The sequence below is a fragment of the Nocardioides allogilvus genome, assembly GCF_003047285.1.
Lineage (GTDB): Bacteria > Actinomycetota > Actinomycetes > Propionibacteriales > Nocardioidaceae > Nocardioides > Nocardioides allogilvus.
Genome location: NZ_PZYX01000010.1, coordinates 112,371 through 156,574 on the forward strand (window position 1 = coordinate 112,371; position 44,204 = coordinate 156,574).

A 44,204-nucleotide genomic window follows, 5' to 3' on the forward strand; every position below is an offset into this window, starting at 1 on the left:
CGTCAATCGCTCCGGTGCCGACGTCGCCGGCGGGTCGAGGTTCTTCCGCGGTGTGGCCCCGATCCTGCCGCTCGCCGCCAGCATCGTGCCGTTCGGCTTCTTCATCGGAGTGCTGGCGGGGGAGGAGCCCATCGACCACATGCAGAAGGCCGTGCTGCGTGCTGGCGACGACATGCACCCTCTGCTGCAGCGGATCATGCAGATCCACGTCGCCGAGGAGGCCCGCCACATCGGCTTCGCCCACCAGTACCTCACCTTCAACGCACCGAGGCTCGGCCCGATCGAGCGCCAGCTGGTCGCCGTGCTCACACCGGTCGTCATGCGCTGGCTGTGCGACGAGATCATCAAGCCGAGCAAGCGCGCGCGCCGCGACATCGGCCTCCCGGACGACGTGTTCAAGGAGGTCTACTGGGCCCAGCCGAGCTCGCGGAAGGTGCTGCGCGACCTGTTCGGCGACGTCCGGATGCTCAGCGAGGACATCGGCCTGATGAATCCCGTCTCGCGCCGGGTCTGGCGGCTGCTCAAGATCGACGGCCGCTCGGCCAGGTTCCGCGGCGAGCCCGCCTCTGCTGCCGCCTGAGCCGCCGGGCCCGGCGACGACCCCGACGAGTAGGCTCCGCGAGACCGTGTAGCCGAACATGCGGAGGGGCGATGAGCGTCGGGCCCACAGATGGCCGCCAGGTCCGCTGGGAGCAGCACAACATCGAGCGCCGCGCCGCCATCCTGGCCGCCGCGCTCGAGGTCATCGAGGCGACGCCGCCCGGTGACGAGGTCAACGTCGCCCACATCGCCGAGCGCGCAGGCGTCGGCCGCACGGTGATCTACCGTCACTTCACCGACCGCGCCGAGCTGGACCGGGCGATCCGGGCCGCGATCCTCAACGACGTGTGGGCCCACCTGTTGCCCGTGCTCACGCTGGAGGGCACGATCCCGCAGATCATCGAGCGCGCCGTGGCGGAGTACGTCAACTGGGCCGCGGCCCATCCCGCGCTGCACGGCGTCGCGGTCACCAGCGAACCCGGTGGCGGCAACCCCCTCGACGAGGGGGTCGCGGTGATCGCCGGCCGCGTCGTCGAGCTGATCGGGACCGCCCTCGAGATCCTCGGGCTCGAGCTCAGCGCCGACGAACGAGCAGCGATCGACCCCCTCGTCCACGGCTTCGTCGGCGGTGCCTTCGGAGTCGTACGGCGGTGGCTGGCCAGGCCGGAGCGCGAGCCCAGCGCCGAGGTGCTGGCGGAGCTCACGACGGCCTCCGTGTGGTTCCAGCTCCACGGCCACGCCGACGCGCTCGGGCTCGAGCTGCGCGCGGACCAGCCGATCGAGGAGCTGCTCGCCGGCCCGGGTCCCGAGGCCGCGCAGTGAGTGACCTCGAACGGCTCTGGACGCCGTACCGCATGGCCTATGTCCGCTCGGACATGACGGCCGACGGCTGCCCGTTCTGCCGGATCCCGCAGGGCGACGACGAGGTCAACCTGATCGTCGCGCGCGGCGACGCCGCCTATGCCGTGCTCAACCTGCACCCCTACAACCCCGGCCACCTCATGGTGCTGCCCTACCGCCACGTCGCCGAGCTCGAGGACCTCACGCCCGACGAGTCGGGCGAGCTGATGGCCATGACCCAGCAGGCGATCCGGGTGATCCGCAAGGTCAGCACGCCGCACGCCTTCAACGTCGGGCTCAACCTCGGCGGTCCCGCGGGCGGGTCGTTGGCGTCGCACCTGCACCAGCACGTCGTTCCGCGCTGGTCGGGCGACGCCAACTTCATCACCGTCATCAGCGACACCAAGATCTTGCCGCAGCTGCTGGAGGACACCCGCCGCCTGCTCGCGGACGCCTGGGGCTGATCGCCGCTAGGCGACCGGGTGCGGGTGGGCCTCCGCGCGTCCCTGGAACGACAGGATCGCAGGATTGCGCACCCGGCCGTCCTGGATCTCGATGGCGCGCGTGATGGTCTCGTCGGCCGCCCACGCGGCGGGGCCGGAGAGCACCGTCTCGACGAACGGCATCAGCGCCTCGCTGTTCTCCCAGGTCGCGGAGTTCCAGAGGTAGGACGGGCTGTGGTCGACCGCGTAGTAGTGCACGCGGCCACCGACGGTGAACATCGGATCGTCGAAGGTCGTCGGCGTGGCCCAGGTGAAGCCCATCGCCTCGTCGCACGACACGTCCACGATCAGGCTGCCCTGGCGGAACGCGGCGAGGTCCTCGGTGGCGAGGTAGGTCAACGGGGCTGCGGTGTCCTGCAGCGTGCAGTTGACGACGATGTCGTTCTCCGCGAGGTACGGCGCCAGCGGGACCCGGCCCCGGTCGGTGATGACCTGGGTGTTGGCCGGGTCGTCCGGGTCGTGGTCGAACTGGCGGATCTGCACGGAGTGGATCGGTGAGCCGACCGCGGCCACGCCCCGCGTGGTGAGCACGGCGACGTCGCTGACCCCGTGGGCCTTGAGGGCGGTGACCGCCCCACGCGCGGTCGCGCCGAAGCCGATGACCACGGCGCTGAGCCGGCGACCGTAGTCGCCGGTGATGCCGACGAGCTCCATCGCCTGCAGCACCGAGCAGTAGCCCGCGAGCTCGTTGTTCTTGTGGAAGACGTGCAGGCCGACCGAGCCGTCGCGAGTCCAGTGGTTCATCGCCTCGAAGGCGATCAGGGTGAGCTCGCGGTCGATCGCGAGCTGCGTCATCGTCGGGTCCTGCACGCAGTGCGGCCAGCCCCACAGGACCTGGCCGGCGTGCATGGCCGCGACGTCCTCGTGCTGGGGCTTCGGGAGCACCACGACGTCGGAGCCGGTGATGATCTCCTCGCGGGTCGCGAACCCGGCGACGAGCGGGGCCAGGTCGGCGTCACTGCGACCGAAGCGTTCGCCGTACCCGTGCTCGAGGGTGGTGCGCGCAGCGATGCGCGGGTCCAGGCGGACGAGGTGGTCGGGGTGGAGAGGCAGTCGGTGCTCGTTCTCCTTGGTGGAGGTGCCGACGATGCCGAGGCTGAGGAGCGTCACTTCTTCTTGCTGCCCAAGCTCTCCACGGCGGCGCTGCCGCCCGCAGCCTTGGCCTGCTTGTCGGCCCGCTTCTCCTTGATGGACTTGGACTTCTTGGTCATGCCTTGCCGTGGCGACTTGTCGGCCATCGGGACTCCCTGGTTGGCGGAGCAAGATTGCTCCGTCTTGCCACAGTACGTTGCGCGTCCACCGACGCTTCACCACGACGACCTCGTTCCCGGGTAGCGTGCCCGCCGTGGATGACGCAGAGCTGGCCGCACTCCTCGTCCGCGACGCCGGCGCCCTCGCGGCCGGCATGCTGGCCCGCGGGCTCGACGCCGAGACCAAGACCCACGTCTCCGACGTCGTGACGGCCGCCGACCACGCGGCCGAGGCGCAGGTGGTCGAGACGCTGCGCCGCGAGCGCCCCGACGACTCGATCGTGGGGGAGGAGGGCGCCGACCAGGTCGGCACCAGTGGTCGGACCTGGGTGATCGACCCCGTCGACGGCACCTACAACTTCCACCGCGGACTCGACTGGTGGTGCAGCGCCCTGGCCCTGGTCGACCGCGAGGAGCTCGTCCTCGGTGCGGTGCACCACGCGTCCAGCGGCTCGACGTACGTCGGCGGGCCGGCCCTGCCGAGCAGCCACAACGCGCGAGCGATCAGCCCGCTCACGGACCGCCCGCTGCGCGACAGCTGCGCCACGACCTATCTGCACCCGCCGTTCTACGAGGGCGAGATCGGTGCGGCGTTCGTCCGCGCTGTCGAGGGCGTCGCGACCCTGCGGATGATGGGTTCGGGGACGATGGACGCGGTCGCCATCGCCCAGGGCCGCTGCGACGTGCTCTTCCAGCACTCGGTGCCCGACTGGGACCGGCTGCCGGGCGCAGCGATCATCCGCGGGGTGGGCGGCGAGTCCCGCGTCGTGCACGCCGCCGGGGTCGACTGGCACGTGGCCGGGGTCCCGAGCGCGGTCGCCGAGATCTGCGACCGGCTCCTCGACAGGTAGCCTGCGGCCGTGCCTGAGGGAAATGTGCTGACCAGCTCCGTGCTCGACCGCTTCAAGGGCTTCTGGCAGGGCGTGGTGCTGCAGCCCTTCATCAAGCTGTTCATCAAGCTCGGGATCAGCCCCGACGCGGTCACGCTCGTCGGCACGATCGGTGTCTGCGCGGGCGCGCTGATCTTCTTCCCGCAGGGGATGCTGTGGCAGGGAGTGCTGTTCATCACCGCCTTCGTGTTCAGCGACCTGATCGACGGGGCGATGGCGCGAGCCGTCGGCCGCAAGGACACGTTCGGCGCGTTCCTCGACTCGACCCTCGACCGGATCGCCGACGGCGCGATCTTCGCCGGCCTGGCGCTCTACTTCGCCTGGGTGGCCGAGGACCGGCTCTACCTCTGCCTGGCGCTCGTGTGCCTGGTGATGGGCTCGGTCACCTCCTATGCCCGCTGCCGCGGTGAAGGCCTGGGCTTCAACGCCAAGACCGGCATCGCCGAGCGGGCCGATCGCCTCGTCGCGATCCTCGTGCTGACCTTCTTCGGCGACGTCCTCGACCTGCCGATCCTCTACGAAGTCACCCTGTGGCTGCTCGCCGTGGCCAGCACGGTGACCGTCCTCCAGCGGATCCTGCTCGTACGGCGACAGGCGCTCGCCGAGGTCCGCCCGGAGGGCTGATCCCGAATCGGCATGTACGCCGCAGCGCCGTAGGATTGGCCCATGGCTGAAACCCCTGCAACCACGACCGAAACCGGCACCTCGCGCGTCAAGCGCGGCATGGCCGAAATGCTCAAGGGCGGCGTCATCATGGACGTCGTCACCGCCGAGCAGGCGAAGATCGCCGAGGACGCCGGCGCCGTCGCCGTGATGGCCCTCGAGCGGGTCCCCGCCGACATCCGCGCCCAGGGTGGCGTCAGCCGCATGAGCGACCCCGACATGATCGACTCGATCATCGAGGCCGTCTCGATCCCGGTCATGGCCAAGGCCCGCATCGGCCACTTCGCCGAGGCGCAGATCCTGCAGTCGCTCGGTGTCGACTACATCGACGAGTCCGAGGTCCTGACCCCGGCCGACTACGCCAACCACATCGACAAGTGGAACTTCACGGTCCCCTTCGTCTGTGGTGCGACCAACCTCGGCGAGGCGCTGCGCCGCATCACCGAGGGCGCGGCGATGATCCGCTCCAAGGGCGAGGCCGGCACCGGTGACGTGTCCAACGCCGTCACCCACATGCGCACGATCCGCGCCGAGCTGCGCCGCCTCCAGGGCCTGGAGCCCGACGAGCTCTACGTCGCGGCGAAGGAGCTGCAGGCGCCGTACGACCTGGTCAAGGAGGTCGCCGAGGCCGGGAAGCTCCCGGTGGTGCTGTTCACCGCGGGCGGCATCGCCACCCCGGCCGACGCCGCGATGATGATGCAGCTCGGTGCCGAGGGCGTGTTCGTCGGCTCGGGCATCTTCAAGTCCGGCAACCCCGAGCAGCGCGCCGAGGCGATCGTCAAGGCGACGACGTTCTTCGACGACCCCGACGTGGTGGCCAAGGTCAGCCGCGGTCTGGGCGAGGCGATGGTCGGCATCAACGTCGACGAGATCCCGCAGCCGCACCGCCTCTCCGAGCGCGGCTGGTAGTCCGCTCCCGAGTTTGCCTGGTGGTCGCGGCGGCGTTGCCGTCGCGACCACTGGGACGGGCATCCTGCCCGGATGCTGCGCCTCCTGTGGATGGACCGACTCCGTGGTGCGGCGATGATTGCCGTGGTCGTCCTCCACGCCGAGCTGAGCGTTCGCGCCGCCAGCGGCCACGACCTGCCGCTCGTGCACGCGGTCAACGGGCTGTTGGCGCCGTACCGCATGCCGCTGCTGGTCGCCCTCTCCGGCGTCCTGCTCACGCCGGCGCTGGCCAAGCCGTGGCGGAGCTACCTGCGCGGCAAGGTCCGCGCGCTGCTGTGGCCCTACCTCGTGTGGGTCACGCTCGACACGGCCTACGTCGCAGCGCGTGCGGGCGGCCTCGGCTGGGACTACGTCGCGCACCTCGCCTACGACCCGAAGACCTACCTGTGGTTCCTGGCCTACCTCTTCGTCTTCTACGTCGTCAGCCTCGCGCTGCCGTCGTGGCTGCGGATCGCCGGCGGTCCGCTCGTCCTCGCGCTCGCCTGGCAGGCCGACCCGACCGCTGACTGGCACAAGCTCGCCTGGCTGCTCGGCTGGTTCCTGGTCGGCGACACCCTCGGTCGGGTCGTACGCCGCTGGCTGCGCCCGGCACCGGTGCCACCGCGCGACGTGCTGGGCTTCGTAGGGCGCAACTCCCTCGTGTTCTACGTCAGCCACCTGATCGTCATCATCTTCGTGACCGACCTGGGGGCGTGGCTCGGGGTGGGCTCGGCCGCGCTGCTCTTCGTGCTGGCCGTGGCAGTGCCGCTCGTGGTCGGCACGATGCTGGTGCACGCCCGAGGACACTCCGTCGTCGACGCCTTGTTCGCGTGGCCATCGCGGACGATGCTCCAACCCGCCGACGGGCCGAAGGGGATGGCCCCATCGGTGACGGGATACGGCGCGTAAATGGTCCATGCGGGGGGTTTTGACGAACTCGCCCACGGCTGGGGTGGGGAGTTGCTTCACTGGCGTCGGTTCTCGGGGAGCCCTCACACCTGGAGAACCCTCATGAACAAGTCCACCAAGGGCGTCATCGCCGCCGTCGCCGGCGTCACGCTCCTCACCGGCGTCGGCGGCACGTTCGCCAACTGGTCGGAGAGCCGCACCGCGGCGCCCGGCTCCGTGACCGCTGGTCACCTCACGCTGACGGTCGCCTCCGGCGAGTGGACCGACATCACCGCCGCCACACCGAAGCTCATCTCCGACATCTCGCTGTTCCGCATGGTTCCGGGCGACGTCGTGGAGTACACCACCACTGTCACCCCCGATCTGCTGGGCGACAACCTGACCGCCACCCTGACGGCGACCCTCCCGGCCGGCTCTGGCGCCCTCGCCAACGACGTCACCGTCGTCGCGGAGTTTGACGGTTCCGGGACGGCGACCCGCCAGATCACTGAGGCCAACGACGACACGGCCATCCCGGTCACCGTCACGGTCACGATGCCGTTCACGACCACCGTGGGTGAGGACGAGGTGCTCAGCCTGGCGGCCCTGACCGTGAACCTGGTCCAGAACGCCAACCCGGTCGTGGTCTAGGACTGATCGTCGTGCCTGCTGTTCCGGCGAGCGCGGTCCGGCCCCGGCACCGTGCCGACGGCCGGCAGGGTCCCGGCAGGGTGGCCGGCGCGACGCTGGCCACCGTGCTCGGGCTGCTGCTGCTCACCAGCGGTCTCGGCACCTGGAGTGAGTGGCACGACCAGGGTCAGCGCGCGCTGGGGAACATCCAGGCCGGCTCGGTCTCCCTGAGCGGCACGCTGCAGGTGCAGCTGCACTCGCGCCAGCCGGTGGGGAGCCGCTCGTTCTCGTCCTCCACCACCTGCGCGCCCACGGCACCGTTCGTCGAGTGCAGGGTGGTGACGTCGTCCCTGGCCGCGGAACGGCTCATCCCGGGTGACGCAGTGCGCGTGGTCCGCGACGTCACCCTCGCCGGGAACGGCGACAACCTGCGCGGAGCCCTCGTCGTCGACGCATCGGCGCTGCTCGACCGGGCACCGACGGCGTCGCTGCTGGCCCGGTCGTCGGCGGTCACCCTGGGTGTCACCCGCCCGGGCGGGGCCGCGGCTCCGGTGAGCGGGCTGGTCTCGACCACCCAGGTCTCACGTGCCGCCGGCGACTTCGGCACCTACCAGGCGGTCGCGACCATCCAGACCCCGCTCGACGACGCGGGAGCCCCGTGGAACGAGGCGCTGTGGACCCAGGTCCTCGACCTCGGCTCGATCCGGGCCACCTTCGACCAGACCAGCTGACCTTCCCGAGGAGCACCATGAGCACGAAACGATTCGTGGCAGCCGTGGCGGCTGTCCTCGTCGTCGTGCTCGCGCCTGCGCTCCTCACCTCGTCGCACTCGACGCAGGCCGGCTGGCGCGAGGAGCTCGTCGTCACGCTCGCCGATGCCCGGAGCGACACCTTCGGCCTGGCAACAGCCGGCACGACCAACACCGTCGACCACGGCCAGTCAGCACCGGACGACATCGCCAACGAGCCGGCCATGACGGTCCAGAACCTCTCCCAGACCCATGCGTCGTGGATCGACGTGGTCAGCGCACGCGCGACGGTGCCGGCCAGCAACACGACCTCGACCCTGCTCGGCAACGTGCGCCTCAACTACGACCCCACGACCACCGGCTGCCTGGCCGGCGCGTCCGGAGCGCCCTACTGGGCGGTGAACGGCGCGAACGCGCTCGCCAGCGGCACCGAGTATCCCCGTGCCTCGGCCAAGGTCACCGGAGACGTGCTCACGCCCGGGCAGACGAAGTCCGTGTGTCCGCTGGTGGAGCGGACCGGCACCAACGCCGAGTTCCTGCTCGCCCACGCTGGTCGGCAGCTCGACATCCAGACCAAGGTCCGGCAGCGGTCGGAGGCGCCGGGAACGTGGTCGTCCACGACGGCGACGCTGACCAGCCGCTACCAGGTGAAGCTCCCTCCTGCCACCAGGCCCTCGGTCGACAACGTGGTGTGCGCACGGACCTCGGTGCTCGGCGCACGATCCCCGATCGGTGTCTACGGGCGCCTCTACTGGGCGTGGCCGTTCGCCGGGAGCTCGGCGAGCGTCCCGACCCCTGCCGTCGACCGGTTCACCGTCATCCGCTCCACGGACGGCACCACCTGGGCGCCCCTGCGCAGCGGCACCGACCAGACCGCGGGTCCCATCGACCAGTACGCCGGCGCAGTCAGGATGTCGGCCAACATCAACAGCAGCTGGCTCGCTGCCGACGCTCCCACCCCCGTCTACCTCTCGGTGCGCGCCTACCCCTACGCCGGTTCCAGCGTGTACGTCGACGCCGACTGGATGGTGCTCGTGAGCGAGGGGAACGCGCAGCTCGACGACTACTTCACGTGCCGGACCGGTGGGGTGGCCACCGTGACGAGCGCCGGCGTGGCCAACGCCGGCTCCACGCCGGTCGGGCTCGGCTGAGATGCGTCGGGTGAGGGTGCTCCTGCGCACCGCGATGTCCCTCGTCCTGATCGTCGCCGTGGCCCTGCTCGCCGCGCTCGTGGTCGTCCCGCGGGCCTGCGGCTGGGTGCCGCTCACGGTGCTGTCGGGCTCGATGACCCCCACCTACCCGGTCGGCAGCCAGGTGGTGGTGGAGCGTGTCAATGGCGCGGAGGACGCCAACGACCTCGAGGTCGGCGACATCATCACGTTCCTGCCGCGGCCGGACGACCCGAGCCTCACGACCCACCGGATCGTGCGGAAGCAGTGGCGACAGGACGGGGTGGCCGTGTTCACCACCCGGGGCGACGCCAACGACACCGACGACGCGTGGGAGCTGACCGAGCAGCAGATCAGGGGCAGGGCGCGGTACCACGTGCCCTACGCCGGCTACGTCGCGACGGCCCTCACCCAGGAGAAGAAGGACACCGGGATCGTCGTGCTCGCGGGCGGCCTCCTCGGCTACGCCGCCTGGCAGCTCGCGCAGGCGGCCCTCCACCGCCGCCCTCGCACGCGGGTGCGGGACACTCGCGCCGACCGCTCGGCCGGCCGCCTCTAGGATCTGCCGACGTGGACCACACCATCGGCGTGCTCGCCCTCCAGGGCGACGTGCGCGAACACCTCGCCGTGCTCACCCGACTCGGCGAGCGGGCCATCGCCGTACGCCGCCCGGCGGAGCTGGCCTCGGTGGACGGGCTCATCATCCCCGGCGGGGAGTCGACCACGATGATCAAGCTGGCGAAGATCTTCGAGCTCTACGAGCCGCTGCGGGCGCGCATCCGCGACGGGCTGCCGACGTTCGGCACGTGCGCCGGCATGATCCTGCTCGCCGACCGGATCGAGGGCGGTGCGGTCGGTCAGGAGACCCTCGGCGGGCTCGACATCACCGTGCGCCGCAACGCGTTCGGCCGCCAGGTCGACAGCTTCGAGGGCGACCTCCCGTTGACCGGTCTCGACGAGCCGGTGCACGCGGTCTTCATCCGTGCGCCGTGGGTCGAGGCGGTCGGTGACGGCGTGGAGGTGCTGGCCCGCGTGCCGGCCGATCCCGCGCGGGGGGCGGCCGCCGGTAGGATCGTGGCCGTTCGCCAGGGTTCGCTGATGGCGACCTCCTTCCATCCGGAGGTCGGCGGTGACGCCCGGGTCCACGAGCTGTTCGTTGACCTGGTGCGCCGAGCCCGCGCCGAACGCCCCACCGATCACGAGACGAAGAGGGACTGATGTCTGGCCACTCCAAGTGGGCGACCACGAAGCACAAGAAGGCCGCGATCGACGCCAAGCGCGGCAAGCTGTTCGCCAAGCTGATCAAGAACATCGAGATCGCGGCGAAGATGGGCGGCCCCGACCTCACCGGCAACCCGACGCTCTTCGACGCGGTGCAGAAGGCCAAGAAGCAGTCGGTCCCCAACAAGAACATCGACTCCGCGGTCAAGCGTGGCGGCGGTCTCGAAGGCACCGGCGTCAACTACGAGACGATCATGTACGAGGTCTACGGCCCCGCCGGCGTGGCCTTCCTCGTCGAGTGCCTCACCGACAACAAGAACCGCGCGGCGATGGAGGTGCGCACCGCCGTGACCCGCAACGGCGGCACGCTCGCCGACCCCGGCTCGGTCTCGCGCCTGTTCACCCGCAAGGGCGTCATCGTGCTGCTGAAGTCGCAGGAGAAGGACGGAGCGACCACCGAGGTCACCGAGGACATGGTGCTCGAGGCGACCCTCGACGCCGGCGCCGAGGACGTCAACGACCAGGACGACTCGTTCCGGGTCATCTCCGAGGCCACCGACATGGTCGCCGTGCGCACCGCCCTGCAGACCGCGGCGATCGACTACGACTCCGCCGACGTCGAGTTCGTGCCGAGCATGGAGATCCCCGTCGACAAGGACGCCGCGGTCAAGGTGCTCAAGCTGGCCGACGCCCTCGAGGACCTCGACGACGTGCAGAACGTCTTCACCAACGTCGACATCCCCGACGAGGTGCTGGCCCAGCTCGACGAGGACGAGGACTGAGCTTCCCCGCTCCGCGCGTGTCGTACGCCGCCGCGTCGGCGCTGCAGGTTAGCGTTGGCCCGAACAGACGTTCGGACGAAAGGCTGACTTCATGCGGGTGCTCGGGATCGACCCCGGCCTGACGCGCTGCGGCGTCGGGGTGGTCGAGGGCTCCGTGGGTCGACCGCTCACGCTGGTCGACGTCAACGTGATCCGCACGAGCCACACCGAGCCGATCGCGCAGCGGCTGGTGACGATCGAGCGCGGGCTCGACGCCTGGCTCGACGAGTTCCAGCCCGACGCGGTGGCCGTCGAGCGGGTCTTCGCCCGCTCCGACTCCAGCACCATCATGGGCACCGCCCAGGCCAGCGGCATCGCCCTCGTGGTCGCCGCGCGCCGCGGCCTGCCGATCGCCCTGCACACGCCGAGCGAGGTCAAGGCCGCTGTCTCCGGCAGCGGGCGGGCCAACAAGGCCCAGGTCACCGCGATGGTGACCCGCATCCTGCGCCTGGACGCACCGCCCAAGCCCGCGGACGCGGCCGACGCCCTGGCGCTGGCCATCACCCACATCTGGCGCGGTGGCGCCCAGGCAAGAATCGACGCGGCGGTGCAGGCGCAGGCCGCCGCTAGGAGCAGATCGTGATCGCGTTCGTCCGCGGCGAAGTCGCCGCCCTCACCCTCACCAGCGCCGTCCTCGAGGTCGGCGGGATCGGCCTCGAGCTGATGTGCACGCCCGGCACCCTCGCCACGCTGCGCATCGGGTCGACCGCGACCCTGCCCACGAGCATGGTGGTGCGCGAGGACTCGCTGACCGTCTTCGGCTTCCTCGACGACGACGAGAAGCAGATCTTCGAGCTCGTCCAGACCGCCTCCGGGGTCGGGCCCAAGGTGGCCCAGGCGATGGTCGCGGTGCTCTCGCCCGACGACCTGCGCGCCGCGGTGGCGGGGGAGGACGTCAAGACCCTGACCCGCGTCCCCGGCATCGGCCAGAAGGGCGCGCAGCGGATCATCCTCGAGCTCAAGGACCGCATCGGCGCGCCGACGGGCGCCCGGCTCGCCGGCCAGGCGACCACGCCCGGTGCCCCCTGGCGCGACCAGGTGCACCAGGGGCTCGTCGGGCTCGGCTGGTCGAGCAAGGAGGCCGAGCAGGCCGTCGAGATCGTCGCGCCCGATGCGGGTGCCAGCCCTGACGTCCCCTCCCTCCTGCGCGCCGCCCTGCGCGCGCTGAGCAAGGCGTGACGACGTGAACTGGGAAGCCGACACCGAGGACGAGCTCACGCCCGCCGAGTCCGCGCACCTCCAGCGGCTCACGTCCGCGGACGCCGACGGCGACGACCGCGCGGTCGAGGCAGCGCTGCGACCGCGCAGCCTGGACGAGGTCGTCGGCCAGGTGCGGGTGCGCGACCAGCTCGGGCTGGTGCTGGAGGCTGCCCGACGCCGGGGGAGGGCGCCGGACCACGTGCTGCTCTCCGGACCGCCCGGGCTCGGCAAGACCACCCTCGCCATGATCATCGCCGGCGAGATGTCCGCGCCCCTGCGGCTCACCAGTGGCCCGGCGATCACCCACGCCGGCGACCTCGCCGCGATCCTGTCGGGCCTCAACGAGGGCGACGTCCTGTTCGTCGACGAGATCCACCGCATGTCGCGCCCGGCCGAGGAGCTCCTCTACATGGCGATGGAGGACTTCCGCGTCGACGTCGTCATCGGCAAGGGCCCGGGTGCGACCGCGATCCCGTTGGAGATCCCGCCCTTCACCCTCGTCGGAGCCACCACCCGCGCCGGCCTGCTGCCGGGGCCGCTGCGCGATCGCTTCGGCTTCACCGCACACCTGGAGTTCTACGAGCCCCACGAGCTCGACCTGATCGTGCACCGCTCCGCCGGGCTGCTCGGCGTCGAGCTGACCGACGAGGGCTCGGCCGAGATCGCGGGTCGCTCGCGGGGGACCCCGCGCATCGCCAACCGGCTGCTGCGCCGCGTGCGCGACTTCGCCCAGGTCCGCGCGGACGGCGTGGTGACCCTCGAGGTCGCGCGCGATGCCCTCGAGCTCTACGAGGTCGACGAGTCCGGCCTCGACCGGCTCGACCGCGGCGTCCTGGACGCGCTGTGCCGCCGCTTCGGCGGCGGCCCGGTCGGCATCTCGACGCTCGCCGTCGCGGTCGGTGAGGAGCGCGAGACGGTCGAGGAGGTCGCCGAGCCGTTCCTGGTCCGGCTCGGCCTGCTGGCGCGCACCCCGCGAGGACGGATCGCCACCGCCGCCGCGTGGCACCACCTCGGCCTGACACCGCCCGCGCAGCCGGCCGGTGTCGACTCGCCCCTGTTCGACGACGCGTGACGACCGGGCGTCGCAGCGCCCGCGTACACTCCAGCGTTGGTCGCTCGGGCGCATCCGCGCCTGCGCCGCACCACCCCCATCCCACCGAGACGCTTGAGGTAATTTCGTGGAGCAGTTCGCTTCCCTTCTTCCGCTGGTAGCCATCGCGCTGCTCTTCTGGGTCATGGTGGTGCGCCCCGCATCCCGTCGCCAGAAGGCCATCGCCAAGCTCCAGGCGGACCTCCAGCCCGGACAGCGGGTCATGCTGTCGGCGGGGATCTTCGGCACCGTCCGGTCCCTGGGCGACGACCGCGTCCGGATCGAGATCGCACCCGGCACCGAGATCGAGGTCGCGCGTGCCGCGATCAGCGTCGTCGACAACCAGGTCGCGCCCACCGACCCGACCGACCCGACCGACCCGAGCACTGGACCGGACGACCAGGCACGCTGACGTGGCCGCTCGGAAGCCCAACCCGGGTCGCACCCTCGTCGTCTTCTTCCTCGTCACCGCACTGACCTACGGGCTGGTCGCGCTCGCCGGGGTCTGGAAGCCCAAGCTGGGGCTCGACCTCCAGGGCGGCACCCGGATCACGCTGGTCGCCGAGGGTGACGTGTCCAGCGAGAGCCTGGCCGAGGCCCGCGGCATCATCGAGGACCGGGTCAACGGCTCGGGCGTCGCCGAGGCCGAGGTCTCCACGCAGGGCAACCAGTACATCGTCGTGGAGATCCCCGGCGAGAGCCGGCGCGACCTCGTCGAGACCGTCAAGCGCCAGGCCCAGCTCCGCTTCCGCGTCGTCGCTGCCGTCGCCAACGGCGTGGCCGGCGCCACCGGCTCCGGCCCCCTGCCCAGCTCCGTGCCCGGCACGGGCGTTCCGGGCAGCAAGCGGGCGCCGTACGCCTGGGCGGACGAGAAGGACAAGAAGAAGCCGACCAAGTCCCCGTCCCCGTCCCAGTCACCGTCGCCGGCCACCGAGCAGCCGGCCGCGGGGGACGACGACCCGTTGGTGTGGATGGACAACCCGGACGCCGAGTCCGTGGCGGCGTTCAACAAGTTCAGCTGCCCGGCCGACGGTGCGGTCGCGGACATCGACGACGACCCGGACAAGCCGCTGATCACCTGCGACCAGTTCGGCTCGAAGATGCTGTTGTCGAAGACCCTGATCGAGGGCACCGACCTCAGCTCGGCCTCCACCTTGCCGCCCAGCCAGCAGAGCGTGGAGTGGGGAGTCGACCTCAACTTCAACCGCGCCGGCACCCTCGAGTTCGCCCGCATCTCGCAGGCCCTGGTCAACACCGACAAGCAGTTCGCCATCGTGCTCGACGGCCGAGTCATCTCGGCGCCGACGATGGAGGGGCTGATCACCGACGGCAACGCCCAGATCACCGGGCAGTTCACCGAGGCCGAGGCCAAGAGCCTCGCGACCAGCCTCAAGTACGGCGCCTTGCCGATCTCCTTCGAGAAGGACCCGCCGGTCGAGCTGGTCGGCCCGTCGCTGGCCGGCAACCAGCTCTCGGCCGGCATCACCGCCGGTCTCGTCGGGCTGGTCCTGGTGATGCTCTACTGCCTGCTCTACTACCGCGGCCTCGGCCTGGTCGTGATCGCATCGCTGCTCATGGCGGCGGCCCTGATCTACTCGTTCGTGGTGCTGCTCAGTGAGGGCGTCGGCTTCACGCTGTCCCTGCCCGGGATCGCCGGGCTGATCGTCGCGGTCGGCATCACCGCCGACTCCTTCATCGTCTACTTCGAACGCATCCGCGACGAGATGCGCGACGGCAAGTCGATGCGCGTCGCCGTCGAGGCGGGCTGGGCGCGGGCCCGCAACACCTGCCTGGCGGCCGACACCGTCTCGCTGCTGGCCGCGGTGGTCCTCTACATCTTCGCCGCCGGTGTGGTGAAGGGCTTCGCGTTCGCGCTCGGCCTGTCCACGCTCATCGACCTGGTGGTCTTCTTCTGGTTCACCCACCCGCTCGTGTCGTGGCTGGCGCGCTTCTCGTTCTTCAACCGTGGCCACGCCCTGTCGGGGCTCAGTGCCGACACCCTCGGCATGGACGCCATCGCGACCTCGACCGCTGGAGGCAAGGCCTGATGGGCGCGTTCTCACGACTCGGCAACGACCTCTACTCCGGGCGCCGCTCGATCGACTTCGTCGGTCGCACGTGGGTCTGGTACGCCCTCTCGGCGGTGCTCATCGCGGTGGCGGCCTTCGGGCTGGTGTCCAAGGGCCTCAACATGGGCATCGAGTTCACCGGCGGCGCCGAGTACCGCGTCACGGTCTCGGCCGACAAGGCCACCCAGGACACGGCCGACGACCTGCGGACGGCGGTCGCCGGCACCGGCATCGAGAGCGCGTCGGCCCCCGTCGTCACGACCTCGGGCAGCGAGGCGATCATCGTCCAGACCGAGCCGGTCGACGACGAGGAGAGCGCCGATCTGGTCGCCACGATCCTGGAGGTGACCGGTGCGACCCAGGCGGACATCTCCCAGACGGAGATCGGCCCCAGCTGGGGCAAGGAGGTCGCCGAGCGGTCCCTGATCGGGCTCGTGGTCTTCCTGGTCCTGGTCGTGCTCTTCATCTGGGCCTACTTCCGCGAGTGGAAGATGTCGGTCGCAGCGATCGTCGCGCTGGCCCACGACATCCTCATCACCATCGGGATCTATGCGCTGTCGGGCTTCGAGGTGTCCCCGGCCACGGTGACCGGTGTGCTGACGATCCTAGGTTTCTCGCTCTACGACACCGTCGTCGTCTTCGACAAGGTCCGCGAGAACACCCACCAGCTGAAGCGCTCGCGCCTGACCTACGCCGAGGCGGCCAACCTCGCCGTCAACCAGACCCTGGTCCGCTCGATCAACACCTCGCTCGTCGCGCTCATCCCGGTCGCCGCGATCTTGTACGTCGGCGTCGTGCAGCTGGGATCGGGCTCGCTCAAGGACCTCGCCCTCGCCCTGTTCGTCGGCATGGCGGTCGGTGTCTACTCCTCGATCTTCATCGCCACGCCCCTGCTCGTGCAGCTCAAGGCGCGCGAGAAGGACGTCGACCACGACGAGCGTCGGGCCGCTGCCCGACGCCGCGAGGCCTCGGCCGACGTCTACGCGCGGGTGTCCGCGGCCGACCGCAACGCTGCTCCGCCGCCGGACCCCCGGCGGGTGCGCGCGGACGGGACGGTGGCCACGCGCCCCGCGAAGGCACCGCCGCGACAGACCGAGGCGATCAACAAGGGCCGCGTCGCCCCCAAGCCACACGGTCCGGTCAAGCCGAGCCCGTCGGCCGGCCGTGTCCAGCCCACCCGCCAGCCGCGCTCGAAGCGGGGCAAGAAGTGAGCCGGCAGGCGCTCGAGGCGGCCCGCGACGCGATGTCGCGCCTCGTCCTCGACGTCCCCGACCATCCGCTGCCCGGCGTGATGTTCAAGGACATCACCCCGCTGCTCGCCGACCACGCGGGATTCACCGCCGTCGTCGAGGCCCTGGCGGCGACGGCTCGCGACGCGGCCGGCAACGTCGTGGTGGACAAGGTCGTCGGCATGGAGGCCCGCGGCTTCATCCTGGCCGCGCCGGTCGCGCTCGCGCTCGGGGTCGGCTTCGTGCCCGTCCGCAAGGCCGGCAAGCTGCCGCGCGCCACCCACGCCGTCTCCTACTCCCTGGAGTACGGCGAGGCCACGCTCGAGCTGCACCAGGACGCGATAGCGCCGGGGGAGCGAGTGTTGCTGATCGACGACGTGCTGGCCACCGGCGGCACCGTCGCGGCCACCCGCCAGCTCGTCGAGGCGTGCGGCGGCACCTGCGTCGGAGTCTCGGTGCTCATGGAGCTGACGTTCCTGCCGGGGCGCGCCGCAGCCGGCGACCTGCCGATCAGCGCCATCACGTCCGTCTGACTCCACCCGTCGGTGACCGGTCACTAGACTGGCGCGATGAGCGAAGAGACCAGCACCCCCGTGGCGCAGGAGCGCGCCTCCGAGGTGCCTGTCTCGGCCCGGAGCATGCGCGCACGGCTGGCTCGCATCGGCGCCAAGGCGCCGACCGGCAACCCGGTCCTGGAGCCGCTGTTCCGCTCCGTGCGGGCCAACCACCCCAAGGCCGACCTGGCGCTGCTGGAGCGTGCCTATCTCGTCGCCGAGAAGATGCACGGCTCGCAGATGCGCAAGAGCGGGGACCGCTACATCACCCACCCGCTGGCCGTGACCACGATCCTGGCCGACATCGGCATGACCGAGCCGACCCTGGTGGCGGCGCTGCTCCACGACACGGTCGAGGACACGCCGTACACCCTCGAGGAGCTCCGCAAGGATTTCGGTGACGAGGTCGCCATCCTCGTCGACGGCGTGACCAAGCTCGACAAGGTGCAGTACGGCGACTCGGCGCAGGCCGAGACGATCCGCAAGATGATCGTGGCGATGTCGCGCGACATCCGCGTGCTGGTCATCAAGCTCGCCGACCGGCTCCACAACATGCGCACGCTGCGCTACCTCAAGGCCGAGACGCAGGAGCGCAAGGCCCGCGAGACCCTCGACATCTACGCCCCGCTCGCGCACAGGCTCGGCATGAACACCCTCAAGTGGGAGCTCGAGGACCTCGCCTTCGCGACGCTGCACCCGAAGATGTACGACGAGATCGTGCGCCTGGTCGCCGACCGTGCGCCGTCGCGCGACCAGTTCCTGGCCGAGGTCATCGCCCGCGTCGACGGCGACCTGCGCGAGGCGAAGATCAAGGGCAAGGTCACCGGACGACCCAAGCACTACTACTCGATCTACCAGAAGATGATCGTCGGTGGTCGCGAGTTCTCCGACATCTACGACCTGGTCGGCATCCGCATCCTCGTCGACGACGTCCGCGACTGCTACTCCGTCCTCGGGGTGCTGCACTCGCGCTGGAACCCGGTGCTGGGGCGGTTCAAGGACTACGTCGCGATGCCGAAGTTCAACATGTACCAGTCGCTGCACACCACGGTCATCGGACCGCAGGGCAAGCCCGTCGAGCTGCAGATCCGCACCTTCGCGATGCACCGTCGTGCGGAGTACGGCGTGGCGGCGCACTGGAAGTACAAGGAGGACACCAAGGCCGGGCTCGACACCGACGCCCGCGCCGGCTCCTCCCAGATCGGCGACGACATGTCGTGGCTGCAGCAGCTCCTCGACTGGCAGCAGGAGGTCGAGGACCCGGGCGAGTTCCTGGAGTCGCTGCGCTTCGAGATGAACCAGGCGCAGGTCTACGTCTTCACGCCGCGCGGTGACGTCATCCCGCTGCCGGTCGCAGCCACCCCGGTCGACTTCGCCTACGCCGTGCACACCGAGGTCGGGCACCACACGATCGGTGCCCGGGTCAACGGCCGCCTCGTACCGCTGGAGTCGTCGCTCGACAACGGCGACGTCGTGGAGGTCTTCACCTCCAAGTCGGCCAACGCCGGCCCCTCGCGCGACTGGCTGAACTTCGTCAAGTCCCCCCGGGCGCGATCGAAGATCCGCCAGTGGTTCACCAAGGAGCGCCGCGAGGAGGCGATCGAGCGCGGCAAGGAGCAGATCGCCAAGCTGATGCGCAAGGAGGGCCTGCCCCTCAAGCGGTTGATGACCCACGAGTCGCTCATGCAGGCGGCCGAGCACTTCAACCACGCCGACGTCTCGGCGCTCTACGCCGCCGTCGGTGAGAACAACCTGAGCGCACAGGCCGTCGTTCGCCGCGTGATCGACCTGCACGGCGGAGACGACGGTGCTGCCGAGGACCTGTCCGAGGGCGTGACCATCACCCGCCGCTCGCGGGCCACGACCGGAAGCACCGACTCGGGCGTCGTCGTCAAGGGCGTCGACGACGTATGGGTCAAGCTCGCCAAGTGCTGCACGCCCGTGCCGCCCGACCCGATCCTGGGTTTCGTCACCAAGGGCGGCGGAGTCTCGGTGCACCGGCGCAACTGCACCAACGCCGCCGAGCTCGAGACCCAGCCGGAGCGGCTGATCGAGGTCGACTGGGCGCCGAGCTCACAGTCCACGTTCCTGGTGAACATCCAGGTCGAGGCACTCGACCGGGCACGCCTGCTCTCCGACATCACGATCACCCTCTCGGACGCCCACGTGAACATCCTCAGTGCGACGCTCTCGACCAGCCGCGACCGGGTCGCCAAGAGTCGCTTCACCTTCGAGATGGCAGACGCCTCCCACCTCGACAACGTGCTCCGCGCCGTGCGCAGCGTGCCCGGCGTCTTCGACGCCTACCGGGTCACGAACTAGCTGAAGTCCTCGGCGGCCTTGCGCGCCATGTCGAGGAACGCCTGCTTGTTGGCGAGCGAGTCCTCGAGCTGCTTGACCCGCTTGTCGTCACCGGCGGTCTTCGCCTTGTCGAGCTTGGCCTGCTCCTCGGCGATGCCGGCCTCGAGCTTGGAGACGATGTCGTCGGCGCGGGCGGACTTCTCCGGGTCGCTGCGCTTCCACTGGTCGTCCTCGACCGAGCGGATGGTCTGCTCGACCTTGCGCATCCGGCCCTCGAGGTCCTTCATCCGGTCGCGCGGGACCTTGCCGGCGGCGTCCCAGCGGTCGGCGAGGTCGCGGAAGGCGCGCTTCGCGGCGTCGAGATCGGTCACGGGGACGAGCTTCTCGGCCTCGAGGAGGATCTCCTCCTTGACCTCGGCGTTGGCGGCGAACTCCTTGTCGAGCTCGGCGTTGGCGGCGTCGCGGGCGCCGAAGAAGGCGTCCTGCGCACCGCGGAAGCGCTTCCACAGCTCGTCGTCGATGTCGCGCGGCGCCGGGCCGGCGGCCTTCCAGTCGCGCATCAGGTCGCGGTAGCGGCCGGCGGTCGGGCCCCACTCGGTGGACGTCGACAGCGACTCGGCCTCGGTGGCGAGCCGCTCCTTGATCACCCGGGCGCTGTCACGCTTCTCGTGCTCCTCGGCGAAGTGCGCCTTGCGGCGCCGGGTGTACGTCGTGCGCGCGCTGCTGAAGCGCTTCCACAGGACGTCGTCGGTGGCCTTGTCGAGGCGGGGAAGGACCTTCCACTGGTCGAGGAGGTCGCGCAGCCGGTTGGCACCGTTGCGCCAGTCGTTGCCCTGGGCGAGCTTCTCCGCCTCGGCGACGATCTTGTCCTTCTCGACCTTCGACTCAGCGGTCCGCTGGGCCTTCTCGACCCGCTTGGCCTCACGCTGGCTGGCGATGACCGGGCCCGTCGCGTCGAGACGTGCGGCCAGGCCGGTGAGGTCGCCGACGGCGTTGGCCTCGACGACCTGCTCACGCAGCATCTTGACCGTCGAGGTCGCTTCCTCGGGGCTGAGCTTGCCGGCCGCGATCCGCTGCTCGAGCAGGTGCACCTCGAAGGAGAGCGCATCGAAGCGGTCGGTGTAGAACTTCAGCGCCTCCTCGGGGGTCCCCACGGGGTACTGCCCCACAGTGCGTTCCCCGTCGGGGGTCTTGACATAGACGGTGCCGTCCTCGGCCACTCGGCCCCAGTCGGACTGCTTGTCGGCGCTCATGGTCGCCCATCGTAGTCACGAGCCACCTCGGTAGGCTGACGCCCGTCCCGACCCTGCCACCCGACTAGGACTTCACACACGTGTTCATTGCCGGCTTCCCCGCTGGACCCTGGGGCACCAACTGCTACGTCATCGCCACCGGACCCGGCAGCGAGTGCGTCGTCGTCGACCCCGGCAAGGACGCCGCCGCCGGTGTCGCCGACGTCGTGCGCGAGCACAAGCTCAAGCCCGTGTCGGTGCTGGTGACGCACGGGCACGTCGACCACATGTGGTGCGTGGCGCCCGTGGCAGGCACCTACGACGCCACCGCGTGGATCCACCCGAGCGACCGGCACCTGCTGACCGACCCGATGGCGGGGATGAGTCGCGAGACCACGCAGATGCTGCTCGGCGGCAGCTACGAGTGGGCCGAGCCCGACGACGTGCGAGAGCTCACCGACCTGCAGGAGCTCGAGCTGGCCGGCCTGCGGTTCGTCGTCGACCACACGCCCGGACACACCGAGGGATCGGTCACCTTCCGCACGCCGTACGCCGACGCGGACATCTCCGAGGTCATGTTCTCCGGCGACCTGCTGTTCGCGGGCTCGATCGGTCGCACCGACCTGCCCGGCGGGGACCACGCGACGATGCTGACGAGCCTCGCCTCCAAGGTGCTGCCGCTCGCCGACGACATCGTCGTCCTGCCCGGACACGGCGAGCAGACCTCGATCGGCCGCGAGCGCGCGACCAACCCCTATCTGCTCGACCTGATCGACCGCGGCGACGCGGGCCGCGTGACGCGAGGACTCTGACATGGCCAAGATCGCCCCGCTCAGCGGATTCCCCGAGCTCCTGCCTGAGCAGCGCGTCGTCGAGCGCGAGATCATCGCCTCGCTCGCCCGCACCTTCGAGCTGCACGGCTTCGCCAACATCGAGACCCGCGTCGTCGAGCCGATCGACCGCTTGGCCAAGGGTGGCGAGATCGACAAGGAGATCTACGTCCTCCAGCGCCTGGCCGCGGAGCCGGACGCGAAGGCCGAGCTCGGCATGCACTTCGACCTCACCGTGCCCTTCGCGCGCTACGTGCTGGAGAACGCCGGCAAGCTCGAGTTCCCGTTCCGTCGCTTCCAGATCCAGCCCGCGTGGCGTGGCGAGCGTCCCCAGGAGGGTCGCTACCGCCAGTTCACCCAGGCCGACATCGACATCGTCGGGCGCGACACCCTCGGCTTCCACCACGACGTCGAGGTCGTGCGAGTCATGGTCGAGGCGCTGGGCGCGCTGCCGTTGCCGCCGCTGTCGTTCCAGGTCAACAACCGCAAGCTGATCCAGGGCTTCTACCGCGGCCTCGGCATCAGTGACGTCACCACCGCGATCAAGGTCATCGACAAGCTCGACAAGCTCCCCGCGGAGACCGTCGCCGAGCAGCTCGTCGAGCAGGCCGGCGCCACGCCCGAACAGGCCGAGCTGTGCCTGCGGCTGGCGACCATCCGCGTCCCCGACACCTCGTTCGTCGAGCAGGTCCGCGCCCTCGGCGTCGAGGACGAGCTGCTGGAGACGGGTCTGGTCGAGCTCGCCGCGGTCATCGACGGGTGCGCGAGCGCCACCTCCGAGCGTGTCTCGGTCGAGGCCAACCTGCGCATCGCCCGCGGCCTCGACTACTACACCGGCACTGTCCTCGAGGTCTTCATGGCCGGCTACGAGCGGCTCAAGTCCGTCGGCGGCGGCGGTCGCTACGACGCGCTCGCCAGTGACGGGAAGACGACCTACCCCGGCGTCGGCGTCTCGTTCGGTGTCTCCCGCACCCTCATCCCGCTCATCTCCGACGGCGTGCTCGCGGGCAGCCGCAAGGTGCCGAGCGCGGTCCTGGTGGCCGTCACCGACGAGGACGCCCGCGAGGCGAGTACGGCGATCGCGACCGCCCTCCGCGCCCGCGGCGTGGCCTGCGAGGTCTCCGCCGACGCAGCCAAGTTCGGCAAGCAGATCCGCGCGGCCGAGCGCCGCGGCATCCCGTTCGTCTGGTTCAGCCAGGCCGACGGCACCCACCAGGTCAAGGACATCCGTTCCGGTGACCAGGTCGAGGCTGATCCCTCGACGTGGAGCCCACCCGAAGAAGACCTGCGACCGCAGGTCGTCACGACTCGCACCACCACCCTCGAGGAGAACCAGTGATTCGCACCCATGACGCCGGCGCCCTGCGCGCCGAGCACGTCGGACAGACCGTCGTCCTCGCGGGATGGGTCGCGCGCCGCCGTGACCACGGCGGGGTGGCGTTCCTCGACCTGCGCGAGGCAAGCGGTGTGGTCCAGGTCGTCGTGCGCGACGAGGAGGTGGCGCACAGCCTCCGCAGCGAGTTCTGCCTGAAGGTCACCGGTGAGGTCGTCGCGCGCAAGCCCGGCAACGAGAACCCCAACCTGCCGACGGGCGACATCGAGGTCGTCGCGACCGAGGTCGAGGTCCTCGCGGCGAGCGCTCCGCTGCCGTTCCCGATCGACGAGGCCGGCACCGCCAAGGGCGGCGACGTGGGGGAGGAGGCCCGCCTCAAGCACCGCTACCTCGACCTGCGCCGCAGCGGTCCCAACAACGCCCTGCGCCTGCGCAGCAAGGTCAACAAGGCGGCGCGCGACGTCCTCGACCGCCACGACTTCGTCGAGATCGAGACCCCGACCCTGACCCGCAGCACGCCTGAGGGCGCACGCGACTTCCTCGTGCCGGCCCGCCTGCAGCCCGGCAGCTGGTATGCCCTGCCGCAGAGCCCCCAGCTGTTCAAGCAGCTGCTGATGGTCGCGGGCATGGAGCGCTACTTCCAGATCGCGCGCTGCTACCGCGACGAGGACTTCCGCGCCGACCGCCAGCCCGAGTTCACCCAGCTCGACATCGAGATGAGCTTCGTCGAGCAGGACGACGTCCTGGCCGTCGCCGAGGAGATCCTGGTCGCGCTGTGGAAGCTGATCGGCTACGAGATCCCCACCCCGCTGCCGCGGATGACGTACGCCGAGGCGATGGCGCGCTTCGGCAGCGACAAGCCCGACCTGCGGATGGGCCAGGAGCTCGTCGAGTGCACCGACTACTTCAAGGACACCACGTTCAGGGTCTTCCTGGCCGACTACGTCGGTGCCGTGGTGATGCCCGGTGGTGCGAGCCAGCCGCGCAAGAAGCTCGACGCCTGGCAGGAGTGGGCCAAGCAGCGCGGGGCCAAGGGCCTGGCCTACGTCCTGGTCGGCGAGGACGGTGAGCTCGGGGGACCGGTCGCCAAGAACCTCAGCGACTCGGAGAAGGCCGGTCTCGCCGCCCATGTGGGCGCGGAGCCGGGCGACTGCATCTTCTTCGCCGCCGGCCCCGCCAAGAGCAGCCGCGCGCTGCTGGGCGCGGCCCGCCTCGAGATCGGCCGCCGCGGTGGCCTGATCGACGAGAGCGCCTGGAACTTCCTGTGGGTCGTCGACGCCCCCCTGTTCGAGCCGGCCGGCGACGCGACCGCGGCCGGTGACGTCGCCGTCGGGAGCGGTGCCTGGACGGCCGTGCACCACGCGTTCACCTCGCCCAAGGACCTCGACGTGTTCGACGCCGACCCGGGCAACGCCCTGGCGTGGGCCTACGACATCGTCTGCAACGGCAACGAGATTGGTGGGGGATCGATCCGTATCCACCGCGAGGACATCCAGAAGCGCGTCTTCGCGATCATGGGCCTCGACGAGGCTGAGGCGCAGGAGAAGTTCGGCTTCCTGCTCGAGGCGTTCAAGTACGGCGCCCCGCCGCACGGCGGCATCGCCTTCGGCTGGGACCGGATCGTCGCCCTGCTCGCGGGCACCGAGTCCATCCGCGACGTCATCGCCTTCCCCAAGTCCGGTGGCGGCTTCGACCCCTTGACAGCGGCGCCCGCACCCATCTCCGCCGAGCAGCGGAAGGAAGCCGGTGTGGACGCCAAGGCGACGAAGGATGTCCCGCCTGAGGGGTGAGCTCTCCCCAAGATCTGCGGCCGTTGGACGGACGGTCGTGTCCGGATCGTTACGCGTCAGTGATCGTCTGTGAGGCCCGCGTCACATAGAGTCCCGTTCGGCGCTGGCGGGAACCCCTGCACATCGAGGGTGTTCTCGGCAGTCCCACCGGGCGAACCCCGGCGCCTCACCAGCATCACGGACCAGCAACCCCGGACCAGTTAAAGGGAGAGCATGTCGCAGCCGACTGCACCGGAGACCTTGGGCACACTGACGGACGAGACGCCCGTCGACCCCAACAGCAAGCGGGCCCAGGAGGTCACCGGCAAGTCGCCGCTGCAGATCGCCTTCGGGCGCCTGCGCCGCGACAAGATCGCGGTGGTCTGCGCGCTCGTGGTGCTGTTCTTCATCCTGGTCGCCGTCTTCGCCGACCTGATCGCCAAGGCGTTCGGGGTCGACCTCGAGACGGTCAGCTCGTGTGAGGTCCTCGAGTGCAACTTCGCCTCGTCCGGCGTCGGCTACCCCAAGACCGGTCCGCCGTACCACGGGTTCGACCCCAGCCACCCGCTCGGCATCGCGCCGCGCACCGGCGCGGACAACCTGGCCCACTGGATCTACGGCTGCCGGACCTCGCTGATCATCGCCGGCGCCGCGACCTTGTTCGCGTCGGTCGTCGGCATCGTCGTCGGGCTCGTCGCCGGCTTCGTGGGTGGCGTGGTCGACAAGGTCCTCTCGTTCATCATCGACTTCTTCCTGACCATCCCGTTCCTGCTGGCGGCCCTGATCATCGCGCCGATCATCATCGACCGGTTCGGCACCAGCGACAGCTACGAGACCATCCAGATCCTCTCCCTGATCGGCATCTTGTCGATGTTCGGCTGGATGACGGTGGCTCGCCTCATTCGTGGCGAGGTGCTCTCGCTGCGTGAGCGTGAGTTCGTGCACGCGGCCCGGGTCCTGGGCATGCCCACCCACCGGATCCTCTTCCGTGAGCTCCTTCCCAACCTCATGGCCCCGATCGTGATCAGCATCTCGCTGATGCTGCCGGCCTTCGTGGCGGCCGAGGCGGGGCTGGCGTTCCTGGGGATCGGTGTCACGGGCAGTGCCTCGTGGGGCCAGACGATCGCCAACGCAGTGCCCTACTGGAGCAACTACTCGCTCTACCTCTGGGCCCCCATGGTGGGCGTGGTGGCGCTGGTCCTCTCACTCAACCTGTTGGGCGACGCGGTACGCGACGCGTTCGACCCGAAGACCCGCCGCTGAGGCGCGTCACAACCCAAGTTGTCACCCCGGGCTACCGGGTGTGCGAACCAGAAAGAGAAAGGCTGGACAATGAGACGTACTAAGGCGATCGCAACGCTCGCTACCAGTGCTGTCCTCGTGAGCCTCGCTGCCTGTGGTGGCGATGGCACTGAGACGGGCGAAGGTGCTGCAGGGGACGGATTCAAGGGCGCTGCCGAGACCATTGCCAAGGACGCAGAGCGTCAGGCTCCCGCGGCGGACGTCGAGGGCGCGACCGAGGGTGGCACCGTCACCGTCTACCTCCCCGACGACCCGGGCCCCGAGGACCTCGACCCGACCAACGGCTGGTCGGTGACGGGCAACTCGATCCAGCAGGCGCTCACGCACCGTGCGCTGACCCAGTACTCCCGCGACGACGAGACCGGCGAGATGGTGCTGGTCCCCGACCTCGCCGTCGACCTGGGCACGCCCAACGAGGACTTCACCGAGTGGACCTTCACGCTGCGTGAGGACGCGACGTGGGAGGACGGCAAGCCGATCACCGCCGAAGAGGTCGCCTGGGGCATCCAGCGCTCCCTCGACTCCGAGGCGTTCCCGTCGGGTCCCGGCACCGAGTACTCCGTGCACTTCTTCGCTGGTGCTGAGGACTACAAGGGTCCCTACACCGACAAGGGCAAGAAGTACGACGCGATCACCTTCGACGAGGCCGCCAACAGCGTCACCATCAAGATGGAGACGCCGTTCCCGGACATGGACTACTGGGGCGCCTTCATGGCGATGGGCCCGGCTCCGCTCGGCAAGGTCTCCGACCCGCCGGAGTACGGCCGCAACCCGCTCTCCAACGGCCCCTACAAGGTCGAGTCCTTCCGCCCGAGCGAGGAGCTCGTCCTCGTCAAGAACGACGCCTGGACTCCCGAGTCCGACCCGGCGCGTCACCAGTACGTCGACAAGTGGGTCTTCAAGTTCGCTGCCGACCCGACGCAGACCGACGAGCTGATGCTCAGCGACAACACCGAGTCGCAGACGTCGATCTCCGCCGCGGTGACCTCGGAGAACTACAGCAAGTTCACCTCGACGCTGGGCGAGCGCCTGGTGCAGCAGTCGTCGCAGTGCACCAGCTTCTGGGCGCCTGACTACACCAAGATCACCGACCTCAACGTCCGCAAGGCACTTGCCTACGCCTACCCGTACGAGAGCGTGTGGCAGGCCTCGGGCGAGGTGCCCGGCGTGACCCGTGTCCCGGCCAACTCGGTCATGCCTCCCGGCATGGCGGGCAAGTCCGACTACCAGGTCGACGGTGAGCAGATCACCTTCAACCCGGAGAAGGCCAAGGAGCTGCTGGCCGAGGCCGGCGCCGAGGGCTACGAGATCCACATGGCCTACGCCACGGGTTCTCCGACCACCGAGGCCGCGCAGAAGCAGATCGAGAAGGGTCTGACCGACTCCGGCTTCAAGGTCAAGTCCTACCCGGTGCCGATCGAGACGTCGCTCTACGTCATCTGGACCGACCCGAACAACAAGATCAACAAGAAGCTCAACCTGCGTGGCGTCAACTGGTGCTCCGACTGGCCGTCGGGCCTCACCATGATCCCGTCCCTGCTCCGCACGGACGCGACCTACAACACCGCCTTCTTCTCCGAGGAGTCGATGGACGCGCGCATGAAGGAGATCCCCACCCTGCCGCAGGATGAGCAGGCTGCTGCCTGGGGCGAGCTCGACGAGCAGATCGCTACCGAGTACTACCCCCTCATCCCGACCGCGTTCCGCAACGACCTCTTCGCCTTCGGGTCGAAGATCGGGAACCCGACGGGTGACGGTGCGCTCGGCGCGCCGAACTACAAGGATCTCTACGTCACTCAGTGATCCTGGGGTCGGCTGACGTCGACCCTCATCTCCACACGGTGTGGGGCTCCGGGACCCGGGGCCCCACACCACCGTGCCGCTAAGGTCGGCATCATCTCCTGACCCCGGAGGAAACTTCTCGTGTTCGCCTATGTCATCAAACGCCTGCTGTCGGGTGTCGTGGTGCTGTTCTTGATCTCCATGAGCGTCTTCCTGCTGTTCTGGTTCGGCCCCTCGGAGCCCGCCCAGACCATCTGCGACAACGACACCAGCAACCGGTGCACGCCGGCCAGGTTGGAGGTCTTCCGAGAGAACCTCGGCTTCAACAACCCGTGGTACGAGGAATACGGCACCTTCATGAAGGGGATCGCGGTCGGTCGCGACATCCAGTTCGGCAGCACCACGGTCTTCGAGTGCAAGGCTCCATGCCTGGGCTACTCCTACCGCACCAAGGCTCCGGTGTTCGAGGAGATGAAGACCCGCATGCCGGCGACCTTCTCGGTCGCGATCGGCGGCGGGCTGCTCTACCTGGCGCTCGGCGTCCCGATCGGTGTCGCCGCGGCTCGACGACGAGGGACCTTGGCGGACAAGGCGCTGGTGTCGGGGTTCCTGGTGATCTCCTCGATCCCTTACTACCTCTTCGCCCTGCTGACGTGGCTGTTCCTCACCATCAGCTGGGAGATTCCGCTCTTCGCCGATACCGGTTACTTCCCGGTCACCGACAACCCAGCGAAGTGGTTCAGCGGGATGCTGCTGGCGTGGTGCGCCCTGGGCGCCTTCGGCTGCACGCAGTACACCCGCTACACGCGCGGTTCGATGGTCGAGGTGCTCGGTGAGGACTACATCCGCACCGCCAAGGCCAAGGGGTTGGGCGCCAACACTGTCGTCTACAAGCATGGGTTGCGAGCTGCGCTCGTGCCCGTGATCACGATCTTCGGCATCGACTTCGGCACGCTCCTCGCCGGGACCATCTTCACCGAGCGGATCTTCGACATCGACGGGATCGGTTTGTGGGCACTGCAGGCCGTCTTCCAGCGTGACCTGCCCGTCGTGGCCGCCACCGCGCTCTTCGGAGCCGTCGTGCTGATCGTGGCCAACATCCTTGTAGACGTGATCTACAGCATCCTCGACCCCCGAGTGAGGCTCTCGTGACAACCGCACCACTGCGCCCCGGCACCAGCCCTGACCTGGACCACGACGAGCCGCTGCTCGTCGTGGAGGACCTCACCGTGCGCTTCCCGACCCAGGACGGAGAGGTCGCCGCCGTGCAGAACCTCTCCTACTCCGTGGAGCTCGGCAAGACCCTCGGCATCGTGGGCGAGTCCGGCTCCGGCAAGTCCGTCTCCAGCATGGCCGTCCTCGGTCTGCACGACGAGCGCAGCGCCAAGATCTCCGGTTCCATCCGGATCCGCGGCCGCGAGATCGTCGGGCTCCCCGAGAACAAGATGCGCAAGCTCCGCGGCGCCGAGGCCGCGATGATCTTCCAGGACGCGCTCGCCGCGCTGCACCCCTTCTACAAGGTCGGCGACCAGCTCGCCGAGGCCTACCAGGTGCACCACTCGAGCGCCAGCGACCGCGACGCGCGGCGCAAGTCGATCGAGATGCTCGACCGGGTCGGCATCCCGCAGCCCGATCAACGCATCAACGACTTCCCGCACCAGTTCTCCGGCGGCATGCGCCAGCGCGCGATGATCGCGATGGGTCTCATCAACGACCCGTCGCTGCTGATCGCCGACGAGCCGACGACCGCGCTGGACGTCACGGTGCAGGCACAGATCCTCGACTTGCTCCAGGAGTTGCAGCGCGAGTTCAACTCCGCGGTCATCATCATCACCCACGACCTCGGCGTGATCGCCGAGATGGCTGACGACGTGCTGGTCATGTATGCCGGCCGGTGCGTGGAGTACGGCACCACCAAGGAGATCCTGACCCACCCCGAGATGCCGTACACGTGGGGCCTGCTCTCCAGCGTCCCCGACGTGACCGCGAGCACCGACGCGCGCCTGATCCCGATCCCGGGCACGCCGCCGAGCCTGCTCAACCCGCCGACGGGTTGCGCGTTCCACCCGAGGTGCACCCACCGCGACAAGGTGCCCGGCGACCTGTGCTTCACCGACATGCCGGAGCTCTCGCCCGCCAAGGCGAACGCGGCACACGTCAAGCGCTGCCACCTGCCCGATCCCGACGCGATCTACCAGGACGTCGTGCTGCCGGAGATCGCCCCCGACCTGGTGAAGGACAACAGATGACCGACGAATCCACCGCCAGCCTGCACGAGGAGCACGACGGTTACCTCGACCACGAGGTCGCCCTCCCGAGCGACTCGGCAGCCCACGTCGCCAGCCGGCTCGACCCGGATGCCCCGCCGGTGCTCTCCGTCGAGGACCTCAAGATGTACTTCCCGCTCAAGTCGGGGGGTCTGGTGCGCCGTACGATCGGACACGTCCAGGCCGTCGACGGGATCTCGTTCCAGGTGCCGAAGGGCGGATCGCTGGGCCTGGTGGGGGAGTCGGGTTGTGGCAAGTCCACGACGGGCCGGCTCATCACCCGCCTCTACAAGCCCACCGGCGGCTCGATGCAGTTCGAGGGACACGACCTGGCCAAGCTCTCCAACCGCGAGATGAAGCCGCTGCGCCGAGACGTGCAGATGATCTTCCAGGACCCCTACACCTCGCTGAACCCGCGGCACACGGTCGGCACCATCGTGGGAGCGCCGCTCTCGGTGCACAACGTCGTGCCGAAGAAGCAGATCCTGTCGCGCGTGCAGGAGCTGCTCGAGGTCGTCGGCCTCAATCCGGAGCACTACAACCGCTACCCCAACGAGTTCTCCGGCGGCCAGCGCCAGCGCATCGGCATCGCCCGCGCGCTGACGCTCAACCCCAAGCTGCTGGTGGCCGACGAGCCCGTGTCGGCGCTCGACGTGTCCATCCAGGCCCAGGTGATCAACCTCCTGCAGGACCTGCAGAAGGAATTCGACATCGCGTTCCTGTTCATCGCCCACGACCTCGCGATCGTGCGGCACTTCTGCCCGGAGGTGGCGGTGATGTACCTCGGCAAGATCGTCGAGATCGCCGACCGCGACACCATCTACAGCCACTCGCACCACCCCTACACCCAGGCGCTGCTCTCGGCCGTCCCCGACGTCAAGCAGGCAGCACTCGGTGGTCGGCGCGAGCGCATCCGCCTCGAGGGTGACGTGCCGAGCCCGATCAACCCGCCCTCGGGCTGCCGGTTCCGCACGCGGTGCCAGTACGCCCAGGAGATCTGCGCCAAGGTCGAGCCGCCGCTGCTGCAGATCGGCAAGCGGCACAAGGTCGCATGCCACTTCGCCGGCGAGCTCGGTGCCCACCCGGCCACGCCGGTCACGGCCGACCTGCTTGGCGTCGACGACCAGGGCAGCCCCTCCAGCAAGGTGACGGCGACCCCGCTCATCACCGGGCCGGGCTACGAGGACGAGTGGTTCGACCTCAAGTCCAAGCAGCTCACCTCCGCCTGAGTGGACTCCCTCTTCGACATCCCTGAGCACGCCGGCACGGGCGTGCCCGGCGGGGGGTCGCTCGGCGCGAACACCCATGCGTCGGCGCCCCTCGCCGTACGCATGCGCCCGCGCACGCTCGACGAGCTGGTCGGGCAGGCGCAGCTGCGGGCGGCGGGCTCGCCGCTGCGGCAGCTGATCGAGGGCGACCAGTCGATGTCGCTGTTGTTGTGGGGACCGCCCGGCACCGGCAAGACGACCATCGCCTCGATCGTCAGCCAGCAGACGCAGCGGCGGTTCGTCGAGGTCTCTGCCGTGGCGGCGGGCGTCAAGGAGGTACGGGCGGCGATCGACGCGGCCCGTTCCGAGCTGGCCCGCGGCGGCAGCGAGACGGTGCTCTTCGTCGACGAGGTGCACCGCTTCACCAAGGCGCAGCAGGACGCGCTGCTGCCGGGAGTCGAGAACCGGTGGGTGACGCTGGTCGCCGCGACCACGGAGAACCCGTTCTTCTCGGTGATCTCGCCGCTGCTCTCGCGCAGCCTGCTGCTGCGCCTGGAGTCGCTGACCGACGACGACATCGTCGCTGTCGTTGAGCTGGCGCTCGTCGACGAGCGGGGGCTTGCCGGCGTGTTCGAGCTCGACGAGGACGCGCAGGACCACCTCGTCCGGCTAGCCGGCGGTGACGCCCGGCGGGTGTTGACCTATCTCGAGGCGGCAGCCGGCGCGGCCCGCTCGCAGGGCAACACGCTGATCGACCTCGCCACCGCGGAGACGGCCGTCGACCAGGCGGCCGTGCGCTACGACCGGCAGGGCGACCAGCACTACGACGTGATCAGTGCCTTCATCAAGTCGGTGCGCGGCTCCGACGTCGACGCCGCGCTGCACTACCTCGCCCGGATGATGGAGGCCGGTGAGGACCCGCGCTTCATCGCGCGGCGGCTGGTGATCCTGGCCAGCGAGGATGTCGGCCTCGCCGACCCGACGGCGCTCACCACGGCCGTCGCGGCCGCGCAGGCGGTACAGCTGATCGGCATGCCGGAGGCCCGGCTGAACCTCGCCCAGGCGACGGTCGCGCTCGCCATCGCCCCCAAGTCGAACGCGGTCTACCAGGCCATCAACGAGGCCACTGCCGACGTCCGCGCCGGCAGGATCGGAACGGTGCCGCCCCACCTGCGCGACGCGCACTACGCCGGGTCGAAGAAGCTCGGTCACGGCGGCGCTGCCGCCGCGCCGTACAAGTACAGCCACGACGAGCCGTTCGGGATCGCCGAGCAGCAGTACGCCCCCGACGTGATCGAGGACGCGGAGTACTACCGACCCACCTCCCTCGGCGCCGAGGCTGCGATCAAGGACCGCTGGGAGCGGGTCCGCAAGATCATCCGGGGGAAGTAGGGATGGATCGGGAGCTCTGGGACCGCGAAGCAGTCACGTTCGACGACGAGCCGGACCACGGACTGGCGGACGCGGACACCCGCGCGGCCTGGCGCGAGCTGCTGGTCGGCGTACTGCCGCAAGCTCCGGCGCGGATCGCCGACCTCGGCTGCGGCACCGGCACCCTCACGAGACTGCTGGTCGACGAGGGCTACACCGTCGACGGTCTCGACTTCTCGCCCGAGATGATCAGACGGGCGCGGGTGAAGGTGCCGGAGTCGACCTTCGTCGTCGCCGACGCGGCGGACCCGCCGCTCGAGCCCGCCGCCTACGACGTCGTGCTGAGCCGGCACGTCCTCTGGGCGATGCCGGATCCTGGGGCCGCGATGAAGCGGTGGGTCGACCTGCTGACGCCGTCCGGCGTCCTCGTCCTCGTCGAGGGACGTTGGCACACCGGCGGTGGCCTGAGCGCGGCGGATTCCGAGCAGATCGTGCGCACCGTTCGCGACGAGGTGTTGACGAGGCACCTGCCCGAGTCGGTCTACTGGGGCAAGGAGATCGACGACGAGCGCTACCTGCTGGTCAGCCGGATGTGAGCCACACATCAACCGGGTTATAGGGTTTCGCAGGTGAACGGTGAGCAGATCTGGCTGGCGGCGGCCGCAGGTGGCGCGGTTGCGCTGATCCTGCTGCTGGCCTGCGCCCTGCTCTGGCGCACGTCGCGCCGGCTGCACGCGCGCATCGACGAGCTCGAGGCCGAGCAGGGGAGCGCGCCGCGACCGGCCGCTGCCGTGGAGACGGCCGAGCCGGCGACGTACGTCATCACCGCCATCGACGAGGTGCCCGAGACGCACACGGCCGTCGTCCCGGCGCGGATCGACGGCCGGCTGTTCGCCGACATCGTGGCGCGCGAGAGCGTCGTCAAGGCGGCCGGGCTGGCGCACGGCCTGCGCCGCGCGCTGTCCGCGGAGACGCGCAACCGGATCCGCTTCGAGATGAAGCGCGAGGTCAAGCGCTCACGCAAGCAGCGCCGGGCCGACCTCAAGGCGGCGCTGCGCGAGCTGCAGGCGCGCGAGCGTGCCGGGACGCTCGGGGAGGACGCTGCCTGATGGCCAGATCGCTTTGGTTCGTGGCCGGAGCGGGGGCGGGCGTCTATGCGATGTCCCGTGCCCGGCGGGCCGCCGAGGCCCTCACCGCCGACGGCCTGCGGGATCGGCTGAGCGGCGTCGGCGTGGGCATGAGAATGTTCCGCGACGAGGTCGCGGCCGGACAGGCCGAGAAGGAAACCGAGCTGCGGGAGCGGATGGGCCTCGTGCCCCATCGCATTCCCGAGCTCACCACCAGACAGACAGAGGGAACAGATGGACACCAGTGAGATCCGCCGCCGCTTCGTAGCGCACTTCGAAGCGGCCGGTCACACGCACGTTCCCTCGGCGAGCGTGTTGGCCAACGACCCCAACCTGCTCTTCGTGCCGGCCGGCATGGTGCCGTTCAAGCCCTATTTCCTGGGCCAGGAGACGCCGCCGTACGACCGTGCCGTCAGCGTCCAGAAGTGCGTGCGCACCCCCGACATCGAGGACGTCGGCAAGACGACCCGCCACGGCACCTTCTTCGAGATGTGCGGCAACTTCTCCTTCGGCGACTACTTCAAGGAGCGGGCGATCGAGCTCGCCTGGGACCTGATCACCAAGCCCGTCGGCGACGGCGGGTTCGGCCTCGAGGAGAGCAAGCTCTACCCGAGCGTCTACGTCGACGACCACGAGGCCGTCGACCTCTGGAAGAAGGTCTCCGGTCTGCCGGACGACCGCATCGCGCGCCTCGGCAAGAGTGAGAACTACTGGTCGATGGGCGTCCCCGGCCCCGGCGGCCCCTGCTCGGAGATCCTCTACGACCGCGGTCCGGCGTACGGCGCCGACGGCGACTTCGGCGCCGAGGACCGCTACCTCGAGATCTGGAACCTCGTCTTCATGCAGGACGAGCTCTCCGCGGTGCGGTCCAAGGAGGACTTCGACATCGCCGGCTCGCTGCCGAAGAAGAACATCGACACCGGTATGGGCCTCGAGCGGGTTGCCTTCCTGCTCCAGGGCAAGAGCAACATGTACGAGATCGACGTGATGTTCCCCGTCATCCAGCGCGCCATGGAGCTCAGCGGCCGCACGTACGGCGCCAACCACGAGGACGACGTGCGCTTCCGGGTCGTCGCCGACCACGTCCGCAGCTCGATGATGCTCATCGGCGACGGCGTCACCCCCGGCAACGAGGGGCGCGGCTACGTCCTGCGGCGACTCCTGCGCCGCGCCGTACGCTCCATGCGCCTCCTCGGCTACGAGGACCCCGCGCTGCCCGAGCTGATGCCGATCTCCCGCGACAAGATGGGTGAGACCTACACCGACCTCGTCCGCGACTGGGAGCGCATCGCGCGAGTGGCGTACGGCGAGGAGGAGACGTTCCGCAAGACCCTGCAGGCCGGCACCCAGATCTTCGACCTGGCGGCCGGCGAGGCGAAGTCGGCCGGGGCGACCACCCTGGCCGGCGAGCAGGCCTTCGCGCTGCACGACACCTACGGCTTCCCGATCGACCTGACCCTGGAGATGGCCGCCGAGCAGGGCCTCGTCGTCGACGAGCCCGGCTTCCGCGCGCTGATGGCTCAGCAGCGCGACCGTGCCAAGGCGGACGCGAAGTCGAAGAAGGGCCAGCACGCCGACACCACCGTCTACCGCGGCATCCTCGACGCCAACGGTCCCACCGAGTGGCTGGCCTACGAGACCCTCGAGACCGAGTCGCGGGCGCTGGCGCTGCTGTCCGGCGGGGGAGCGGCGAAGGTCCTCGGTGAGGGCGAGATCGGCGAGGTCGTCCTCGACCGCACGCCGTTCTATGCCGAGTCCGGTGGCCAGGCCGCCGACGCGGGTGTCATCGACTTCGACGGCGGCCGCCTCGAGGTGCTCGACGTCCAGCGCCCGATCAAGGGGCTCGTCGTGCACCAGGTGCGCATCACCGAGGGCGAGCTGACCCCCGACGCGATCCTGCACGCCAAGGTGGACCCCGGCTGGCGCATCGGCGCCCGCCAGGCCCACTCCGGCACCCACGTCGTGCACGCCGCGCTGCGGCAGGTGCTCGGTCCGAGCGCGCTGCAGTCCGGCTCGTTCAACCGCCCCGGCTACCTCCGCCTCGACTTCGGCTGGACGCAGGCGCTCAGCCCGGGGCAGGTCCGTGAGATCGAGCAGGTCTCGCAGCAGGCGCTGCGCTCCGACCTGCCGGTGATGTGGGACTACATGACCCTCGAGCAGGCCCGCGACTGGGGCGCGATCGCGCTCTTCGGCGAGACCTACGACAACACCAAGGTGCGCGTCGTCGAGATCGGCGGCCCCTGGTCGCGCGAGCTCTGCGGTGGCACGCACGTCGAGCACTCCTCGCAGATCGGCACCATCGTGGTGACCGGTGAGGCGAGCGTCGGCTCCGGCAGCCGCCGGATCGAGGCGTTCACCGGTGTCGAGGGCTTCGACTACCTCGCCCGTGAGCGCGACGTCGTCGGCCAGCTCACCACCTTGCTCAAGACCCAGCCCGACGACCTCGTCGGCCGCGTGAGCGACCTCGTCGACCGGCTCAAGTCGGTCGAGAAGGAGGTCGAGAAGGCGCGCGTGGCCCAGCTGCTCGCGGGCGGCGGCGCCCTCGCGGCGCAGGCGGCCGACGTCAACGGTGTGGCCGTGGTCGCCCACCGCGTCGACGGAGCGGGCGGCGGCGACGTACGCACCCTGGCCCTCGACGTACGCAGCAAGCTCGACCGCGCCGGCGCGGTCGTCATCGCGGGCGTGCAGGACGGCAAGATCGCCGTCGTCGTGGCCGTCAACGACGCCGCGCGCGAACGCGGAGTGAGCGCCAACCAGCTCGTGCGCACCGTCGGCGAGCTGATCGGCGGCAAGGGCGGCGGCAAGGACGACGTGGCCCAGGGTGGCGGCAGCGACGCCACCCGCCTCGACGAGGCGCTGGCCCTGGTCAGCACCGAGATCGCCCGGACGGCCGGCTGACGCATGCGCTTCGGAACCCGGCTCGGCCTCGATCCCGGAGACGCCCGCATCGGCGTCGCCCGCAGCGACCCCTCGGGCTTCCTGGCGACGCCGGTCGAGACCGTACGGCGAGGCAGGGGAGACGTGTCCCGGCTGCGGCGACTCGTCGAGGAGCTCGAGGCGGTCGAGGTCGTCGTCGGCCTGCCGAAGTCGCTCTCCGGCGGCGAGGGACCGTCCGCGGTCAAGGTGCGCGAGTTCGCGGGTGCACTGGCGCGGCAGATTGCCCCCGTGCCCGTGAGGCTGTGTGATGAGCGCCTGACTACGGTGTCCGCGGAGTCGATGCTCCGCGACCGTGGTCGCAAGGGACAGGATCGACGGTCCGTGGTCGACATGGCCGCCGCCGTACTCATCCTGCAGAACGCACTGGACACCGAACGCGCGAGTGGCAACGCGCCTGGAGAGATCGTCGAGGTCAGCGAGTGAGTGACGAGATGCCCGTCGAGGACGACGGCTACTACGAGGGCGGGACTCGCCGCGCCAGGAAGAAGCGCGGCTTCTCCGGCTGCCTGGCTGTGCTCGTCGCGCTGGCCGTGCTGGTGGGCGGCTTCTACTTCGTCGTCACCAAGGGCGTCGACTGGGTCTCCGACCAGTTCTCCAGCGCCGAGGACTTCCCCGGCCCGGGCCAGGGCGAGGTGACCTTCGAGGTCGCCGAGGGCGACGCGACCGCCGAGATCGGCCGCAACCTCAAGGCCGAGGGCGTGGTCGCCTCCGTGCAGGCCTTCCTCGACGCGGCCGCCGCCGATCCCGACTCCACCGGGATCCAGGTCGGCTTCTATGCCATGAAGCAGGAGATGGCGGCCGAGGACGCGCTCCAGGTGCTGCTCGACCCGGCCAACCAGGTCAAGAGCACCGTGACGGTGCCCGAGGGCCTGCGGGTCGAGGACACGATCTCACTGCTGGCGCAGGAGACCGAGTGGGGCGAGGCGAAGTGGAACGCCGCCCTCAACGACGACGAGGCCATCGGCCTTCCCGACTACGCCGAGGGCAACCCGGAGGGCTACCTCTTCCCGGCGACCTACGAGATCGGTCCGAAGGACAAGCCCAAGGACATCCTCGCCGCGATGGTCGCCCGTTGGCAGCAGGCGGCCGACGAGGCGGGCCTCGAGGAGAAGGCCGCCGAGCTGGGCAAGACGCCGGCCGAGCTGATGATCATCGCCTCGCTGGTCGAGGCCGAGGGGCGTGGCGACGACATGCCGAAGATCGCCCGGGTCATCTACAACCGGCTCGACGGCCCCGGCGACAAGGCCGGCACCAACGGCCTGCTCCAGATCGACGCGTCGGTCAACTACGGCCTCGACCAGGAGCTGGGTGTCGCGCTGACGACCGAGCAGCTCCAGGTCGACACGCCCTACAACACCTACGAGAACGTCGGCCTGCCCCCGACGCCGATCGAGGCCCCGGGCGACGCCGCCATCGCGGCAGCGGCCAACCCGGCGGAGGGCGACTGGTACTACTACGTGACCGTCGACCTGTCGACCGGCGAGACCAAGTTCGCCGAGACCTACGACGAGTTCCTGGGCTACAAGTCTGAGCTCACGGAGTACTGCACCACGTCCGACGCCTGCTGATGGGACGCCGCTGCGGGGTGCTCGGTGACCCGGTCGAGCACTCCCTGTCCCCGGTGCTGCACGCCGCTGGCTATGCAGCGCTCGGCCTGGACTGGTCGTACGCCGCCCACCGAGTCGCCTCCGGTGGGTTGCCGGACTTCCTGGCCGGCCTGGACGAGGAGTGGCGAGGCCTGTCGCTGACCATGCCGCTCAAGCGCGAGGCGGTGCCGCTCGTCGACGAGCTGAGCGAGCGGGCCCGCCTGGCCGGCGCCGCGAACACGATCGTGCTCGACGACGACGGTCGGAGCAGGGGCGACAACACCGACATCCCCGGCGCGATCGCCGCGATCCGCGAACGCACCAGCGCCCCCTTGGCGACAGCCGCGATCATCGGCGGGGGAGCGACCGCGACCTCGGTCGGGCTCGCGCTCGCCGACCTCGGTGTCCGGCGCCTGGAGATCGTCGTGCGCGACCCCGAGCGCGCGTTCGAGACGTGCGAGGCCGTGCGGGCCCACCCCGGCAGGCCCGAGCTGACCGTGAGCCGGCTCGACGAGGTGACGGTCCTCGACGTCGACCTGGTCGCCTCCACGATCCCTGCTGAGGCACAGGACCAGCGCCTCGTCGACGCGTGCGGCGCCGTACCCACCATCTTCGAGATCGTCTACCACCCCTGGCCGACCCCGCTCGTGGCGTCGATCGGCAACCGCGTGCTCGTCAGCGGGTTCGACCTGCTCCTGCACCAGGCGGCCGTCCAGTTCGAGCTGTTCACCGGCGAGGCCGCACCGCTCGCCGCCATGCGCACGGCCGGGGAGCGGGCCCTCATCGCCAGGAGCGTGTCATGAGCGCGGTGCTCGTGGCTGTCCTCTGCGCGGCGCTCGGAGTGCTGGTGCCGCGGCTGATCGCGGCCGTCCCCGAGCCCGACGAGCCGGCCGAGGACAAGCAGCCCTACGCCGACATCGCCGCCAGGCCCGGGCTCGCATGGCAGTCCGCGCTGATCTGCGCCGTGATCGGCGCGCTCATCGGTGGGGCGGTCGGGCTCGACTTGGCGTTGCTCTTCCTGGTCCCGCTCGTCCCCGTCGGCGTGGCGCTCGCGCTCATCGACTGGCGCACGCGCCTGCTGCCGACGCGGATCATCGCGCCGACCTACCTCGTGCTGGTGCCGCTCGTCGTGATCGCCGCCCTCGCCAGCGGCGAGCCCCGGCTCCTGCTCCTCGCCGCCATCGGCTGGGCCGTGATGGGCGGCCTCTACCTCCTGCTGTGGCTCATCCACCCGGCCGGCATGGGCTATGGCGACGTCCGGCTCAGCGGCATCCTCGGCATCGTGCTCGGCTACCTCGGCTGGCAGGAGCTCGCGCTCGGCAGCTGGTCGGGATTCCTGCTCGGCGGCATCGGAGGGGCGCTGCTCGCCGCGTTCAAGGTGGTCGACAGGAGGCACAACCCGTTCGGGCCGTGGATGCTGATCGGTGCGCTCGCCGGCATCGTCGTGGGCCCGGCGTTCGCGGTGTGGATGTGGGGCGATCTCGCCGCCTGACGGCGGCGCGGTGGCACACGTGCCCACGTGAAAGACTGCGCGCATGCTGCGTTGGCTCACTGCGGGCGAGTCCCACGGCCCCTCCCTGGTCGCCATTCTCGAGGGAATGCCCGCCCACGTCCGGATCACCACTGCCGACATCGACGACGCCCTCGCGCGCCGCCGCCTGGGCTACGGCCGCGGTGCGCGGATGAAGTTCGAGGCCGACGAGGTCACGATCACCGGCGGCGTCCGCCACGGCGAGACGATGGGCGGCCCGGTCGCGATCCAGGTCGGCAACACCGAGTGGCCCAAGTGGGAGAAGGTCATGGCCGCCGACCCGGTCGACCCGGCCGAGCTCGACGTGCTGGCGCGCAACGCCGCCCTCACCCGCCCGCGTCCCGGCCACGCCGACCTCGCGGGCATGCAGAAGTACGACTTCGACGAGGCCCGCCCGATCCTCGAACGCGCCTCCGCCCGTGAGACCGCAGCGCGGGTCGCGCTCGGTCGCGTGGCCGCCCACTTCCTCTACCAGGCCGTCGGCGCCGAGATCGTCAGCCACGTCATCGAGCTCGGCGGCGTCCGCGCCCCCGACGGACTGATCCCGGAACCGGGTGACGTCGAGCGCCTCGACGCCGACCCCGTGCGCTGCCTCGATACCGACACCAGCGCCGGCATGGTCGCGCGCATCGACCAGGCCCACAAGGACGGCGACACCCTCGGCGGCATCGTCGAGGTCGTCGTGCACGGCCTCCCGCCGGGTCTCGGCTCGCACGTCCACTGGGACCGCCGCCTCGACGCGCGCCTCGCCGGCGCGCTGATGGGCATCCAGGCGATCAAGGGCGTCGAGGTCGGTGACGGCTTCGCGACCGCGGCCACCCCCGGCTCCCTCGCCCACGACGAGATCGTCTCCACCCCCGAGGGCCTGCGCCGCACGTCCGGTCGCTCCGGCGGCACCGAGGGCGGCATGACCACCGGGGAGATCCTGCGGGTGCGGGCTGCCATGAAGCCGATCGCGACCGTGCCGCGCGCGCTGCGCACGGTCGACGTCGCCACCGGCGAGGACGCCGTCGCGCACCACCAGCGCTCGGACGTGTGCGCCGTGCCGGCCGCCGGCATCGTGGCCGAGGCCATGGTCGCGCTGGTGCTCGCCGACGCCGTGATCGAGAAGTTCGGCGGTGACTCGGTGCGCGAGACCCGCCGCAACGCCGAGTCCTACCTCGACACGCTGCGCTTCCGATGACACCCAAGGTCGTCCTGATCGGTCCCATGGGCGCCGGCAAGACCACCGTGGCGTCGCTGCTCGCCGACGCCTGGGGCGTCGGCGCGCGCGACACCGACGCCGACATCGAGGCCCGTGAGGGCCGCGAGATCTCCGAGATCTTCGTCGACTCCGGCGAGGCGCACTTCCGCGCGCTGGAAGCCACGGCCGTCGCCGAGGCCCTCGCGGCGCACGACGGTGTGCTCTCGCTCGGCGGGGGAGCCGTGCTCGACCCGGCGACCCGCGACCTGCTCGACGGCACCACCGTGGTCTTCCTGCGCGTCGGCCTCTCCGAGGCGGTCAAGCGCGTCGGGCTCGGCGTCGGACGCCCGCTGCTGCTCGGCAACGTCCGGTCCCGGATCAAGGCGCTGCTCGACGAGCGCACCCCCATCTACGAAGCCGCGGCCACCCACGTGGTCGACACCGACGGGCGGAGTCCCGACGAGGTCGCGGCGGAAGTCCTGGAGCTGCTCGGATGAACGACACGACCCTGCACGTGGGCGGCGCATCGCCGTACGACGTCGTCATCGGGCGCGACCTGGCCGGTCGGCTGCCCGCGATCCTGGGCGACTCGGTCCAGCGCGTCGCGGTGTTGTACGCCGGTGAGCTGGCCGAGCAGGTGCAGCCGCTGGTCGACCTGCTGGTCCAGGACTACGACGTGCTTGCCCTCGGCCTGCCCGACGGCGAGCGCGCCAAGACCGCGCCCGTCGCCTCGGACTGCTGGGAGGCGCTGGGCGAGTCCGGCTTCACCCGCTCCGACGCCGTCGTCACCTTCGGCGGTGGCGCCACCACCGACCTCGGCGGCTTCGTCGCCGCGAGCTGGCTGCGCGGCGTGCGGGTCGTGCACGTGCCGACCACCGTGCTGGCCATGGTCGACGCCGCGGTCGGCGGCAAGACCGGGATCAACACCGGCGCCGGCAAGAACCTCGTCGGCGCCTTCCACGAGCCCGCTGGCGTGCTCTGCGACCTGTCGCTGCTCAGCACCCTGCCGCGCGAGGAGCTCGTCGCCGGGCTGGGCGAGGTCGTCAAGTGCGGCTTCATCGCCGACCCGGTCATCCTCGACCTCGTCGAGGCCACCGACCCGGCCGCCCTGACCGCCGACTCCGACGTCACCCGCGAGCTGATCGAGCGGGCGATCCGGGTCAAGATCGACGTCGTCGTCGACGACCTCCGCGAGACGGGCGGAGTCGACGGCCACCCCGGGCGCGAGGTGCTCAACTACGGCCACACCCTCGCGCACGCGATCGAGCGCACCAGCGGCTACGCCGTGCGCCACGGTGAGGCCGTCGCGATCGGATCGGTGTACGTCGCCGAGCTGGCCGCGCGCGCCGGCGCCCTCGACCCCGCGCTGGTCGAGCGCCACCGCACCGCCTTCGGCCGCGTCGGGCTGCCGACGACCTATGCCGACGCGTCCTTCGAGGACCTGCACGACGCGATGAAGGTCGACAAGAAGTCGCGCGGCAACCAGCTCCGCTTCGTGGTGCTCGACGACCTCGGCAAGCCCCGGATCCTGGCCGGTCCGAGCGAGGACGACCTGCGGGCGGCCTACTCGGCGATCAGCGGGGCCATCGGGGGACAGCCGTGAAGGTCCTCGTCCTGAACGGTCCCAACCTCGGTCGCCTCGGTCGCCGCCAGCCCGAGATCTACGGCCACACGACCCACGCCGAGCTCGCCGCCCAGTGCGTCGCGTGGGGCGCCGAGCTCGGCCTCGAGGTCGAGGTGCGCCAGACCAACCACGAGGGCGAGCTGCTCGACTGGCTCAACGCCGCCGCCGACGACGCGACCCCGGTCGTGCTCAACGCCGGCGCGTGGACGCACTACTCCCTCGCCCTCTGGGACGCCTGCGCCCAGCTGGGTGCGCCGCTGGTCGAGGTGCACATCTCCGACCCGAAGCAGCGCCCCGAGGAGTTCCGGCACACCTCCGTGGTCGAGCCGCACGCGATCGAGACGATCGCCGGCCGCGGGATCGACGGCTACCGCGACGCCCTGGAGACGATCGCCCGAGCGGCCGATTCCGGCCAGTCCGCCCTCGCCCCCTAGACTTGACCCTCGGCCCCGACGGGCCGTTCGTACATCCGCGAAGAGAAGGCTGGACAGAGCGCCATGGCAAGCACCAACGACCTGAAGAACGGCATGGTCCTCAACATCGAGGGTCAGCTCTGGGCAGTCATCGAGTTCCAGCACGTCAAGCCCGGCAAGGGCCCGGCCTTCGTGCGCACCAAGCTGAAGAACGTCGAGTCCAACAAGACCGTGGACAAGACCTTCAACGCCGGCACCAAGGTCGAGACGGCCAACGTCGACAAGCGGACGATGCAGTACCTCTACAACGACGGCACGTCCTACGTCTTCATGGACACCTCCACCTTCGACCAGCTCGAGGTCGCGCCCGAGATCGTCGGCGATGCCAAGAACTTCATGCTGGAGAACCAGGACGCCATCGTCGCGACCAACGAGGGCCGCGTGCTCTTCGTCGAGCTCCCCGCCTCCGTCGAGCTCCTGATCAGCCACACCGACCCGGGCCTGCAGGGCGACCGCTCGACCGGCGGCACCAAGCCCGCCACGCTCGAGACCGGCCACGAGATCCAGGTCCCGCTGTTCATCACCACCGGCGAGAAGGTCAAGGTCGACACCCGCGACTCGTCCTACCTCGGCCGCGTCAAGAACTGATGTCGGCTCGCGGCAAGGCCCGCAAGCGCGCGCTCGACCTGCTCTACGCCTCGGAGATGCGGGCCGAGAGCCCGGTCGTCGCCCTCGAGCGCGCCATCGCGGCCGGCGAGGGCCCGACCAACGACTACACCGGCGTCCTGGTGCGCGGCGTGGTCGACAACCAGGCCCGCATCGACGAGCTGCTGAGCGAGTACAGCCAGGGCTGGACGCTGTCGCGCATGCCGGCTGTCGACCGCAACGTGCTGCGCCTCGGCGTCTTCGAGCTGTTGTACGTCGATGACGTGCCCGACTCCGTCGCCGTGAGCGAGGCGATCAGCCTGGTGCGCGACCTGTCGACCGACGAGTCGCCGACCTTCGTCAACGGGATCCTCGGCGCGATGGAGAAAAGCAAGCCCTCCATCGTGTGACGCTCCCCGGGTGGGGCGTCCTAGGTGTTCTGTCCACGGAGGTTAGGCAGCGGCTCTAGACACAGGTGAAGGCCTCCGGGTGAGGTGTGGAGCAGCGACGCATCTCACCGAACCGGAGGC

Annotated in this window: 47 protein-coding genes (1 of these 47 only partly in view); 44 read left to right on the plus strand and 3 right to left on the minus strand. The window is 70.1% G+C overall.

The window, feature by feature from the left end; all coding sequences use genetic code 11:
- The 3 genes from C9J87_RS14840 to C9J87_RS14850 form a co-directional block, all read left to right on the plus strand.
- Positions 1-580, plus strand: partial view of an AurF N-oxygenase family protein gene (locus C9J87_RS14840; protein ID WP_107705915.1) — the 3' portion only. Its footprint begins 380 nt before the window's first position; the window shows 580 of its 960 coding nt (coding positions 381-960); the start codon falls outside the window, past its left edge; it ends in the stop codon at positions 578-580.
- 71 nt (positions 581-651) lie between these two features.
- Complete coding sequence (locus C9J87_RS14845; RefSeq protein ID WP_107705916.1) at positions 652-1,362, plus strand: TetR/AcrR family transcriptional regulator; 711 nt, start codon at positions 652-654, stop codon at positions 1,360-1,362.
- Positions 1,359-1,844, plus strand: a complete 486-nt coding sequence (locus C9J87_RS14850; RefSeq protein WP_232820069.1) for an HIT family protein — start codon at positions 1,359-1,361, stop codon at positions 1,842-1,844. Before C9J87_RS14845 ends, C9J87_RS14850 begins: the two co-directional genes overlap by 4 nt.
- A gap of 6 nt (positions 1,845-1,850) precedes the next feature.
- Here the strand turns inward: C9J87_RS14850 and C9J87_RS14855 are convergent, their stop codons facing one another.
- Together C9J87_RS14855 and C9J87_RS20470 are read right to left on the minus strand one after the other, a co-directional pair.
- Positions 1,851-2,993 carry a N(5)-(carboxyethyl)ornithine synthase gene (locus C9J87_RS14855; protein ID WP_010832787.1) on the minus strand — a complete coding sequence of 381 codons (1,143 nt, stop codon included), beginning with the start codon at positions 2,991-2,993 and terminating at the stop codon, positions 1,851-1,853.
- A complete protein-coding gene (locus tag C9J87_RS20470) occupies positions 2,990-3,121 on the minus strand; it encodes a hypothetical protein (RefSeq protein ID WP_269634810.1) in 132 nt (43 codons plus the stop codon). Before C9J87_RS20470 ends, C9J87_RS14855 begins: the two co-directional genes overlap by 4 nt.
- A 107-nt stretch (positions 3,122-3,228) precedes the next feature.
- On the opposite strand from C9J87_RS20470, the gene C9J87_RS14860 reads away from it, so the two are divergent.
- From C9J87_RS14860 to C9J87_RS14945, 18 genes are all read left to right on the plus strand, one after another.
- Positions 3,229-3,984, plus strand: coding sequence for an inositol monophosphatase family protein (locus C9J87_RS14860; protein WP_010832788.1), 756 nt, complete (start codon positions 3,229-3,231; stop codon positions 3,982-3,984).
- A gap of 9 nt (positions 3,985-3,993) precedes the next feature.
- The gene (gene pgsA / locus C9J87_RS14865; protein WP_332248905.1) at positions 3,994-4,647 is read left to right on the plus strand and encodes a phosphatidylinositol phosphate synthase; all 654 of its coding nucleotides are present in this window, start codon (positions 3,994-3,996) and stop codon (positions 4,645-4,647) included.
- Between the two features lie 42 nt (positions 4,648-4,689).
- A complete protein-coding gene (gene pdxS, locus C9J87_RS14870; protein ID WP_010832790.1) occupies positions 4,690-5,595 on the plus strand; it encodes a pyridoxal 5'-phosphate synthase lyase subunit PdxS in 906 nt (301 codons plus the stop codon).
- Positions 5,596-5,667: 72 nt separating this feature from the next.
- Positions 5,668-6,522, plus strand: a complete 855-nt coding sequence (locus C9J87_RS14875; protein WP_107705918.1) for an acyltransferase family protein — start codon at positions 5,668-5,670, stop codon at positions 6,520-6,522.
- Between the two features lie 102 nt (positions 6,523-6,624).
- Entirely contained in the window at positions 6,625-7,152 is a 528-nt protein-coding gene (locus C9J87_RS14880) for an alternate-type signal peptide domain-containing protein (protein WP_157953219.1), read from the plus strand.
- Positions 7,153-7,163: 11 nt separating this feature from the next.
- Positions 7,164-7,862, plus strand: coding sequence for a hypothetical protein (locus C9J87_RS14885; RefSeq protein ID WP_157953220.1), 699 nt, complete (start codon positions 7,164-7,166; stop codon positions 7,860-7,862).
- 17 nt (positions 7,863-7,879) lie between these two features.
- Positions 7,880-9,031 (plus strand): hypothetical protein, encoded by a 1,152-nt coding sequence (locus C9J87_RS14890; RefSeq protein ID WP_157953221.1) that lies wholly within the window; start codon positions 7,880-7,882, stop codon positions 9,029-9,031.
- A gap of 10 nt (positions 9,032-9,041) precedes the next feature.
- The gene (locus C9J87_RS14895; protein WP_157953222.1) at positions 9,042-9,608 is read left to right on the plus strand and encodes a signal peptidase I; all 567 of its coding nucleotides are present in this window, start codon (positions 9,042-9,044) and stop codon (positions 9,606-9,608) included.
- 11 nt (positions 9,609-9,619) lie between these two features.
- Positions 9,620-10,267, plus strand: a complete 648-nt coding sequence (gene pdxT / locus C9J87_RS14900; RefSeq protein WP_232820070.1) for a pyridoxal 5'-phosphate synthase glutaminase subunit PdxT — start codon at positions 9,620-9,622, stop codon at positions 10,265-10,267.
- On the plus strand, positions 10,267-11,052 hold the full coding sequence (locus C9J87_RS14905) for a YebC/PmpR family DNA-binding transcriptional regulator (RefSeq protein WP_010832797.1): 786 nt from the start codon (positions 10,267-10,269) through the stop codon (positions 11,050-11,052). The genes pdxT and C9J87_RS14905 overlap by 1 nt, the downstream gene beginning before the upstream one ends.
- 91 nt (positions 11,053-11,143) lie before the next feature.
- Positions 11,144-11,674 (plus strand): crossover junction endodeoxyribonuclease RuvC, encoded by a 531-nt coding sequence (ruvC, locus tag C9J87_RS14910; protein WP_010832798.1) that lies wholly within the window; start codon positions 11,144-11,146, stop codon positions 11,672-11,674.
- The gene (gene ruvA / locus C9J87_RS14915; RefSeq protein ID WP_107705923.1) at positions 11,671-12,270 is read left to right on the plus strand and encodes a Holliday junction branch migration protein RuvA; all 600 of its coding nucleotides are present in this window, start codon (positions 11,671-11,673) and stop codon (positions 12,268-12,270) included. Before ruvC ends, ruvA begins: the two co-directional genes overlap by 4 nt.
- A gap of 4 nt (positions 12,271-12,274) precedes the next feature.
- Complete coding sequence (gene ruvB / locus C9J87_RS14920) at positions 12,275-13,363, plus strand: Holliday junction branch migration DNA helicase RuvB (protein ID WP_010832800.1); 1,089 nt, start codon at positions 12,275-12,277, stop codon at positions 13,361-13,363.
- A 106-nt stretch (positions 13,364-13,469) separates the two neighbouring features.
- Entirely contained in the window at positions 13,470-13,793 is a 324-nt protein-coding gene (yajC, locus tag C9J87_RS14925; protein ID WP_010832801.1) for a preprotein translocase subunit YajC, read from the plus strand.
- A gap of 1 nt (position 13,794) precedes the next feature.
- Positions 13,795-15,429 (plus strand): protein translocase subunit SecD, encoded by a 1,635-nt coding sequence (secD, locus tag C9J87_RS14930; protein ID WP_010832802.1) that lies wholly within the window; start codon positions 13,795-13,797, stop codon positions 15,427-15,429.
- Positions 15,429-16,661 carry a protein translocase subunit SecF gene (gene secF, locus C9J87_RS14935; RefSeq protein WP_010832803.1) on the plus strand — a complete coding sequence of 411 codons (1,233 nt, stop codon included), beginning with the start codon at positions 15,429-15,431 and terminating at the stop codon, positions 16,659-16,661. Before secD ends, secF begins: the two co-directional genes overlap by 1 nt.
- 32 nt (positions 16,662-16,693) lie before the next feature.
- Positions 16,694-17,212, plus strand: coding sequence for an adenine phosphoribosyltransferase (locus C9J87_RS14940; protein WP_036492705.1), 519 nt, complete (start codon positions 16,694-16,696; stop codon positions 17,210-17,212).
- Between the two features lie 105 nt (positions 17,213-17,317).
- Positions 17,318-19,555 (plus strand): RelA/SpoT family protein, encoded by a 2,238-nt coding sequence (locus tag C9J87_RS14945; RefSeq protein WP_010832805.1) that lies wholly within the window; start codon positions 17,318-17,320, stop codon positions 19,553-19,555.
- On the opposite strand, the gene C9J87_RS14950 is transcribed toward C9J87_RS14945, so the two are convergent.
- Positions 19,552-20,787 carry a DUF349 domain-containing protein gene (locus C9J87_RS14950; protein WP_107705924.1) on the minus strand — a complete coding sequence of 412 codons (1,236 nt, stop codon included), beginning with the start codon at positions 20,785-20,787 and terminating at the stop codon, positions 19,552-19,554. The genes C9J87_RS14945 and C9J87_RS14950 overlap by 4 nt on opposite strands.
- Before the next feature lie 80 nt (positions 20,788-20,867).
- Between C9J87_RS14950 and C9J87_RS14955 the strand changes: the two genes are divergently transcribed.
- The 23 genes from C9J87_RS14955 (at position 20,868) to nusB (ending at position 44,084) form a co-directional block, all read left to right on the plus strand.
- Entirely contained in the window at positions 20,868-21,578 is a 711-nt protein-coding gene (locus tag C9J87_RS14955) for an MBL fold metallo-hydrolase (protein WP_010832807.1), read from the plus strand.
- A 1-nt stretch (position 21,579) separates the two neighbouring features.
- A complete protein-coding gene (gene hisS / locus C9J87_RS14960) occupies positions 21,580-22,935 on the plus strand; it encodes a histidine--tRNA ligase (RefSeq protein WP_107705925.1) in 1,356 nt (451 codons plus the stop codon).
- Positions 22,932-24,719, plus strand: a complete 1,788-nt coding sequence (gene aspS, locus C9J87_RS14965; RefSeq protein ID WP_010832809.1) for an aspartate--tRNA ligase — start codon at positions 22,932-22,934, stop codon at positions 24,717-24,719. Before hisS ends, aspS begins: the two co-directional genes overlap by 4 nt.
- Positions 24,720-24,932: 213 nt before the next feature.
- Positions 24,933-25,961, plus strand: a complete 1,029-nt coding sequence (locus C9J87_RS14970; RefSeq protein WP_010832810.1) for an ABC transporter permease — start codon at positions 24,933-24,935, stop codon at positions 25,959-25,961.
- 69 nt (positions 25,962-26,030) lie between these two features.
- Positions 26,031-27,803 carry an ABC transporter substrate-binding protein gene (locus tag C9J87_RS14975; RefSeq protein WP_084622839.1) on the plus strand — a complete coding sequence of 591 codons (1,773 nt, stop codon included), beginning with the start codon at positions 26,031-26,033 and terminating at the stop codon, positions 27,801-27,803.
- A gap of 120 nt (positions 27,804-27,923) precedes the next feature.
- Entirely contained in the window at positions 27,924-28,934 is a 1,011-nt protein-coding gene (locus C9J87_RS14980; protein ID WP_010832812.1) for an ABC transporter permease, read from the plus strand.
- On the plus strand, positions 28,931-30,031 hold the full coding sequence (locus C9J87_RS14985; RefSeq protein ID WP_010832813.1) for an ABC transporter ATP-binding protein: 1,101 nt from the start codon (positions 28,931-28,933) through the stop codon (positions 30,029-30,031). Before C9J87_RS14980 ends, C9J87_RS14985 begins: the two co-directional genes overlap by 4 nt.
- Entirely contained in the window at positions 30,028-31,278 is a 1,251-nt protein-coding gene (locus C9J87_RS14990) for a dipeptide ABC transporter ATP-binding protein (protein ID WP_107705926.1), read from the plus strand. Before C9J87_RS14985 ends, C9J87_RS14990 begins: the two co-directional genes overlap by 4 nt.
- Positions 31,279-32,649 carry a replication-associated recombination protein A gene (locus C9J87_RS14995; protein WP_010832815.1) on the plus strand — a complete coding sequence of 457 codons (1,371 nt, stop codon included), beginning with the start codon at positions 31,279-31,281 and terminating at the stop codon, positions 32,647-32,649. It abuts the gene before it with no gap.
- A 2-nt stretch (positions 32,650-32,651) separates the two neighbouring features.
- Complete coding sequence (locus C9J87_RS15000; protein WP_107705927.1) at positions 32,652-33,224, plus strand: class I SAM-dependent methyltransferase; 573 nt, start codon at positions 32,652-32,654, stop codon at positions 33,222-33,224.
- A gap of 33 nt (positions 33,225-33,257) precedes the next feature.
- Positions 33,258-33,737: a hypothetical protein gene (locus C9J87_RS15005; protein ID WP_010832817.1), complete on the plus strand. Its 480-nt coding sequence runs from the start codon at positions 33,258-33,260 to the stop codon at positions 33,735-33,737.
- Positions 33,737-34,003, plus strand: a complete 267-nt coding sequence (locus C9J87_RS15010; protein ID WP_051204176.1) for a DUF6167 family protein — start codon at positions 33,737-33,739, stop codon at positions 34,001-34,003. Before C9J87_RS15005 ends, C9J87_RS15010 begins: the two co-directional genes overlap by 1 nt.
- Entirely contained in the window at positions 33,990-36,653 is a 2,664-nt protein-coding gene (gene alaS, locus C9J87_RS15015) for an alanine--tRNA ligase (protein WP_010832818.1), read from the plus strand. The genes C9J87_RS15010 and alaS overlap by 14 nt, the downstream gene beginning before the upstream one ends.
- 3 nt (positions 36,654-36,656) lie before the next feature.
- Positions 36,657-37,115 carry a Holliday junction resolvase RuvX gene (ruvX, locus tag C9J87_RS15020; RefSeq protein ID WP_010832819.1) on the plus strand — a complete coding sequence of 153 codons (459 nt, stop codon included), beginning with the start codon at positions 36,657-36,659 and terminating at the stop codon, positions 37,113-37,115.
- Entirely contained in the window at positions 37,112-38,260 is a 1,149-nt protein-coding gene (gene mltG, locus C9J87_RS15025) for an endolytic transglycosylase MltG (protein ID WP_051204177.1), read from the plus strand. The genes ruvX and mltG overlap by 4 nt, the downstream gene beginning before the upstream one ends.
- Positions 38,260-39,081: a shikimate dehydrogenase gene (locus C9J87_RS15030; RefSeq protein ID WP_036490629.1), complete on the plus strand. Its 822-nt coding sequence runs from the start codon at positions 38,260-38,262 to the stop codon at positions 39,079-39,081. The genes mltG and C9J87_RS15030 overlap by 1 nt, the downstream gene beginning before the upstream one ends.
- Positions 39,078-39,770 (plus strand): prepilin peptidase, encoded by a 693-nt coding sequence (locus C9J87_RS15035; protein ID WP_107705928.1) that lies wholly within the window; start codon positions 39,078-39,080, stop codon positions 39,768-39,770. Before C9J87_RS15030 ends, C9J87_RS15035 begins: the two co-directional genes overlap by 4 nt.
- Positions 39,771-39,813: 43 nt before the next feature.
- The gene (gene aroC, locus C9J87_RS15040) at positions 39,814-40,992 is read left to right on the plus strand and encodes a chorismate synthase (protein WP_051204178.1); all 1,179 of its coding nucleotides are present in this window, start codon (positions 39,814-39,816) and stop codon (positions 40,990-40,992) included.
- Positions 40,989-41,489: a shikimate kinase gene (locus C9J87_RS15045; RefSeq protein ID WP_107705929.1), complete on the plus strand. Its 501-nt coding sequence runs from the start codon at positions 40,989-40,991 to the stop codon at positions 41,487-41,489. The genes aroC and C9J87_RS15045 overlap by 4 nt, the downstream gene beginning before the upstream one ends.
- Entirely contained in the window at positions 41,486-42,595 is a 1,110-nt protein-coding gene (gene aroB / locus C9J87_RS15050; protein ID WP_107705930.1) for a 3-dehydroquinate synthase, read from the plus strand. Before C9J87_RS15045 ends, aroB begins: the two co-directional genes overlap by 4 nt.
- Positions 42,592-43,050, plus strand: a complete 459-nt coding sequence (locus C9J87_RS15055) for a type II 3-dehydroquinate dehydratase (RefSeq protein ID WP_010832826.1) — start codon at positions 42,592-42,594, stop codon at positions 43,048-43,050. Before aroB ends, C9J87_RS15055 begins: the two co-directional genes overlap by 4 nt.
- A 63-nt stretch (positions 43,051-43,113) precedes the next feature.
- The gene (efp, locus tag C9J87_RS15060) at positions 43,114-43,677 is read left to right on the plus strand and encodes an elongation factor P (protein ID WP_010832827.1); all 564 of its coding nucleotides are present in this window, start codon (positions 43,114-43,116) and stop codon (positions 43,675-43,677) included.
- Positions 43,677-44,084, plus strand: a complete 408-nt coding sequence (nusB, locus tag C9J87_RS15065; protein ID WP_010832828.1) for a transcription antitermination factor NusB — start codon at positions 43,677-43,679, stop codon at positions 44,082-44,084. The genes efp and nusB overlap by 1 nt, the downstream gene beginning before the upstream one ends.
- The last annotated feature ends 120 nt before the right edge of the window (positions 44,085-44,204 follow it).

What these genes read in the sequence shown, in the direction of transcription:
- C9J87_RS14890 (WP_157953221.1), top strand. Translation starts at nt 7,880, where the DNA reads ATGAGCACGAAACGATTCGTGGCAGCCGTGGCGGCTGTCCTCGTCGTC.
- hisS (WP_107705925.1), top strand. Translation starts at nt 21,580, where the DNA reads ATGGCCAAGATCGCCCCGCTCAGCGGATTCCCCGAGCTCCTGCCTGAG.
- secF (WP_010832803.1), top strand. Translation starts at nt 15,429, where the DNA reads ATGGGCGCGTTCTCACGACTCGGCAACGACCTCTACTCCGGGCGCCGC.
- C9J87_RS14990 (WP_107705926.1), top strand. Translation starts at nt 30,028, where the DNA reads ATGACCGACGAATCCACCGCCAGCCTGCACGAGGAGCACGACGGTTAC.
- C9J87_RS15045 (WP_107705929.1), top strand. Translation starts at nt 40,989, where the DNA reads ATGACACCCAAGGTCGTCCTGATCGGTCCCATGGGCGCCGGCAAGACC.
- C9J87_RS14875 (WP_107705918.1), top strand. Translation starts at nt 5,668, where the DNA reads ATGCTGCGCCTCCTGTGGATGGACCGACTCCGTGGTGCGGCGATGATT.
- C9J87_RS15000 (WP_107705927.1), top strand. Translation starts at nt 32,652, where the DNA reads ATGGATCGGGAGCTCTGGGACCGCGAAGCAGTCACGTTCGACGACGAG.
- C9J87_RS14940 (WP_036492705.1), top strand. Translation starts at nt 16,694, where the DNA reads ATGTCGCGCCTCGTCCTCGACGTCCCCGACCATCCGCTGCCCGGCGTG.
- C9J87_RS15030 (WP_036490629.1), top strand. Translation starts at nt 38,260, where the DNA reads ATGGGACGCCGCTGCGGGGTGCTCGGTGACCCGGTCGAGCACTCCCTG.
- aroB (WP_107705930.1), top strand. Translation starts at nt 41,486, where the DNA reads ATGAACGACACGACCCTGCACGTGGGCGGCGCATCGCCGTACGACGTC.
- ruvC (WP_010832798.1), top strand. Translation starts at nt 11,144, where the DNA reads ATGCGGGTGCTCGGGATCGACCCCGGCCTGACGCGCTGCGGCGTCGGG.
- aroC (WP_051204178.1), top strand. Translation starts at nt 39,814, where the DNA reads ATGCTGCGTTGGCTCACTGCGGGCGAGTCCCACGGCCCCTCCCTGGTC.
- C9J87_RS15035 (WP_107705928.1), top strand. Translation starts at nt 39,078, where the DNA reads ATGAGCGCGGTGCTCGTGGCTGTCCTCTGCGCGGCGCTCGGAGTGCTG.
- C9J87_RS14970 (WP_010832810.1), top strand. Translation starts at nt 24,933, where the DNA reads ATGTCGCAGCCGACTGCACCGGAGACCTTGGGCACACTGACGGACGAG.
- C9J87_RS14975 (WP_084622839.1), top strand. Translation starts at nt 26,031, where the DNA reads ATGAGACGTACTAAGGCGATCGCAACGCTCGCTACCAGTGCTGTCCTC.
- C9J87_RS14945 (WP_010832805.1), top strand. Translation starts at nt 17,318, where the DNA reads ATGCGCGCACGGCTGGCTCGCATCGGCGCCAAGGCGCCGACCGGCAAC.
- ruvX (WP_010832819.1), top strand. Translation starts at nt 36,657, where the DNA reads ATGCGCTTCGGAACCCGGCTCGGCCTCGATCCCGGAGACGCCCGCATC.
- alaS (WP_010832818.1), top strand. Translation starts at nt 33,990, where the DNA reads ATGGACACCAGTGAGATCCGCCGCCGCTTCGTAGCGCACTTCGAAGCG.
- C9J87_RS14950 (WP_107705924.1), bottom strand. Translation starts at nt 20,787, where the DNA reads ATGAGCGCCGACAAGCAGTCCGACTGGGGCCGAGTGGCCGAGGACGGC.
- C9J87_RS14845 (WP_107705916.1), top strand. Translation starts at nt 652, where the DNA reads ATGAGCGTCGGGCCCACAGATGGCCGCCAGGTCCGCTGGGAGCAGCAC.
- pdxS (WP_010832790.1), top strand. Translation starts at nt 4,690, where the DNA reads ATGGCTGAAACCCCTGCAACCACGACCGAAACCGGCACCTCGCGCGTC.
- efp (WP_010832827.1), top strand. Translation starts at nt 43,114, where the DNA reads ATGGCAAGCACCAACGACCTGAAGAACGGCATGGTCCTCAACATCGAG.
- C9J87_RS20470 (WP_269634810.1), bottom strand. Translation starts at nt 3,121, where the DNA reads ATGGCCGACAAGTCGCCACGGCAAGGCATGACCAAGAAGTCCAAGTCC.
- C9J87_RS15010 (WP_051204176.1), top strand. Translation starts at nt 33,737, where the DNA reads ATGGCCAGATCGCTTTGGTTCGTGGCCGGAGCGGGGGCGGGCGTCTAT.
- nusB (WP_010832828.1), top strand. Translation starts at nt 43,677, where the DNA reads ATGTCGGCTCGCGGCAAGGCCCGCAAGCGCGCGCTCGACCTGCTCTAC.
- C9J87_RS14905 (WP_010832797.1), top strand. Translation starts at nt 10,267, where the DNA reads ATGTCTGGCCACTCCAAGTGGGCGACCACGAAGCACAAGAAGGCCGCG.
- C9J87_RS14880 (WP_157953219.1), top strand. Translation starts at nt 6,625, where the DNA reads ATGAACAAGTCCACCAAGGGCGTCATCGCCGCCGTCGCCGGCGTCACG.